Here is a 51,009-nt window from a genome sequence, read left to right on the forward strand (position 1 = left end):
CTTCCCCTGTGTAGTCCTTGTATTTGGTCTGCAAGTATTTGTAGACATCTTCCTTGGTCGCAAACTTGATGGCCTGGTATGGCTCTTCAAAGGTCAGCTTTTCGACAAACAGATAGCCGTCTTTATCTGGAACCAAGACGCCGACATGCCCCACAAAGAGAGAGTCACCGTCAAGATTGTCGTGGACGATGACAGAAAGCATCCGCGCCTTTTCGTTAAACTTGAACTGTTTGAAGTATTCCTCCATCTTCTTAGCATGTACCTTGACATCTTGGGTCGCTTCAGTCTTGACTCTTGAAAACAGGATGTTAAATTCTTCCTTGTCCTTGGCATCAAAGAGCTTGCCCTTGTCAATTGAGTCATTATCGATGAACAAGAGTTCGTCGTCTTTTGCTATTTGAGGAATTTCGATGCTGTTTTTCAACAAAGTGTAAGTATTGATCCGACAATTTGTCCCGATAAAATCACCCTTCTTTGCCTGCCAGAGAGGATTGATTTTTTCTACGTCATATTCGGTTTTGGTAAATTTAGTGAAATCGCCTGTTAAACCAGTCGAGCCAACAAGACCGTTGTAGTCATTGACTAGATTGACAAAGCTATCGACACTGTCTTTATCCAAGTCGGCAGCCAGTAAACTCTTAACTTCTTCGACACTTTTTTGATTATTTAGATTTGAATAAGTCGACTTCCATGGATATTTTTCCGAGCTTGACTGTCTAACTGTTGAATTTTCTTGAGCGCCGTTTGATTGCTTTTGTGCCTTCCCACATGCGGCTAAGCCAAGAATTGCCAAAGTGCAGGCACTCATCAACATAATCTTTTTTACTTTCTTCATTCTTTCGTCCTTTTTACATTTTTCCTATATTCATCTTCAAATAATTCCTCTTGTTATTATATCAAGAAATGCTAAAAAACAGAAAGGAAAAATCTATCTTGGATAGAAACTTCCTTAAGCCATAAAAAATGACTGCACTTTTATCAACTGCAGTCACTTTGATTTATGAATTGACGAGCAAGGTAGAGTAGCTAACTCCAAATGCCAACTTAAAGAAAGGAATCGCTATACACTGGTAAGTCTACTTAATCTTGTGCTTGTCCATCTTTTCTTCAAAGATAGCTGTCATGATAGCGCGCAATTCCTCACGCTCCTTTTCAGGAAGCTCTCCTGCTTGCTTAGCCACAGCGTAAAGTTCTGGATATTGCTTGGCAACTCGCTCAACCGTCTTGGTCGTTGCATGCCCTCTAACAAGGAAGGGAATTCGCTTAAGCCATTCTTGTGGCACCAGAGCCAAAATCTTTTTTGCCGCTTCCTTATCGCTAATGACGGCTGTACTAAGCCCCTCCTTGATTTGCTCCTGCTCTTTTTCAGTAAAATCTTTTAATTCCATTCTGAACTCCTCTTTTCTATTAAGTTACTTGCTCTTCTTAAATAGACTGCTCTTAGATTGGTTTTTTGAAATTTGAGTAACTCTGACAAGTACTTAAGTCGAATTTCAAAAAATTAATTTGCTTCAGTTTGCAAAACTTCCGCAAAGATTACGAAGCCTTTTGGTAAGATATGAAGCTGCCCATCCGAGATTTGGCAATGACTTGCTAGAGTTGCAGAATCACTCCCCACAAGATAATTTTCTGCTGATTGGTTAAAAATTGCTCGGACGTTTTGACCATCATAATTCCATTCCAGAGACAGCACATCCGGCTTGATTTCTTCTAGAATATATTTTCCATGCTGAATAATGTCCGCAACTCCCTTACGAAGATGAATCAACTTCTTCATGAAATCGAGCATCTCATTGCTATCGGAAACACGTTCCCAAGGCATGACACGACGACAATCTGGATCTGGCCCTCCGCCTAATTCTAACTCGGTTCCATAGTAGAAACACGGTGTTCCCCTTTGTAAAAAGAGGCAGGCTAAGGCAGACTTAACAAGCTGTGTATCACCTTTGGCAGTAGCCAAAATGCGCTCCGTATCATGCGAATCCAGAAGATTGAACATCACTTCCGAAATCTGCTGTCTATAATACATAGACTGGCCATTGATTTCATCGATAAATTGACTGGTCTTCTTGACCCCACGCAAGAAATAATCCTTGATACTATCAGAGAGAGGGTAGTTCATGACTGCGTGGAATTCATCGCCATTTAACCAAGGCTGAGAAGTATGCCAGACTTCCCCAAGAATATAAAGATCAGGTTTTTTAGCCAAGACAGCCTTACGGAAATCTCGCCAAAATTGGTGATCGACTTCATTGGCCACATCCAGGCGCCAAGCATCGATATCAAACTCTTCAATCCAGTAGGTCGCAACGCTCAACAAATAGTCCCTCACTTGAGGATTGGCCGTATTTAGCTTTGGCATATAACTCTCAAAGGCAAAGGTATGGTAAGGGAGCATTCTTGGATTTGCAAGCTTATCCTTGGTCACTGGAAACTCTTGAACATGAAACCAGTCTTTATAAGCTGAATTTTCGCCGTATTTAAGGACATCCTGCCACTGTGGAGATTGGTCACCGATATGATTAAAAACAGCGTCCAGCATCACCTTCATGCCACGTTGATGGGCTTGCTCCACCAGTTGACGGAAGGTTTCCTTGTCTCCAAAATGACGGTCAATCGCAAAGTAATCTGTCGTATTATACTTGTGATTGCTCGGAGATTCAAAGATAGGACAGAGATAGAGACCTGTAATGCCCAAGTCTTGCAAGTAATCCAGATGGTCAATAATTCCCTGTAAATCTCCACCAAAGAAATCCTCACTTTTAGGCGTAATCGACGAATCCCACGCTAGCGCACCTTCAGGTGAAATCTCAGGATTGCCATTAGCAAAGCGTTCTGGGAAAATCTGATACCAAACCGTCTCTGCTACCCAGTCAGGAACATGACAAGCATCAATCTCATGAATATAAGGAAGCTTAAAGCCATTCCCCTCGTAATGAAGGTTTTCTAGCGTGTTTTCAACACACCCCTTATCGCCATACAAGATACTCTGGCCTTGATTATCCTTAATCTCAAAGAGATACTGGAGTCGCGCATAACCAACTGAAATCTCCACCTGCCAATAATCAAACAAAGCATCGGAGGTGACATTGAGCATTTCCTTACTCTCTTCATAATGGTCCTCCATAAAAATAAAAGGATCCCCATAATGCAAGGTTATACTTTCAATATCTCCCCTTTTCGTTCGAATGCGAATGTGCATTCTCTTATCTTTATAAAGATAAGCATACTCCGACTCTGGCCTGTGGTAAATAGCTGACAATTCCATATTTTCTCTCCTAGATTTCTCTTTATAAACTCATCGCAACTTTGTGCAAACGATTTCAAAATCTAGTCCTAGTATATCACTTTAAAAAAATGAATGCAAGGTGTTGTTTGGGTACATAGTAAAAGGCCTTGAGAACAAGGCTTTTACTAATTAGATTTTTTAAGAAGCTTACTCTATACTTACATGAACTATATTACGCAAGAAATGTATGCGACGGTTAGCGGCTCTATCCTATATAGTGAAGTCCAAAGTTAAATAGATATTTTACATATGAAACATTAGAAAAACAATACCTATTGTATTGGCCAGAATATGTGACAAGGTTGTAATCAAACAATTTTTAGTCTTTTTATAAATAATGGAATAGATGATACTATCAACAAAAATCATCAAAACATCATAGCTAACAAGTTCAAAACTTCCACTAGCAATATGGGCTACCGCAAACAATAAAGACGACACAATAGCACAAAGCCAAAATGGAAAAATTGTCATTGACTTACCAAGAAAGAAACCTCGCCATGCGATTTCTTCTCCTAAAGCCGCAATTATTACTTGAACCATAAGGAGTGGTATTTTATCGAAAGATAACATAGAATCCGTTCTTCCAACAATATGACTGGTGAATGCACCCTTAAATACCAAATCGCCAATAATCAACGTTGCTACAGCGGTTCCTATCGGGAGTAAAACCAAAAGAATTACTCCTTGTTTTTTCAAATCATTGAAAAATGATTTAAAACGTAATCCCGACTCTATATGTCTTTTTTTCTCCAAAAATTCAAGAACAAAGAAAAAGAGAGTACCAATCAGTACGGTGAGACCTGATACAGAAAGTTCAGGTATTATCTTTGTCAAAGACAACACTGCCATTAGAAACAAACCAATGATTGTAGTATATACAAACTTTTTATCTATTTTAGCAAAATTAGGCATAAATATTTCTCCTTAACGTTAGTAGGGCGACATGGTTATTCTTTTGTCTTGAATTGTCAAATTAAGTGCACAATTCAAGACTTAAAAAACTTTCGCCAAAAGGTCTCCTAGGCTTTCACGAGCAGAGCTACACACTCAGCAGCTTACTGTTACCGTATCGTCTCGTCGTACACTCCTTACTCTACGACCACTATCGCATGGGCGGAGCATCTGCTTCTACTTGGCTGATGAATCAGCTCGTACAAGCAGCGATACTGCCTCGACTTGCTTATCATTGTCCAAACCAGTCTTAATAACATCTCCAACATACATAATGTTTTTTAAACCTTAAATAAGATTTGGATAAATTTGTTTGTATGTTAAACCATCATGAAATGTCAATTCACAGATAGTTTTACTTATATATTTATACGGTCTTTTTGTATTTATAAATCATCCTCTTAGAATTTCGTCTATCTGCTCCGCTTCGATTTGTTTTTGTAAATCATCAATTTTTGTTTCAATATAGTTTTTGTGTTTTATCCACTTTAAACCTATAAAGTTTGGTAACAATGATTCGAGAAATTCAATCCAAGCTGAATACATAGGTACTACACTACCTGAGCAACTCCAAAAAGTAGGTGTTAATGGTATTTTTTCAAAGTCTTCAAACAACGGATTATTCTCAAGAAAGAGCGAGATATACTCTTTTTTTCTTTTGATCTCTAATTTTGACACAACTGAAAATAGGCAATACATTTTTGCTTTATCATTGCAGAATCGTTGAATACATTGTCGAATCCACATATCTTGTCTTTCTAACAGCTTTTTCTCACTTTGCATTGGCAATAATAAAGATTCTAAGAAATACGGTACGGACAATTTAGAATATCGTCGGTTTCTTATCAACTGCTCAAAAATTTTGTTATATATTTCTATAAAATCATCCAAATCAAAAAAGCAACAATGCTTTTCCTTATAGTCGCTAAAAGAGTCACTATTTATTAAATAATCTATATACTTGTCCAGTATAGAAGGTCTAACCGAATATATTTCCTTCAAAAATTGTCCGTCATAATCATGATGTTTATCATATGACAACATAGCATAGTATATTTCTTCAAGCAATTCTAAATTACAATTAAATTTTTGAATAACCTCCTTTGGTGTATTGTGATGATAATTAAATAACAAACCAAAATAAATATCCAAGATAAAGGATGAATACTCTTTTTTATCTAAAATAATTTTGCAACCTTCTATCAATGCCAATTCATCTATTACATTATATTTCTCAAGAAAATCTACATCACGCATTGATGATGAGGTAATATATCTGTCAGAAGTATCTTTTAAAAAATCATAAAGCTTTTGTAAATGCTTTTCTGTAATTAATTCCAGTGGTAATTCATGGTAATATGCATATATCCAAGCGTTTTTTTGACTATATTCTTCATTAATAATAATTTCATACACTTCTGAATCAGATAATAAAGAAAATAGATTGTCTACTAGATGGTATGGCTGTAAATTGTTTGGTGTATCGTTTTTGATATAATATTTAATTGCATCAANATACCAATCTGCTTTATCGGAAATAACATCAAAGGCAATGCCTAATCCTTCACCGACCTTCCAAGATGAATGGTTATCTACCCTAGAAATACTGCTGCAAACATCGATTAACTTCTTAAACATTTGTAAATCACAATTCAAAGTGTAATGATTAATTGATTCTTGCTTTCGTTTTCTATATTCTTCATAACCAATTTCTTTATAATCTGGTCCTTTAAGAAGACAATNTAATTGAAAACTCTCTTCTTCAAAATATTCAGAAAACAGGGATGCACAAGAACAATTCATTCTACTAAAAACTTGCACTATTTTATCTGCTAAAAGGCAATTTGTCAATTTATCTGGCAGAAAATTGGACTTCAAAATCGATTGAATATATTTTAAATCAAATTGTAACACAGGAATGCTTACATCGTCGATAGTGCCACCATAAGAACTGAGGATTTCCTTAACTTTTGCTCTATATTTTTCATTTTTACTTAGATAAGATAAATATTCCCAAATTAACTTTCGATATTTTTCAACACCTTTAGATATAGCTAATGGAATTTGATATATGATTAATTTATTTTTTCGTCCTTCCTCCGCTGGTGAAAAATGCAATTTCAAAAATTCTTCTGCTATTTGTAAAAAGAAACTAACAATAAATTCTTTTTTCCAGTCATCTGAATATTCTTTTATTTTTTCAAAAAATGATATTTGAGTGTAAAAATCATACCGTATGGCATTCCTATGAATCCCAAAATATATATTGACTGCATGATAAAATTCCATAAATAAATCTGGTCGCTTCAGATAATATTGAAAAAACAAATCACAAGCGGTTGGCAAATCAGTCATATCTGCAAATCCACCAAGAATTTTAATGATATCATTTTCTACATGCTGATAGTTTTTTCTTTTTTCNGTATCTATATCGCTCCATTCACAAATCACTCTTTCTTCAGATTCAATTTCATTTTGCAAAAGCAAAAGTGTTGCCGTAGGATTAATACGAAAAAAGACTTTTACAAATTCAAAGAAGATTGGCGATTTTTCTGTTGATAATTCATCCCATAATAACTTTATTTCTTTCTCAACAAAATTTAGAAGCTCTTTATTTCTAAAGATATTAAGTAACGTATTAACAGAAGATACAGTTCTCTCTCTGTAGCTTGAAAAGCAAGCTTTAATCATTTTCGACAAACTAAGTAATTTTTTGTCAAATAAAATATATTTTAACAAGTAATTAGACAAACATTGATCAGAAAAACGAACAGCTTTATCATTACAAATATCGACAATCTCCAGCTCGTGAAGCATACGGATATTTTCAATGAAACTATCTCGATTTAACCCTTTTTCCTGTAAAATTGGTAAAAGTGCATCAATATAATCTAAATGAATTGCTTCAAGAAAAGCAATTATACCAGAAGTTATACACAGATTTTTGTCTGTAAAAAATTGATTATTTTCTAAATTAGAACCATAATAATCTTCATATAATTGTGACACATCATCAATAGACTCCAAACGATTTGAACTGCATGCTACTTTCCCAGCAAGTATAGCAATACGAGCGTTTCCTTCTGAAATTCTTATAATTCGTTCTTGATAGTCTGAATTCAAAATGCCCAATGAAGTTTCAAGTAATTCCTTAATCTCATTTTCTGAAAATACATTTACATTCACAATTTCATAAGAAGTGATTGCTTGAACATTGTTTATCACTTTTTGAAGTGCATAATCCCTTACTGTAATAAGTATTTTTACATTATATCCCTCTTGTTTCATACTAACGTATCGAATAATATGCTGCAATCCTGACAATTGATTGGCATCATCAATAAAAAGAAAATAATCTCCTGGTCTATCTAAAAAAAGTTTTAAATCCTCGTATATTGGTAATGCATTACTATGAATACAGTAAGTCTTTTCATTCTTAGTATCTGCATGATTTTTTACATAATGCAAAGCTAAACGTGTTTTTCCCGTACCTGATGAACCACTAAGTATAACAACATCCACTTTAAGATAAGCATTGATGATATCTTGAAATTCTTTTTCTCTGAATAGAAATTTAGTGTCAATTGGAGCAGCCATTCTATTTGCATTGTAACTATTAATAAATTCATCATATGATTGAATTTGATCTGTACTTATTGATATTCCCAAAAAATCACGTGAAAGATTATGATGGAAAAGATATATATCTTCTGCAAGCTTATCAATTCCAATAATTACAAGCTTAATTCCAACATCTTCACACAGTTTTTTTACTTCACTATCTTGCAAGGGTGTAAAGTTTGATGAAGTATGACAATAAATAATTTCAGAGATTTTGTCATGCGGAATACCTGTCTTTGCTGTATCAAGACATTTTTCAAGATCATCACTAATTTTTGCAAATAAGTTCGTCCTTTGAGTTGTGTATTCAACAAAAACATAATTTCCATTTGATGCAATAAAATAAGTATCAGGTGTACCTGAAGTGGTCTTACGTGTACCTGCCTCTCCACCAAGAGATACTATGCTCGGATAGCCTGTTTTATATAAATAAGAATCACAAAGATTTTGAAATGAACCTGCATCCAGTTGTAGTATTTTTTGTTTAATACTTTCAATATTAGCCACTGTCTATACCCCCTATTGTTTTAATAATACAACATCTTAAAATGCTTCAACGCATCTAAAATAGCTTCTTCCTTTTCAATTGAGCACTGTGGAACTTTCTGGTTCTCGTTCTTTGAAATATTATAGTGTTCCCTAACTTCTAAACCATGCTTTTTCTTAACTTGTGCAATGTACAGAGTAGATACTTTAAACCCAAACTTTTCCAAAACATAGTTTTGAATTTGTTTATATGTTGCCTTACTTTCAGCACTTGTTAAATCCATATCATCCATCGGAAGTTCTACACTAATATATTTCTTAGAATCTAGTTTGGAAAGCAGCGTGATTACTTCAACATGATGCGTCTGCGGAAATAGGTCCACTGGCTGGACTTTCTTCAGCTCATATCCCAGCTCTTGATAGAGTTTGATATCACGCGCCATGGTGGCAGGGTTGCAGGAGATGTAGACAATCCGCTGGGGTTCCATGCTGACACTAGAAGTGATAAAGCTTTCTGTCAGGCCCTTACGCGGCGGATCGACTAGGATGACATCCGCCTTGATTCCCTGATTCAGCCAAGTTTGGATGGCTTGTTCTGCAGGGGCGCAAACATAGCTGGCATTGGTGATGCCGTTGAGTTCTGCGTTTCGCTGACTATTTTCCACGGCCTCAGGAATGACCTCGACTCCATAGACCTGCTGGACTCGTTCAGCCAGCGACAGACCAATGGTGCCAATGCCCGAGTAGGCATCCAGCACAATATCCTCTTTTTTAAAATCAGCAAAGTCAAAGGCCGTCTGATAAAGCTTCTCCGCCATCTCAGTATTGACTTGGTAAAAGGCTGGCGCAGCAATCTGGAACTGCTTGCCCAGCATGCTGTCAGTGATAAAGTCTTGGCCGTAGAGTGTTCGAAATTCCCGACCGAAAATGGCATTTCCCGGCTGGTCGTTGATATTTTGCATGATGGACTTGATAGCTGGGAAAGCTTCTGTCAAACGCTCTATTAACTGCTCCACTCGGAAGATCTTAGGCCGACTGGTCACCAAAATCACCATGATTTCACCCGAATAATGGCCACGGCGAACAACCAGATTACGGATCAAACCAGTGCCCTCCTTCTCATCGTAGGGCTTGAGGTCGAAGCGGCGCAACAAGTCGCGCGCAAAAACGATGACTTGGTCAATAACTGGATCCTGAATATAAAAGTCCTCAATCGGTAGGAGGTCATGAGAATTTTTTCGGAAAAATCCAGTTTCCAGCTGTCCATTGACACGGCGAACTGGCACTTGGGCTTTATTACGGTAGGCCAGTGGCCGATCCATTCCTAGTGTTTCCAGCACTTCTACATCCGAAATGCCAGCTATTTTATAAAGGCAGTCCTGCACTTGCTTGCCTTTAAAAGCTAACTGGGCTGGGTAGGCCAAGTGCCCTAAATCAGCAATCCCAGTCCGCAGATAAGCCAAATCGACATGCTCATTGCGCTGGTCAGACTTCTTCACAAATTCCTCAACACGGCCAAAGCCGATTTTTTTATTGACCTTGAGGACACGCATGCGAATCACTTCACTCGGCAGGGCATTTTCAATGAAAAAGACGCGGCCGTCTACCTTGGCTACACCCGCTCCCTCATGACTGAGATCTACAATTTCTACTTCAATAATATCGTTCTTTTTTAACATTTCTTTACTTTCTAATCAATCTTGCGCTCAACTGCAATGATACTAAAGCAGGGAATCACAGGATTTTCTACTGTTTATTTCTTTCTTCCTATTGGAAAAGATGTTCACATTTCTGCTCTGCTATTTTCCAAAAAGAAAGGGAAGAGACAAAATCTGCCACTTCCCATTATATCATAAGAGCCCTATCTTAAGCCCATTTGTTTCAATCTTTCTTTATAGGCTTCAAAATCAATCAAGAGTCCTTGTCCACCATACATATCATAGGTATCCGTCCAGTCACCTAGTTCTGGTATGGTGAGGCGCTCTATCCCATTGCGTGAATCAAGCACCAAGGATAAGCCTTGTGACCAAATAAAACTCTGAGGTACATTGGTCGAGGTCAAGGCAAAAACTTTTCCTAATGCTTCAGATCCTGTAAAAAGCTTCGTAGGGTCTTTTATCTGCTGCATGATAGCGGTCAAGACTTCTTGCTGGCGGCGTGTCCGTCCAAAGTCACCCTCATCGTCCTTACGGAAACGGGCATAGTTTAAGAGCGTCCGTCCGTCCATGTGCTGGCGGCCAACTTTGATGGTTTGAGTAGGAACCACTCCATCTTTCATGTTCAAATCATCTGGAACTTCCACTTCTGTAACTTTTTCTCCATCAATGGTCGAAAATTTAGCATCCATGAATACACCATTTGGAAAGAGAGTGTCAATTGCAGTCGCAAAGGTGTTAAAGTCCACTAAAGCATAGTATTTAATGTCAATATCGAAGTTGTCCTTCAAGGCTTGGCGTACTGCTTCAGCTCCACGGTGATTGTCTTGTTCACCCAAAGTATAGGCAGCGTTCAACTTTTGATCATAATAATCATCATCAGTTGGCTCCGTGTAGGAATTGCTGACACCGTCAATATGAATCAAGGTATCACGCATAAAGCTGACTAACTTCATCTTATGGTCTTTATTGCCAACGTTCAAGACCATAATTGAATCGGTCCGAGTCTCCGTTGAATTTTCTCCAATTCGGCCATCCGTCCCTAAAACAAGAATATTAATCCCATCTCGAGCATCATGGCCATCAAAGTACTCAACATCAGCCGCTTTGAGATTTCCTGGTCTCGCTGTATTTAAGCCTTTGAAGAACATAAAGAGCATGCCAGAAACAACCAGAAGTACAAAAATCAGGAGCCACATCAGCACGCGCTTCGGACGAATTTTTTTGTAGGTTCTCGGAGTTTTCTGAGTTGATTTTTTCGTTTCTTGCTTTAAAGAATTGCGGGAATTCTTTTGACTTCTGCTAAGAGAACCTTTACCCGGGTATTTGGGTAACAAACCGGATGAGTCCGTCTTCGGGTCTTCTGGCGAAGCCTGCACGGTCTGCTTGGTAGACGTTTTTTGCGCAACATCTGACCGTCCTTTCGACTTTTGGCGGAGGTACTGATACTCCTCTTTTTCATGTTCGTTAAGATAGTAATAGTTTGTATGGAGATAATCCAGCCTTAACTGCTCGTGTCGACTCAGATTTTCTGTTTCTCTCATCTCTGCTCCAATCTATAATCCTGAATTTGAAAAACGGGATAACTGCCTAGAATTTTAAAGGTGATACCAAGTGTAGTAAGCTCTTGGTAAGCGAAATCCACTAATTCTTTCCGTTCATTATCAATATCAATAATAAAGAAATATTCCCCTAGGGCTGTTTTAAGAGGGCGACTTTCAATCTTTGTCAGGTCAATGCCACGCCAAGCAAAGGTTGATAAGGCCTTATACAAGGCACCAGGTAGATTGTCTGGCAAAGTCAAAGCCAAACTCTGTTTTTCCTCTTGCTTTTCAAGCCTAAGAGTAGGAGTGGTCTGTCCTAAAATCCAGAAACGAGTAAAATTTTCCTCCATTTCCTGAATATCTTGGGCCACCACTTGCAGACCATACTCGACTGCTGCAGTCCGCGGCGCAATAGCGGCGAAGGGTTGGTCAGGATGCTCAGCCACAAAACGAGCCGCATAGGCTGTACTAGCTGTAATCTCAATCGCTGCTTCTGGATAATGCTGGCAAATATAGCCCTTCCCTTGAGCAAGCGCCTGAGGATGGGAAAAGACTTTTTCAATTGGCTTATCTAAGCTAGAAGCCAATAACTGCTGCTTAATGGGCTGAACAATCTCTGCCACTGCTTGAATCTCAGCTTGATGAAAAAGGTAATCCAAGGTCTCATGGACGCTTCCTTCAATCGAATTTTCCACGGGAACAACCGAATAATCCACCTCTTTCCCTTCATAGGCCTTCATCACTTCTGTAATATTTTGATAAGGCACCAAGTCTGCTTGGGGAAAGGCTTCTTGGGCAACATGGTGGGAAAAAGATCCCTTGGGTCCTAAAAAAGCTACTTTCATTGAATTTCCTCAATAATTTCTTGTGGCGTTTTTCCTACCACATCAATTGTTTGTGTCGCGACCGCCTCATAGAGAGCCTGACGTTGTTCAAAAATCTCCTGCAAATCTGCCTTGCTCTTGGTCAGATACAAGGGGCGCTGATTTTCCTGATCTTGCTCAATCCGACGAAAGAGGGTCTCAAAGTCAGCTTTCAGATAAATATTTTGGGGATTTTTAGCTAATAAGTCACGGTTTTGGAGACTCAAGACAACACCGCCTCCCGTAGAAAGCACGACATCCTGCTGGATACACTCAGCCAAGACTTCAGCTTCAACTTTCCGAAAGGCTGACTCTCCGTATTGAGCAAAATACTCTTGGATGGACATGCCGATTTTTTGGACAATCAGCTCGTCCATATCCAGAAAATCTGCTGACAAGGCTCTCGCAATCGTTGATTTTCCTGCTCCCATAAAGCCAAGTAAAATCTTAGCCATTCACTAAGTCCTCCAAGTCTGAGAAGAAGCTTGGATAGCTGGTATTGATAGCCTCTGCCCGCTCCAGCTCCACCTGACCATCCGAAACTAATAGAGCCGCAATCGCTGCCATCATTCCAATACGATGGTCACCGAATGTATTGATGGTTGCACCATGAAGAGGCGTTTTCCCATCAATAATCATGCCATCTGCTGTGGGAGTAATGGCTGCTCCCATGCTATTTAAAGCATCTGCGACAACCTGAATCCGATCGGTTTCTTTGACTTTTAACTCCTCGGCATCTCGGATCACCGTTCTGCCCTCAGCTTGGGTGGCTAAAAGGGAAATTATCGGAAGCTCGTCTATCAAGCGCGGGATAATTTCTCCGCCAATCTCCGTTCCTTTCAGCTCAGAAGTCTCAACGATGATCGTAGCGGATTTGGCTACCTCATCTATATTCGAAAGGGTCATCTTACCGCCCATTGCCTTGATAACATCAAGAATCCCCGTCCGAGTTTCATTGATTCCAACATTTTCAAGAACGATTTTGGAATGGGGCAGAATCAAGCCTGCAACTAGCCAGAAGGCTGCACTGGAAATATCACCAGGCACTCTCACTTCTTGCCCTATAAAGGTCTGACCACCCTGTACACGGATTTCCTTGCCCTTGACCTCAATTTGACCACCAAATTGGACAATCATATCCTCTGTATGGTTACGGGTAATTTCCTTTTCAATAATGACTGACTCGCCTTGAGCCTGTAAAGCCGCAAAAATCAAGGCTGATTTGACCTGAGCAGAAGCTACTGGCAGCTTGCAATAAATCGGTTTTAAATCTTTTCTGCCATGAATGTGAAGTGGCGGTAGATCTCGTTCTGTCTGACCCCAAATATCCACACCCATTTGACTAAGAGGCAGGGTTACCCGATCCATCGGACGTTTGGACAAACTATCATCCCCAAACATCTCTGCTGCAAAATCCTGACCTGCCAAGACACCCGAAATCAAGCGGATAGAGGTTCCTGAATTTCCCATGTCTAATTTATTGTGCGGCGCCTTGAGACCATCAAACCCAACACCGTGGATCTTAACAGTCTTTCCATCATCCTCTATCTTGACGCCTAAATCACGAAAGACCTGCATCGTAGAAAGGACATCCTCACCTCTCAAAATATCGTGAACCACTGTAAGGCCCTTGGCCAAGCTACCGAACATAATCGAACGGTGACTGATTGATTTGTCGCCCGGTACACGGATACGACCATTCAAACTTTTTGCCTTTGTTCTTAACTTCATAGATGCCCCTTTCAATTTGCTACTAACTTCTATTTTATCATAAAAATAGCAATTTCTAAAAATTTATTGTATTCATTCCCACTTCTTAGTCTTTTTTGCCTTTCCTACATCATAAAAGAGGCTGCGACAATCGTCTCTCAGCCTCCCTTTATTCCTTATCAAAACCACGAGAGTGCTAGATTCTTGCTCTAGTCATTCTCTGTTTTGACCATTATTTGTGTCCTAAATGCTTATCAATCTCATCCATAATCCGCCCCATCACATAGCTAATCTGCAGATTGCGACCAATCAAGATAGCCCAGAAAATAGCCATCAGATAGTGCTCAGACATGATTGCTTCATTAAAAAAATATGTTTCTAGGGCTGTAAAAGCCGCCATTACTATAAATTGTCGTCTATTCATTCTTCCATTATAGCATGAAAAACCATAAAAATCTAAATTCAATCATCTTGAACAGTGATTTTTTCAGCTAGAAAATCAAAGCCTTCCGGTATCAAACTTTCTTCCTGCTTTTCAGCTACTTCTGCTTTATTGCTACGACTTCTAGCTGAAAATTCTGCTCGAATTTGAGTCCAATCCTCTAGTGAAATAGCCAGAATATCTGGTGAAAAGCCAGCAGCATTGCTGAGCAGATTCCCAAACATGGTATTGAGATTTTCTCTTTTCATGGTCTGCTCAGCGTTGAAATGAGACTCAAAGGCCAAAATAGCATGATTTTCATTGGCCGCGACTGGCTGCGAACCAATGAGCAGAGCCTTGTCCGCTCCTGCCAGACTCTCGATGATTTCACCCCAAGCATTTTGCAGCTTAGTCAAATTGCTGCGAGCCAAGTCAGGATTTTCCATCGCCTCTTCCAAGATGGCATTGACCTTATTGCGGTCTACTCGATAGGTCTTAGCCTTCTGAGGTCGTGCCTCTGATTTCTTAGTTGCTGGCGCTGGCTGACTGCCGACATTGGCTAACTGCTGCTTGAGCTCTTGGATTTCCTGTTTGAGATTAGACAGTTCTTCTGCCAAGTTGTCAGGAATCTGGTCCAAGCCTGCTTTTTCCTCAGCCAGTCGAATGGTCATCATTTCTGTATAAATTTTAGGTTGCAGGCTATTTTTGATGTCTGTTAAACTCTTGGTTGCCATCTCAATCATGGCAAAAAGAGTCTCCTGCGGTGTCTTGAGATTTTCCAGAAAGAGCTCGCTGGCATGATGATTTCCCCCACCAGTTTTGACAATGATTAAGTCACGCAAATATTGTAGGAGGTCCGTCACGAAGCGAGCCATGTTTTTACCGCTATCAAAAATCAGATTGAGATTATCCAAGGCGCTAACTGCATCATGAGCAATCAAAGCTGCTACATAGGCATCCAAAGCTCCTAAGCTGATAGATCCAGTGATTTCTTCAGCTATGTCTGTAGTCAAACGATTTTCCTGAGTTAAGCTAAGAGCCTGGTCAAGTATAGACAGGGCATCCCGCATACCACCTTCCGCTCGACGGGCAATAATCTGCACACCTTCCTGCTCAAAGTCAATGCCTTCCTGCTCCAAAATCCACTCAATATGAGTAATAATGTCCTGCGTCTTGATAGACTTAAACTCAAAACGCTGGACGCGGGAAAGAATGGTCGCCGGAATCTTATGCAGCTCTGTCGTTGCTAGGATAAAAACCACATTTTCTGTCGGTTCTTCCAAGGTCTTGAGCAAGGCGTTAAAAGCTCCAGTCGAGAGCATATGCACCTCGTCGATGATATAGACCTTGTGCCTGGCGAGACTAGGCGCATAGGTAGACTTGTCCCGAATATCACGAATCTCATCGACACCATTATTAGAAGCCGCATCGATTTCGATGACGTCTTCAAGACTTCCCTCAGTGATAGCCTGACAGATATAGCAGTCATTGCAAGGCTCGCCGTCCTTTTGATTCGGACAGTTCATAGCCTTGGCAAAAATCTTAGCAACACTAGTTTTCCCTGTTCCACGTGGTCCAGAAAAGAGATAGGCATGGCTGATTTTGCCTTGCTCAACAGCCTGACGCAGGGTGGTGGCTACTACTTGCTGCCCCACCAGCTGCCCAAAGGTCTGACTGCGGTACTTTCGATACAAAGCTTGATACATTAGGCTTTTTCTCCAAACATTTCAAAAATCCAAGTCGTTTTTTCAAGCAAAATCTGAACAAACTTTTCCAGATATTCCTGATCTACATTATCATAATCATCCGTCAAGGCTGAGTCCAAATCTAACACTCCCAAAAGGTGGCCATCTTTTACCATGGGCACCACAATTTCGCTCTTAGCCCGGCTATCACAAGAGATATAGTTGGCATGCTGGCTCACATCGTCTACGATAATCGTTTGCTTTTTCTCAGCAGATTCCCCACAGACACCCTTACCTAAGGCAATATGGACACAGGAAACACCACCCTGAAAAGGCCCCAGAATCAGCTCACTCCCATCAAAAAGATAGAAACCAGTAAAAACCGAATGAGGCAGGGCTTGATTGAGCAGGGCGCTCGCATTCGACAGATTGGCCAAAGCATTGGTCTCCCCATCCAGCAAGGCTTCTAGCTGAGCCAGTAAAAGTTGATAATTTGAAATTTTTTCTTTTGTGTTCATAGAGTCTATTATATCAAAAAGCCGGTCTTTCAACCAAGCTTTTCTTTAATTTTATTATCCAAAAATTCCTCAATCAGTCTATTTACAATATCGGGTTGGTCGGTATTTGAATTATGTCCCGCCTTATCAATCCATTGAACAGACTTCCCAGTATTTTTTTCATAGGCTTTCAAATATCGTATACAAGACCCTGCACGATCTTCTTTTCCACATATAACCAATTGTGGACATTTTACTTCATAAGAAAGCTTCTTCTCTACTGCTTCTGAAAATATCTTATATCCGTATCCCGCAAGACGAGCATACCTTTTTTGATCGCCATCATAAACCATGATCATATCATACATCAGTTTTCTTCCATAGTCTGTTGTTGATACGCTTTTAGGCCCAGATTTCAAAAGAGATTTCCATGGATAGATTCTATAAATTGCCTCCATATTTTTTAGGAGCCACAACTCCATAGCTGTATAATAGTTCCTTTGCAGAGAAGGTGAATCAATCGTAACAAGGCCTTTTAATTTCTCAGGAAAAAGTTGAGCATAAACCTGTCCTACATATCCTCCCATTGACTGACCAATTATGATTGGCTTTTCAATTCCCTCTTTGACAAATATTCCATCTAACCATTTTGCCATATCAAACAAGCTAAAATCGAGACGAAATGGATAAGATGAAGCGTGTCCAGGTGCGTCCCAAACCAAGACTCTATATGTACTTTTAAAATATTCTATTTGTTTTTCAAATAACCTATGGTCAGCCGTTAGCCCAGGCAAAAAGATAAGAGCACTTTGGGATGATTCAACAGCATCATTTGTCCAGTAATGAATTATTCCACTTGGTGTTTCATAAATTTTTTCAATCAAAGTTCAACACTCACATTCTAATTGGTTTAGTATAGTTTATCTCAATTTATTCCTATAGAAAGGCAAGCTATACTCAACTCATCTTTTTACAGCCACTCCATAAAGCGGATAAGGTACATATTTAGTCGCACCTGCCGTGAATAATAGTAATTTCCACCATTGATATAAAGCTTGGGCCCGTAAAAAATAGAAAGTACATTATAGTATGAATAGGTTTTTCCAGTCACATTGCCAAGACTCGGAGCAACCACTTCTTTTGAGTATTTTTTTGCAAGCTCGAGCGTATTCTCGCCGCCATTTTGCGCAACATAGTCGATATAAGCCTGGCCAAAATTATAGGCCTGAACTGCCGTCCAAACATCTACCTTTTTCTCACTGGCCAACTCTAGATTGTCCGACAAAGTCTGAATACCTTGCCGAACACTTTCTTTATTGTCTGTAATCGAATTGATTTCGCCTGTTGCACTCTCACTAGACTGCATGAGGTCGTTGTTTCTTCCCTTGGTTTCCGTGTAGATCATGGCTAGGACTAGCTCTTCATTAGCCGCTGTGTCCTGCTCGTCCAGCACTTCTCTAACCAAGCTTTGATAGGTCATAACCTGCTTAACATCACGATGGACCTGATAGCCTTTTATCGCGATAGCAGCCAGAATGATGAGCAAAATCAATCTTCTGATAAATTTAAACATTATTTACTTTGTATATCCTCGATATTTTTGATGAGAATAGAGTAGGTCCCGTTGTCGTTCTGGATAAATTCCACAGATTCAGCATCCTGATAGACATTATTGGGAACGATCAGCTCTATTCCATTAGAGAGGGATAATTTTTGATTTTCGAATTTCTTTTTCTGGCGACTGCTGTCAATCTCATCAAACTTAATTGGCTCTGGTATAGTTTCCTTAACTTGGTCAATAAAGGTAAGTCGGGCTGTCAGATTGCTGTCAAACAGCTCGTCTGCCAGCTTTTCAGGAGATAATTCGTCATTTTCTTCCAGATTTTTGAAAATACTGGATTTGACCTTGGACTGGAACTGAAAATCGTCTGTGTTAAAATTCTCAGCAATCTTTTGAGCCGTTTTTTCCAGAGTTTTGATAGATTTTTTTGGTGAAATCTTAGGACTGACCTGCAAGAGATTGTCAGAAAAATAGTTGAGAAAGGCGCCATTGTACTTGATGCGCTTTTCAATCAGATGGTACTTGCGAGACTGGAGATTGATGACCAAAGCCTCGTCCGCACCCGTACCAAAGCCAGGGAGATTGTTCTGCGTCAGCTTGATAGGATTGTCTACCTCACCACCCAAGTGGGTCAGAGTTTCCCGCAGAGCAATCCGCAGAAAAGCAAAGTGCTCCACGCCTTCCTTGTCAAACTGGACGAAAATTAAATCATTGGTTTTCTGGTTCTCACTGACCGAAAACTCTTCCTGCCAAAGCTTGGCCACCGTCACGGATGTTTCCAGTAGATCGTCTGAAAGCTGGGCTAAAAAGACATTATCTGGTTCAAAAATGCCTGTTTTAGCCTCATCAGAATAGACTCGCTCGATTTTCTTACGCAAGTATTCCTCAATCTTGGGAGTAATGTTGAGAAACTTATCCGCCAACAGCAAGTCCGTATCAGCTGGGCTGAATTGATGAATGATGGCCTTCTTTACATAAATGTCCATCTTAGTTCAAACCTTCATAGAGCGGAAAAGCATCCGTCAATTCGCGAACTTCCGCCCGAACTTGATTGAGCACCGCTTCGTTTTCAGCGTTTTCCAGAGCCTTGATAATGAGCTCAGCTACCTTGATACTTTCTGTGACACCAAAGCCTCGAGCTGCAATAGCTGCTGTACCAATACGAATGCCGCTAGTCTTAAATGGTGACAAAGTTTCGTAAGGAATGGAGTTTTTATTAAGCGTGATATTGACCTCATCTAAGAGATTTTGCGCCACTTTCCCATTTTCTACAACCTTAGTGACATCAACCAAGAAAAGATGATTTTCAGTACCGTCAGAAATTACACGGAACTTGTCATGCTGACGGAAGACTTGAGCCATAGCTTGGGCATTGTCCAAAATCTGCTGAGCATAAACCTTGAAAGCTGGATCCAGCACTTCTTTAAAAGCCACAGCTTTGGCTGCAATAACATGCTCCAATGGTCCGCCTTGAATGCCTGGGAAGATAGCTGAGTTGATTTTCTTAGCTAATTCTTCATCATTTGTCAAGATCAAACCACCGCGAGGTCCGCGTAAAGTCTTGTGGGTCGTCGTAGTTGTGATATCCGCATAAGGCACAGGGCTCGGATGGAGACCAGCAGCGACTAATCCAGCAATGTGAGCCATATCGACCATCAGCTTAGCGCCTACTGCATCAGCGATTTCACGGAATTTTGAAAAATCAATGATATGAGAGTAAGCTGAAGCACCTGCCACAATCAACTTAGGCTGTACTTCCTTGGCTTGCTTGAGGATAGCATCAAAGTCCAGTAATTCTGTTTCAGGATCAACGCTATAAGATACAAAATTGTAGGTTTGGCCAGAGAAACTGACTGGAGCACCGTGAGTCAAGTGACCACCAGCAGACAAATCCATCCCCATAACCGTGTCGCCCGGCTCAATCAAAGCCATATAAGCTGCACAATTGGCCTGACTGCCTGAGTGAGGTTGCACATTGGCGAATTTGGCACCAAAAATTTCCTTAGCGCGCTCAATAGCCAAGCTCTCCACAACATCCACTACGTCTGTTCCACCATAGTAGCGGCGACCTGGGTAGCCTTCAGCGTATTTATTGGTCAAAATAGAACCTTGAGCCGCCATAACAGCTTTAGAAACGACATTTTCTGAAGCGATCAGCTCGATATTATGTTGCTGACGCTCTTCCTCATTGGCAATGGCATCCCAGAGTTCTTTGTCAAATGCTTTGTAGTCTTCTTGGTCAAAAATCATAAGGTGTCTCCTTTTTTTGAGAAAATAGGGCGCTAAGCTCCTAATAGTTAAAATGTTATATCACTTACTTGGGCGAGAATGTCCTCGCGGGTAATGGCTCCTTGGCGCAAAATACGTGCTTTTTTTCCAGACAAGTCCAAAATGGTTGAATCCTGACCTGTCAAGGAAGCATCATCTTCTACCCCTGAGACTTGCTCTTGAAAATCCATCATAATCTGCTGGAAATCAGTGCCGCTGGCTTTTCCAGAAAGGTTGGCGGATGGACCAATCAAGGGGCCATACTTGCGAATCAAGTCAAGGGTAACAGGGTGCTTAGGAATCCGAAATCCTACGGTTTCCATACCTGAGTTTATCCAAGCAGGAACTCGGTCATTAGCTTGGAGGATAATAGTCAGTGGTCCAGGTAGAAAGGCTTGATAGAGTTTTTTTAGATAACTGGGCTGGTTCTTAGAAAAGGCATAAATCTCTTCCAAGCTAGCCACATTGAGATTGAGAGCTTTGTCACGAGGTCTTCTTTTTAATTCATAGACTCGCTCAACCGCCTCTTCGTTCAAGGCTTGGGCAAAGAGGCCATACACCGTTTCCGTGGGCAGGACAACCGCTCCGCCTGCTGCCAGAGTCTTTTCTATTTTATCCATTGTCAACCGCCACCATTCTATCTTTGCCAAATTGATCCTTCAGGACTCGGATTCGCTTTTGCGGGAAGGATTTTTTAAATAACTCCCTGATGCCGGCTCCTTGCTTGTAGCCAATTTCCAGATAGATTTTTCCATTTTCTGTGAGATGCTCCCCTGCCTGCTCTGCTATTTTCCGATAGACGGCATAACCATCCTCCTCTGCAAAAAGGGCCATGTGAGGCTCTGAGGCCAGAACGTTGAGGCCGACTTCGTCCTTATCCGCTTCTGAAATATAGGGCGGGTTGGAAACGATAATGTCAAAGCTCCCACTAATCGCTTCCAAGCAATCGGATTGGACAAAAGTAAGATTGAGGCCACAGGACTGAGCGTTTTCTGCTGCCAAGGTAAGAGCATCGTCCGAGAGATCAGAAGCAGTAATCTGCCAGTCTGGACGGCTATTTGCCAGTGCAAGAGCGATGGCTCCGCTACCTGTTCCGATATCCAAGACAGACAGAGAGCTTTCAGGATTTTCTGATAAAATCAGCTCCACCAGCTCCTCCGTCTCAGGCCTTGGAATCAGAACTCGCTCGTCCACTTTGAGAGTCAAGCCGTGAAAGTCACTGCTCCCAATGATATACTGGGCCGGCTTATGAGCAAGCAGTTGCTCTTGAATTGCTTTTAGCTGCTCACGTTCTTCCTGGCTAACTGCTGTCTGAAGCTTGAGAACAAAGTCGGTAAAAGAGAGCTCATTGAGTGCCCGATAAACGAAAGACAGGCTTTCTGCTTCTTCTCCTGCTGCCACTAGCTCCTGCTCTAACTCAGCTAAATATTGAGCTAAGGTCATTATTTATTCAACTCTTCTAGTTTTTGCGTTTGGTCATAGAGCACCAAGGCATCTACAACTTCGTCCAATTTACCAGACAAGATGGTATCTAGCTTTTGCAGGGTCAAGCCGATACGGTGGTCTGTGACACGGTTTTGTGGAAAGTTATAAGTACGAATCCGTTCTGAACGGTCACCTGTACCAATCGTTGACTTACGCTCCGCATCTTGCTCATCTTGAGCAATCTGGGCAAAGTGGTCAGCCACACGCGCACGGATGATCTTCATAGCCTTCTCACGGTTCTTCTGCTGGGTACGTTCTTCCTGCATCTCCACCTTGATATTGGTTGGCAAGTGAACGATACGAACGGCAGTCGCAACCTTATTGACGTTCTGTCCACCAGCACCAGATGCGTGGTAGATGTCGACACGAAGGTCTTTTGGATCAATATCGTATTCTACTTCTTCGATTTCCGGCATGACGAGAACTGTCGCTGTCGAAGTATGAACACGGCCTTGGCTTTCTGTCACAGGAACCCGTTGCACACGGTGGGCACCTGATTCATACTTGAGTTTAGAGTAAACGGATTGCCCTGAAACCATAGCCACTACTTCTTTGAAACCACCGACGCCGTTCATTGAAGCTTCCATCACTTCAAAACGCCAGCCTTGGGCTTCTGCATATTTCTGATACATAGTCAGCAAATCTCCAGCGAAAAGTGCTGCTTCGTCTCCACCAGCTGCTCCACGGATTTCAAGGATGATATTCTTGTCATCATTTGGATCCTTTGGAAGAAGCAAGATTTTCAGCTTTTCTTCGTATGCTTCTTTTTCAGCCTTGGCATCCTTAAGCTCTTGCTTGGCCATTTCTTCCAAGTCTGCATCTCCACCTGATTCCTTAATCATCTCTTCAGCATCGATGATGTTTTGAAGGACTTGCTTGTATTCGCGGTAGGCTGTCACCGTATCACGAGTAGAAGCCTCTTCTTTTGAAAGCTCCATGAAACGCTTGGTATCTGAGACCACATCTGGGTCACTGAGCAATTCTCCGAGCTCTTCATAGCGGTCTTCCACTGCCTGTAACTGGTCATAAATATTCATCTTTGTAATCTATCTCCTTGATTTTCTAATTCATTCTACTTAATGGGCGGATTGAAATAATGCTTGCGGCAAACAGAAATATAGGTCTCATGGCCACCGATTTTGATCTGTTCGCCATCATAGACAGGTTTCCCATTATCCGTCCGCAAAACCATGGTTGCTTTTTTAGAGCAATATTGGCAAATTGTTTTGATTTCGTCAATCTTATCAGCCAAGAGCAAGAGGTGCTTGGAACCTTCAAAGAGTTCATTGCGAAAGTCATTTTTCAAACCAAAAGCCATGACCGGAACATCCAGCTCATCCACCACTCTTGCCAAATCATAGACATGATGGCGTTTCAAAAACTGAGCCTCATCGATCAAAACGCAGTAAGGCTTTTCAGGCAGACTTTGAATATAGCCAAAAATATCTGTCTGGTCCTCGATTGCCATAGCAGACCGCTTCATGCCGATACGACTGGAAACAACACCAAAGCCATCACGTGTATCGACAGCTGAGGTCATGATTACCACGCTTTTCCCCTGCTCTTCGTAGTTGTGGGCCACTTTCAAAATTTCAATGGTCTTGCCCGAATTCATTGTGCCATATTTATAATATAACTGAGCCATTTTATTCTTACATTCTCTCTAAGTATTGTCTTTCTAGGACTTTCAGCACTGTCCATAAACTCCGCTGGAAAGACCGACCGTACTTCCTATTATTTTACCACAATTCACTATTCTTTAAAACCTAATTTGTGATAAAATAAGATTAGCAAAAGAAAAGGAGAAATCATATGCCATTTGTCAGAATTGATTTATTTGAAGGCCGCAGCTTGGAACAAAAGAAAGCTTTAGCTAAGGAAGTCACCGAAGCCGTTGTCAGAAATACTGGCGCGCCTCAATCTGCTGTCCATGTCATCATCAACGACATGCCAGAAGGCACTTACTTCCCTCAAGGTGAAATGCGAACAAAATAAAACCAAAAGGAGAGTGGGACAGAAATCGGTAATTCGTTAGAATTCGATTTCGTCGTCCCACCTCCGCACAGTTGAGTAGGGCTGTAAAAGCGGATGAAATCGGCGTAGTAGAGCCCACTCAACCACTACGTCTTGCTCGACAATCCAAAGACAATTGAGAGGCTAGGATTTTTGTCCCAGCCTCTTTTGATTTTATGTGAAAACACTCAGCGTCGCTTCTTTTGAATATAATTCAATCGCAGTTGGTAAAGGATGGCGCTCACGACCAAACTTGCAATCAGTCCAATCCAATAACCATAAGGTCCCAAGTCCGTAGCATAATCTAAAAACAAGCCCAGAGGCAAGGAAACGCCCCAGTAAGCTAGTAAGCCCAAGTAAAATGGAGCTTGAGTATCCTTGTAGCCTCGTAAAATTCCCTGTAAAGGAGCGGCAATCGTATCAGCCAATTGGAAAAAGAGGCTAAAAGTCAGAAAGATTGAGGTCAGACGAATAAACTCTGGATCAGAGCCATAGAGACTGGCAACCTTATCTCGAAAAATGTAGAGAAAAATCAAGGTAAAGACCGCAAAAATGGATGCCACAATTCTACCCAAAGTGCAGTATTTCTTCACATCGTCAAGTCTCTCAGCCCCCAGCTCATAAGAGATAATAATGGCCATGGCTGTAGAGATACTCATAGGGAAAGCATACATAAGAGTAGAAAAGTTCATGGCAGCCTGATGGCTAGCAATAATCAAAGAAGAAAATTTTGACATCACTAGTCCGACGATTGAAAAGATGACAACTTCCGCAAAAACTGTGCCTCCTATTGGCAAACCTAAGCGAAAACCTTCAGCCAAACCAGCTTTGTTCAAAGGACGAATTTTCCAGAGTTGGTATTGGCGGACTTTAGGATGTTTGATGGCCAGTAATAGTGATATGACTAATAAAACCCAATAAGCCAAAGAAGTGCCTAGTCCCGCACCAGCTCCACCCATTTCTGGAAAGCCAAAAGCTCCATAAATCAAAACATAATTAAAGCTGGCATTCAAAGGTAAGAGCAAGAGCATCAAATACATAGAAAGCCGAGTCAACCCCAAAGCATCCAAGAGAGAGCGAATAACGCTAAAAAGCAAGAAGGGAATGATACCGATGGACAAGTAGCGAAGATATTGCTGGGCCACATCTTTTACCAGAGGATCTAATCCCAAACGCTGCAAAACCAAAGGGGCACCCAAAAATACCAGCGCAAATAACATCAGCGATAATGCCAAAGAAAGATAGATGAACTGATAAAAATCTGAGGCAATTTTTTCATCTTTCCCCTGTCCCAAATGATGACCAATGATCGGAACCAAGGCAGACACAATCCCCGTCAGAAAGGAAAAAAATGAGCCCCACAGACTGGTCGCCATAGAGACGCCTGCCAGATGCAAGGTATCGTATTGGCCTGTCATGGTCGTGTCAACAAAGGAAGCTGAGAAATTTGCCAGCTGGTAAATCAAGATGGGAAGAAAAATTGAGACAAACAATCTTAGGCGTTGCTTCAAATGATAAGTCTGATACATGATAAGGTCCTTTTTTTAATTTTCTTTAACTATACTACAAGCTAGCTGAATAGTCAAAAGAGGCTGGGACAAAAGTCCTAGCCTCTCAATTGTCTTTGGATTGTCGAGCAAGACGCAGTGGTTGAGTGGGCTCTACTACGCTGATTTCATCAGCTTTTACAGCCCTACTCAACTGTGAGGAGGTGGGATAGAAATCGAATTCTAACGAATGACCGATTTCTATCCCACTCTCTTTCTTATTTATTTTTGCGATTTAAGATAGCGTTTAGTACAATGGCAATCAGACTGGCCATGACAATTCCGTTTGAGAAGAACATCTGAAGGCTGGTCGGTAGGCTGTTGAAAAGACTGCTACCATTGAGTCCGACACCTGCTGAGATAGAAATCGCTGCAATGAGGAAATTATGCTCACTGTGCTCAAAGTCAACACGCGCTAAGATTTGCATCCCCTGAACGGACACAAAACCAAACATGACCAGCATGGCACCACCAAGGACTGGACTTGGAATAATCTGAGCCAAGGCTCCGAATTTTGGCAAAAGGCCGAGGAGAATCAAGAAACCAGCCGCATAGTAAATCGGCAACCGCGTCTTGATACCAGATAATTTGACCAAGCCCACATTTTGAGAAAACCCTGTGTAAGGGAAGGTATTGAAGACACCACCCAGCAGCACAGCAAGTCCTTCTGCTCGATAGCCATTTCGCAGACGGGTGCTGTCAATTTTATCTTTGGTAATGTCAGAAAGAGCTAAGTATACACCCGTTGACTCCACTAGAGAGACCGTTGCGATGATACACATCATTACGATAGAAGAAAATTCAAACTTCGGTGCTCCGAAATAGAAAGGTGTTGGCACATGGACCAGCGGAGCCTGTGCGACGGGCGTCAGATCCACCAAGCCCATGGCTCCGGCAATGCCCGTACCGACAATCAAACCAATCAAAATAGAGATGGATTTGATAAAACCTTTGGTAAAAATGTTAATCAAAAGAATAATCAGAACCGTCACAGCTGCTAGAATCAGACTTTGGGCGGTCGGCTTATCTACATTATTTCCCATATTGCCAATGGCAACTGGAATCAAGGTCAACCCAATGGTCGTAATGACCGAACCAGTCACAACTGATGGAAACAGATTAGCGATTTTTGAGAAAATCCCAGCGATCAGAACAACATAAATCCCTGATGCAATCAAGGCACCAAACATAGCGCCACTACCATGGCTCTGCCCAATGATAATCAGAGGAGCAACGGATTGAAAGGCCACGCCCAGCACGACTGGCAGACCGATACCAAAATATTTATTTAATTGAAGCTGCAAGAGAGTGGCAACACCACACATAAAAATATCAGTAGAAATCAGATAAGTCAACTGCTCAGCCGAATATCCCAAAGCCCCAGCAATCATAATTGGAACCAGAATGGATCCAGAATACATAGCCAACAAATGCTGCAAACCTAAAACGGCTGCCTGTGAATGTTTTTCTTCATTATAGTTCATCTTATAGATCTGCCTCTCTAAATACAACTTTTCCATTTTCAAATCGGTCAATTCGAGCCAGAGAAAGAACTGTTTGTCCTTGCGCTTCTAGCAAGCTGCGACCATCTTGGAAAGATTTCTCAATCACGATTCCAACAGCTGCCACCTCAGCGCCTGCTTCTTCAATGATTTTAATCAAGCCCTTGGCTGCTTGACCATTTGCCAAGAAATCATCGATAACCAAAACCTTGTCACTTGACTCCAAAAATTTGCCAGCGATGGAGACGGTTGAAGTGACCTGCTTGGTAAAGGAATATACTTCTGCCGTTAAAATCCCTTCAGTCATCGTGATATTCTTAGACTTTTTAGCAAAAATCATTGGAACACCCAAAGCTTCTGCCGTGTAGACAGCCGGTACAATACCTGAAGCCTCAATCGTCACAACTTTTGTAATGCCTGCATTCCTGAAATGCTCAGCAAATACTTGCCCGATTTCTTTCATAAGCGAAAAATCGACCTGATGAGTCAGGAAAGAGTCAACTTTGAGAATATTTTCTCCTAAAACGTTGCCATTCCTCAAAATTCTTTCTTCTAATGTTTTCATGTATCTCCTCTTAACATATCTTTCTTCAACGATGAAAGGACCTGCCACGATAAGCAAGTCCTTTCTTTTAATGACAAATAGGCTGATACTAAAAGTACCAGAAAGTCATTAGGCTCACTTATTGTTAGATGTTTGGCATCTTGTAGAGACCTTGCCCCAATCATTAGCAAGATAAATAAGTTATTCTATTTCATTAATGAGCATCGCCATTCCAGATGGAGTTTTTGACGATGACATAGTCCACGCGAGTTAGGCTATGCAAATCACGCCCCCCCGCATAGGAAATCGAGCTCTGCAAATCCTGCTCCATTTCAGTTAATGTATCTTGCAAGTGGCCCTTAGCCGGCAGCAAAATCTTCTTACCTTCGACATTTTTATAAGCACCTTTTTGATACTCGGATGCAGAACCATAGTATTCTTTAAACTTATCGCCGTCTACCTCGATGGTTTCACCTGGGCTTTCAATGTGGCCTGCAAAGAGCGAACCAATCATGACCATGCTGGCTCCGAAGCGGATCGATTTGGCAATATCACCATGCGTCCGAATTCCTCCGTCCGCAATAATAGGCTTGCGGGCAACCTTTGAACACCAACGAAGCGCAGACAACTGCCAGCCGCCCGTACCAAATCCAGTCTTGACTTTGGTTATGCAAACTTTTCCTGGTCCAATGCCAACTTTGGTTGCATCTGCGCCAGCATTTTCCAGCTCCCGTACGGCTTCTGGAGTTCCAACATTGCCCGCAATGACAAATGTCTCGGGCAATTCTTTCTTGATGTGCTGGATCATTTGAATTACACTGTCTGAGTGCCCGTGTGCAATATCAATGGTAATGTATTCAGGTGCATCATCTTTAAGGCTACTAACGAAGTCATACTCATAGTCTTTCACACCGACAGAGATCGATGCAATCAGTCCTTGCTCATGCATTCGTTTAACGAATGGTTTGCGCCCTTCCTCATCGAAACGGTGCATAATGTAGAAATAGCCTCCTCGAGCAAGCTCTTCAGCGACAGATTCGTCAATGATCGTCTGCATATTGGACGGAACGACTGGCATCCGAAACCTATGTTTACCGAATTTCACACTGGTATCAGCCTCTGAACGACTTTTCACAATACATTTCGCTGGAATTAGTTGAATATCTTCATAGTCAAAAACCTGAAAATCATTGAGCATAGAAAACTCCTTATCAATACTAAAAAATGACCTACCTATGCTCTTCAGCATCGCTACATCTATCCAGACGTTTCCAGAAAAAGTATATCACAAGGTACAGATTTTGTAAAATATTTCAAGTATATTATTCATAACGTTCGGAAATTAAGAAAAACACGGTCACCCGTGTTTTATTCTTTCTTATCTTTTTCTGAGTTGGAGTCTTCTGCTCCTCCATCAACTGCCTTTTTAAACTCTGAAAACATTTTTCCAATAGACTGCCCTAGCTCTGGCAGACGTTTTGGTCCAAAAATCAGCAAAGCTCCTAGAACGATAACGATAAGCCCTGGTAGCCCGATGTCTTTTAAAATTCCCATTACGTTGTTCTCCTTTTCTCAATCATTTTACTCAGTAGGATACTGACTTCATACAGCAAAATCAGTGGCACTGTCATTGACAAATCACTGATTAAATCAGCCGGCGTCAAGATTACTGCTAATACTAATAAAACGAAATAGGCATAGCGTCTATATTTTATCAAAAATTGCGGTTTGAGCAAACCGATTGATGTCAGAAAGGCCACAATGACAGGCAATTCAAACAAGCAAGCAATCGGAATGGTCGTGTGAAATAGAAAGGCCAGATAGTTCTGCGCTGTCATCTGGACGGCAAATAAACCATCTCCTAAAGAGAGCAAAACTTGCAAAATAGCAGGGCTAACGAAGTAAAAACCAAAGTCCAAGCCCAAGACAAAGCTGAAAAATGTAGCTGGTATGTAAGCAAAAATCGCCTTTGCTTCACTATTTCTAAGAGCAGGTCGGATAAATTCCCAAATCTGATAGACCATAAAAGGGAGCGTCAGTGAGAAAGCCACAAGACTAGCCAGGCTAATATAAATCCAAAGTATGTCGTCTGGTCCCAATACAATCAACTTCTGCTCAAAGGAAACGGTCAGACATTTGTAAATATCCGCTGCAAAAAGCAGACTGGCCAGAAAAATCAAACCGAACCAGATTAAGACAGCTATAAAACGCCATCTAAATTCCGTCAAATGCTCAACAATGGTCTGTTCCTTATTAGACATCTGCTCGCTCCTTTTGCCGATTTCTAAAGGTCACATAAAGGACAACGACAAGAAAGATGGCTTGACTTAGAACTACTTCAAGGCTCGGATAAATTCCCAGCCAATCAATGGTTGGAAGATGAGACAGCAAGTGACTAGGAAAAATGGCTGTTAACTGCAGGGCATGAATGCTGACACCTAACATCTTAAAGGCCAAGGCATAGATCAGCCAGGTCAGACCAAAGAAAATCCGATGAGGCCGAATCAAACTGCTGGCCTTAGTCATTAAAATTGCGAGCAAGACTAAAACCAAAATAGCAAGTCCCAGTCCTAAAAAGAAATCTAGAGCAGTAATGCGCGGTAAAATTCCTGCGTAGAACAAGATGGTCTCCGCCCCCTCACGGAAAACAGCGAGAAAGCTCAGGGCAAACATGGAAATAAAACTACCACTAGCTGTCACTGCCTGCATTTGACTTTCCATGAAGTCATTCCATTTCTTGACAGAGGACTTACTGTGGAGCCAAATGCCGACCAAAATCAGCATGACAACCGCAAAAATCCCCACTGCCCCCTCAATGATTTCACGATTAGAGCCAGAGGCAACGGCTGGAAAAAGAGTTTGCAGCAAAATAGCAATGACCGCACTGGCTAGTACACCCAAGCCAGCACCAGTATAGACCCATTTGAGGCCTTTTTTCATCTTGGAGGTCTTAAGCGTCGTGACAAGTGCCATCACAATCAAGAGAGCCTCAACGCCCTCACGCAACAAAATCAGCATGGCATCAAAGAAAGTATAAGATCCGCTGGTGTCAATCTGTTCTAGCTCACTGATTAAGGACGCGAGCTGGTCTTGATACTCTTTATCCTTACCCTTCACCATGATGACAGGCGACTGGCTCTCTACTTTGGTATAGAGGGAAGGATTTTTAGTGCTGACATCTCCTTCAACACTTGGCCAAATCGTGATAAATTTCTTCATCGCAGCCTTGCCCTGCTTTTCGTCCCCTTTTTGGAAAGCAAGCAGAGCCTTTTTCAGCAGACCAATACCATCTGCCAGCGTAAGATTTTCACTGCTAGCTGTCGCTTCTTCTCCCTTGACAAAGCTATCAATCGCTGCTCTAAGGTCATCATAGGAAGTTTGAATGGCTTCAAAATCCGTTGGCTCTGTCTCGATGGCACTCCGTAAAAGGGAAATGGCCGTCTCCACCTTACCATAATGAGCTGTGCTATGATCCCGCACCACTCCTTCATTGGCAGTCCAAGTCGAATTCATTTTTTTATAGGCTTCACGAATCTTTTCAAGATCCTTGCTATCAATCGCTGCCTGAAGAGCTTGAAACTTTGATTCTAGTTTATTGACTAGCTTGGTTTTTTCCGCCTCAAGATCAACTGGATTCTGCTCCTTTTCAAAAGCTAAAAGAGCAGCTGAAACCTTAGTCAGCTTGTCCTCTGTTACATCGCCCGAGATAGTCAATGCCTTGCTGACTTCTTTCCCTGCAGCTGACTCATGGTTGCTTAAAGCTGCAAATTCAGTCTGGATTTCCTCCAGCAATTGTTTGGCACTGGCTTGGTCTCCCTTTTGAGCAGCGGTGCTAGCATCCGTAATCTTGATAAAGAGACTGCTATAGGAATCCTCAGCTGATACAGGCTGAGCTAGGAGCAAGAGAGTCAGGAGCAAAAACAGCACTTTATTCAAATAATTTCTGACCAAGATATTCTCCTTTTTTGACACCGCAGAAGCAAGCAAACAAGCCACTGCCCACATGGGTGACATATTCATTCATCTTATCCTGTGCCCCAAGATTGGTCTGCACCTTGATAAAACTGTCGGGATCCTTTTGGAAAGAGATAAAAAGGAGACCTGTATCAAATTGACCCGTTGTTTCGTCAATCCCATCTGAATAAGAATAGGAACGGCGATAGAGGGGCTTGTCGACTTCTTTAGCTAGCCGCACATGTGCATCAACTGGAAGCAGGTCCAAGTCTACCTCATCAAATTCATTCTTCTTGCCAAAGGGCGCTCCACTCTCCTTATAACGACCAAAGGTGTTTTCCTGCTCTTGCAAATTGGTCCGATCCCAAGTCTCAAGAAACATCTGGATTCGGCGGACAGCCATATAAGAGCCACCCTTCATCCAGTCCTTGCTGTCGCACCAAACCACCTTGTCAAAATCTTTCTCCTTGGTGACATTGGCCGTGCCGTCTTTAAAACCAAATAGATTGCGGGGAGTAGACAAACGATCGCCTATAGCAGCAAAACCAGCCTGACTCCATTTCATGGTAACAGCATTTCGCGCTTTACGAACCAGATTGCGAACAGCATGAAAAGCCACCTGCTCATCATCCGCGCAAGCTTGAATGACAATATCACCGCCAGTATATTTCTCTTTTAGTTGTTCCTTGGGGAAAGGAGGCAAGTCGCGGAATTCCTTGGGCTTTTTATTCTCCAAGCCCATTTTTTTCAGGAAAGAGGCGGAAACGCCAAAAGTCAAGGTCAGTCGATAAGGGTTGAGGCCGACCGTTTCTCCAGTATCCGTAGGTGGCAAGAGGGCATTAGAGGCATCTTTTTTGACTAGCTCTCCATTGACCAACTTTTCACTGTAAACTGTCCAGTCCTTGAACATCTGGATAATGGTCTCTTTATCCGTCGTATGCAAGTCCAGAATGACAAAATAGATATTCTTTTGCATGGCTGTTATGATGCCAGCTTGATGCTCACCGTAAAAACTGATTTCTTCCTCACCGTCAGCAAATTTTTTGTCTTCTTTCACTTGATTAGCGAAAAAAGCAGATGCACTGGAGACACCAAGTGCTAAGCCTGCGCCTCCAATCCCTGCTTTTTTAAGAAATTCCCGACGATCCATTTTTTTATTAAACCATTTTTCGTCCTTGGTCATGTTCTTACTTCCCATCTAGGATGATACCCATTTGCGAGAGAGGCTCGCCTAGTTTTGTGACAGCTTCTCCTAACTCTTTAGTATCTTCCTTGCTCAATTCGGTATAAAGTTTATAATTCTTAGAATCCGTCATGTGCTTGTCTAGCAAACTATTAACATTCTTGAACTCAGTTTCTATACTTTTTACCAGTTTTTCATCTTTCTTCTCAATCAAAGGTTTAAAGAGTTCGAAAATCTTTTCTGCCCCTTGAATATTGGCACGGAAATCATACAAATCCGTATGTGAAAAGATTTCTTCCTCACCAGTAATCTTGCTGGTCGCCACTTCGTTAAGGAGGTCAACTGCACCAGTTAGCATGATGTCTGGTGTGACCTCAACAGTCGCGATTTTAGCCTTTAATTCTTTGATGTCATTGACCAACTGGTCTGCATATTTCTCCGTACCAGTCGTTGTATTACTTTCCCACAGAATTTTTTCAATCCGGTGGAAGCCTGACCAGCCTTCTTCGGTCTTGTTTTCATCCACATAGTCAGCTAAGCGGAAGTCAATTTTCACATCGGACTCTCCGAAGCTCTCGGCAATCGGCTCTGAACGCTCGTAGCTCATGCGAATTAGCGGATACATTTTCTTGGCTTCATCAAGCTTGCCTTCTTTGAGCGTATCTCTGAATTTCTCCGTATCCGTCAATAATTGATCGATTTCTTTCTGTACAAAGGCTTTATACTCTGTTGTTGCCTTATCCAAAGCTTTCTGGTCAGAGTCCGATAGACTCGTTTTCGCTTCCGAACTGCTGGCACTTGTATTCGATTTTTGATTAGCAGCACAGCCAGACAGTAAAATAGCTGTTGACAATAAGACAATTCCAAGTTTTTTCATCTTGACTCCTTTATTTTCCCTAAAAGGGGCGAATTCATATAAATTATAACAATTTATTTCTCATATTTCAATAAATTGTCAGATAATTATAATGAAACTTTCCTTTCTGAATAAAAAATGAGCATTTCAAAGCAAGATATCCTTAATTTTGCCAATTTCTGACTTCTTAACGACTACATAAATCGTATCTCCTAGGTAGAGACGACTGGCTCCATTGACCGTCTGAGTCTTACCCTTATGGATATTCATCGTGATTAAAACTCCATGCGGTAGCTCCAATTCATGCACCTGCCGACCCGCGACCTTTTCTGAAACAGGAATTTCAATCAAGGTTGTCTCTCCGTCATCTTCAATCCGATCTGGCAGCATTTTTTCAAGCATGGCTTCATAGACAGGCGCTCCCTTTAGCAGATCCATGGCAATATAGGCCATCAGAGTGACCAAGCCCAGTGGCATAAGGTTACGGATATCTCCCACCATCTCCGTCACGAGAATCATAGCTGTTAGTGGAGCCTTAGAAATAGCGCCAAAATACCCGCTCATTCCCAAAATGATAAAGATTGGAAATTGTTCCTGCGTGATGAACCCAGCTTCTACACAAAGGGCTCCAATTGCTGCGCCTAGTAAAGAACCCAAAGCCAGAATGGGCAGAAAAATACCACCAGGAAGTCCGCTGCCATAACTAATCATACTCCATGCAAAACGGAGTAAAAAAAAGAGAATCAAGGTTCCAACTGTGTAATGAGCACTCGTCAGAGACAAAATCAGCTGGTTCCCACCGCCCAGTAAATGAGGCAAAAAATAGCCAATCGGAATGATTAAAACAAAGGCAAAAATCGGATAGTAAGCTTTTGGTAATCTAAAAAATTTGCCTAGGGCTTCATAAACTAGATGAATATTAAGGACTGCTTTTTCATAGAGAAAACCTGCCAATCCTAAAAACAGGCCCATCAAGATATAGATCCAGTACTGATTCAGCCCCATGAAAGGAATATTATCCGGCATATCCAAAACAGGAGTCAGGCCAAATATAGACAGCGAAATAAAATTTGCCACCAAACTTGCAGCCAAGGTTGAAACCCAAAAGAATCGGGAAAAATGATGGTACACTTCCTCAACAACAAATAGCAAACCTGCAATTGGCGCATTAAAAGCCGCAGCCAAGCCCGCAGCTGCACCACTGGCAATCAAGGTTCGCTCCTCTACCGGACTCAAATTTAGCCATTTAGATATGCCTTTTCCACTCATCGCTCCTAGCTGAATACTCGGTCCCTCACGTCCCAGCATCAAGCCACTGGAAATTGCTAAAATACCAACTAAGAATTTTTTCCAGAGAATGCTCCACCAAGAAAGTGACATCAAGCCTTTCAACTCAGCCTCAACCTGTGGAATCCCTGAACCCTTTATATCCTTTTCTGTAGCTACCAATCTAGCATTGATAAAGACAATGAAAGCATAGAAGAAAAGCAAGGCTACTAGCCAAAACCACTCACTCCTGCCCCTCACATAAGCCGCCTGAATCAAGTGAAAACTTTTCTCAATCAAAAAACGAAATGCTCCCACTACTAGTCCAGCAAAAATGCCTACCAGAATCCCCCTGAACACTTGGGAAATAATAGAGCTGGATATAAAATTAAATTCTTTTTTCGTATCAGAAATTTGTTCTTTTTGTTTAATCATCATTTCTCTCCCAAAGTCCTTATAGCAACATTTTAGCACAAAATATAGGCCAGAAACAAGGCGATAGCCATGAACATTTTGCTTTTGGATATAAATTTTTTAACATCAACTTTATTAGATTTAAAAGAATGCCAAAAATGTTGTTTGAGCATAAAAGAGGCTGGGACAAAAGTCCTAGCCTCTCAATTGTCTTTGGATTGTCGAGCAAGACGCAGTGGTTGAGTGGGCTCTACTACGCTGATTTCATCAGCTTTTACAGCCCTACTCAACTGTGCGGAGGTGGGACGACGAAATCGAATTCTAACGAATTACCGATTTCTGTCCCACTCTCCGTCTTTAGATTGACAAGTTTTCCTGATCAATCTTGTGTGCTGTTCGATAAGCTTGGTAGAAAATGAAGACAGCCACAGCAGTCATGATGGGAACGATAACTGGGATATCCGTTTCAATAGAAGTCAATGGAGAGTTCCAGAAGAAGTGGAGAACAAAAGCTGATAAGAAGTAAAATAGACCAGCCTTAAAATAGTTTTTTTGAATCTTAACAAATCGGAACATCAGAGCTAATCCGATAGTGGTCAAAGCAGTGTAGAGCCAGTGAGAAGCTACCCCACCAGTGATACGGCCTAAAATACCAGAGATAGTGAAGGAAAATCCTTCAGGTAGGTCGGAAAGGATATAAGAAAAGTCCTCACTAATCTGAAAACCTATGCCAGCTGTAATTCCCAACAGTAAAAAGCCTTTAAGTTTTTTGACTGGCACTAGATAGACAGCGAAAGCAACCGCAAAAAGCTTAAGCGGCTCTTCAACCAGCGGAGCTGCGAGAGCATTCTCCAGATAACTAATCACTGTATTTGGAAAACTCGTGCTGACCCACTCGTGGATATAAGTGTTGGCCAAGCCAGAAGTCCAGCCAGAAATGAATAGCCCACCTAGCAGAGCTATACCTATGCTAAATGCAGGCGTTTGCCATTTTTTACCCAAGCCGTGAATCAAAAGTAGAGCTGGGATGATATAGAGCAGGGCCAAAAGGGCTGAAAGTCCAACAATTCCATAACCAGTACCTGACATACTACCAGTAGTATAAGCTTGCGTCTCGTATTCCAAGCCAATCGCGCTCAGAAGGAGAAAAATGAAAAGAACAATATTTTTCTTCATATAACAACTTTCTAAAATTTTATTTTCATCTTAGTATAACAAAAAAATCTAAAATAGAACTAATTTTAAAACTCATTAGAATGATTATTAATTATTGTACTAGTTGATAAACACATAATATATATGCATCATTCTGTATCGTATTGACAATTCAACTTGATAAAACAAGCGACAAAAAAAGTCCCTTATCGGGACTTTTGATAGATTATTTTTCAGCTGTAAGTGCAGCCATTGTGATGTAGTTGTATGGTTTGTTGAAGTGTGGCAAGAAGAAGAGGTCTGTCAAAGCCAACTTGTCAATTGTCACATGCTCTTGGATAGCAAGTGAGAACATGTGGATTCCCATGCTGATTGCAGAATCACGAGACACCATTTGTGCACCAAGGATTTCGCGGCTGTCTTTATCAAAGACAATCTTGATGGCAACTTCGTGGTTGTCGTGTTTGATAAATTCTGGTTTTTGAAGATCGTTAAAGCCAGTTTCAGTTGCGTTATAGCCAGCAGCTTTGGCTTTTTCAAGAGTCAAACCAGTTGAAACCATGTGAAGACCGTAGATAGAGATACCATTTGATCCTTGAACTCCGATTCCTTCCAATTCATGTCCACAAGCGTTGTAAGCACCCACGATACCCGTACGTACAGCGTTAGATGCAAGGGCGATATAGCTAGTATCTTTACGAGCATTGTCATAAACGGTCGCACAGTCACCTACTGCATAAACACCTGGGATTGATGTTTCTTGTTTCTTGTCTACAAGGAAGGCACCGTTGCGGAAGAGCTCAATCTTACCATCAGCAAGAGCTGTGTTAGGGCGGAAACCAACTGCAAGAACAACCATGTCCACATCAAATGTTTCTTTGTCTGTTACCAAGCGCTCAACTTTTCCATCACCTTGGATTGCTTTAACTGTTTGTCCAAGAGCCAAGCGGATATTGTGGTCTTCCAAGTTCTTCGCCATCATTTGAGTGAAGTCTTTGTCGTAGTAGCCGTTCAAGACAGTATCTACGATGTCAACAAGAACTACTTCTTTTCCAAGACGCTCGAAGGCTTCAGCAAGTTCTACACCAATGTAACCACCACCGACAACAGCGATACGTTCAAGGTGTTTGCTCTTATCCTCAAGTTTTTCAATAACTTCTTCAGCATTTTGGTACAATTTAACGAATTGGACATTTTCAAGAGTCGCTTTAAATTCGCGGTTCCCCTTAACAATTTCAACACCTTCGATTGGAGGCAAGATTGGAGTTGAACCAGTTGCAAAGATCAATTTATCGTAAGATTCTTTGTGTTCTTTTCCTTCCACTTCTGCGGTCACAACTTTATTATCGTAATCAATTGAAAGTACTGGTGAGTTCATGTAAACTTTAGCGCCTTTAGCTTCCAATTTTTCTTTATCAGAGTAGAAGAGACCTTCTGGACCATCGATTTGCTCACCGATCCAAAGCGCCATTCCACAACCAAGGAATGAAATATTTGAGTTTTGGTCAAATACCACAATTTCATTTTCATGACCAAAGTTGTCCAACATCGTATTAATACAAGCTGTACCAGCGTGGTTAGCACCAACTACAACGATTTTACTCATAGAATAATCCACCTTTAAATTTAATTTACCCAACTAGTATACCATGTATCTGTTAGCGTTTACAAGATATATGCTCAGAATTATTTTAAAATTTGGCAAATAACTTTGATTTTGGACAAAAAATTTCAATTTTTCTGAAAATATTATATATTTACAATTGTGAAAACGGTATCTTTCTGCTATACTAATAGAGAAGATTAAGAAATTTAATAGGGAAGGTTGTGATAAAAGTGGATCTTATTTCTAGATCCATCCATTTAATGGGATCGACTATCACTATTTCGATTCTCCATGAAAATGCCGACAGTCTTTTAGACCAGGTATTTTCTCTCCTAAGATTGTATGAAAAGCGCTTTAGTGCAAATGATGACAGCTCTGAGCTCATGCAAATCAATCACGCTGCCGGTAAACATCCCGTTTGTGTCCATCCTGATTTGTTTGAGTTGATTGAGTTAGGAAAAAAACATAGTCTCGCTCCAGACAGTCATCTCAATATTACCTTGGGTCCCTTGGTCCAAACTTGGCGGATAGGCTTTGCGGATGCGAAAGTTCCCAGTCCCAAGGAAATCAAGCAAGCGCTGTCACTCACTGACCCTGAGTGTATCGAGTTAGATGCAATTGCCTCCAGTGTTTTTCTGACAATGGAAGGCATGAAAATTGACTTAGGCGCCCTTGCCAAAGGTTATATTGCGGATAAAATCGCTGCTTTTTTAAGAGGACAAGATGTCACCTCCGCCCTCATCAATCTTGGTGGAAATATCTTAACCATCGGTCTAAATGAAAAGAATAATCGTTGCTGGCGGATTGGCATTCAAAATCCAATCTTGCCACGTGGAAACAACCTAGCTCTTCTGTCCGTTCAGAATCAGTCTGTTGTAACTTCAGGAATATATGAAAGAAAACTGCAGGTAGATGGCAGGGTTTATCATCATATTTTTGACCGCACCACAGGCTACCCAATCGACAATCAACTAGCTAGTCTCACGATTGTTTCATCAAAATCAGTCGATGGTGAAATATGGACAACCCGTTTATTTGGGGAAACTCCTACTTCCATCTTAGAGAAAGTCGAGCAAGAAAATGGAATCGAAGCCTTCGTTATTACAGAAAATCATCAAATTTTTTATTCATCTGGTCTCAGCCCAGAAATCTTATCCTAAATCCAGAAAGGAACCTACTATGTTAAAATTTATCGGTCTAGTTGGTACAAACTCAAAAAAATCAACCAACCGCCAACTCCTTCAGTACATGCAAAAGCATTTCGCTGATAAAGCAGAAATCGAGTTGATTGAAATCAAAGAAATTCCTATTTTCAACAAACCATCTGATATGCAAGTTCCAGAGATCGTTAAAGAAATCGCTGCGAAAATCGAAGCTGCTGATGGTGTTATCATCGGAACGCCTGAATATGACCACTCTATTCCCGCTGTTCTTATGAGTGCCTTGGCTTGGTTGTCTTACGGTATCTATCCATTACTTGGTAAACCAGTGATGATTACAGGAGCCTCTTATGGAACTCTAGGGTCATCTCGTGCCCAACTACAACTCCGTCAAATTCTGGATTCACCAGAACTCAAGGCTTCTGTTATGCCAGGTTCTGAATTCCTACTTTCTCACTCACTTCAAGCCTTTGATAAAAATGGTGACTTGATTGACCTCGAAACCATTCAAAAATTAGACGCTCTTTTTGATGACTTCCGTTTGTTTGTTAAAATTACAGAAAAGTTATCAAGTGCCCAAGCACTTCTTCATCAAGAAGCTGAAAACTTTGACTGGGAAAAATTGTAAGAACTAGAAGGGAAAGAATCACATGAAATTTGTTGGACTTGTCGGCTCAAATGCAGACCAATCATACAACCGTAAATTACTAGAATTTATCAGAAAACAATTTAAACTGAAATTTGAATTAGAAGTCTTGGAAATTGATGAAGTTCCACTCTTTAATCAAGATGAAAAATGGGACGAATCCTTCCAACTGCGCCTTTTGTACAACCGCATCACGCGCGCTGACGGTGTTATCATTGCCACTCCTGAGCACAACCACACCATTACAGCAGCTCTCAAAAGTGTCCTTGAATGGCTCTCTTATGAGGTTCACCCATTTGAAAGCAAGCCTGTCATGATTGTGGGAGCTTCCTACTACGACCAAGGAACGTCTCGTGCCCAAGTACATTTGCGTAAGATCTTAGATGCTCCAGGTGTCAATGCTTATACTTTACCAGGAAATGAATTCCTTCTTGGTAAAGCGAAAGAAGCTTTTGATAATGAAGGCAATATCACAAACGAAGGCACTGTTAAATTCCTTGAATCTTGCTTAGATAACTTTGTTAAATATGTTGAGGTAGTCTCAAAATTGAAAAAACCTAAACCAATTGCTCCTGAAGACTTAGATGTCACGAACCCAATCGCAACAACCATCACAGAAGTTGACCCTGACGATCCAGAATGGGTAGAAAAAGCTGCAAAAGCTGTTGGTGCTGTTTCTGGCGATACCTATGTCAAGCTTGACCATGGTATCCTGACTGTTAACCAAATCGACATGTTCTTAAAGGCTATGCCGTTTGAGTTGACTTATGCTGATGATAACAACCAGTTCCTTTACTATAACAACGCTCATCAAGATCCAGACACTATGTTTGCCAAACGTGTACCATCCCAATCAGGTGGCCGTCTCTCAACTCTACACAACTCTCTTCCTGCTGCCCGCATGAAGAACGTAGAATGGGTAGTTGGTGTTCTCCGTAACGGTGATCAAGAGTATGTTCGTACAATCGTACCTGGTTCACCAGCAGGTGTTATCAATACCCACAACTACCAAGCAATGTACTATCCTGACGGTTCTTACGCTGGTATCAACGAAATCGTCTTCAACTTCCAGCCTTGGCTAGATTGGTATCTAAAAACAACTGGTCAACGCTTGGTTGGAGGAAGCGGCCCATTTGCTCCCGCAGCTGCAACAGCCGATGCTACTTCTGGTGCTTCAGATACTGGCGGTGGTCACGGTGGTGGAGATGCCGATGCCACTTCTGGCGCTAGTGCCTAATCGAAACAAAATGAAAAGAATGGATTTTCATATCCATTCTTTTTTATTTTATTTCATCTCTTTGAAGGCCTTTTCGGCTTCTTCGTTGCTGATTGCTCCAAATTGAATCTTCCCAATTTTTCCTTGGCTATCAATGAGGATTTCGGTTGGAATACTGCGAACCTGATAGGCTTGGAAGATTGCACCAGACGTGTCAAATAGAACGGGCACATCCTTATATCCTTGTTCTTGATACCATTTTGGGAAGTCTTCAACAGACTTCTCTCCTTGGAGACCCGGTGCTACAATAGACAATATTTCAAAATCACGATCTTTTTTACCAGCTAATTCGACCAATTCTGGCATGCTTCGCTTACAAGGTCCGCACCAAGAAGCCCAGAACTTCAGATAGACTTTTTTTCCACGATAATCCGAAAGCTTGACAGTTTTTCCATCCATCGACTGAAGAGTAAAGTCCGGTGCCTCCTGGCCAACTGCAACCTGCGATTGGACACTTGTACTGGACTGGCTTTGACTATCCATCCCCTTTTCATCAGATGAACAAGCTGATAGTGTCAGAAAAGCTATCGAAGCAACAACTAACGAAAGAATTTTTTTCATCTTTTTCTCCTTTTATCCAAAAATTCCTGATAAAGCATTTAACTGCCCGAGCATGAGAAGGATTCCCATAAAAATGATCAAGGCTCCTCCGATTTTTTTCATCAGTCCCATATAGGGTTTGATTTTCGCAAAATAGCGCATAACGAAGCTAGAAGCTAGTGCTAAGATGAGAAATGGCAAGGCCATTCCCAACGTATATACCAATGTTAGAAGCGCTCCTTGAACAGCTCCATTTCCTCCAGAGGCAGCTAGAGCCAGAACCGAACTAAGGACAGGTCCAATGCAAGGTGTCCAACCAAAACTGAAACTAATACCAAGCAAAAAGGCTGACAGAAAATCATTCCGACGACTGTTTTTCTTAAATTCCACACTTTTCTGGAATTGTAACTGCCTGATATTAATCAGCTCCATCTGGTGAATTCCTAGCAAAATGATGATGATCCCCATCAGATAACGGAATTTCTCATCGTAAATCACTCTGCCTAGGAATCCTGCACCGAAGCCTAGTAGAAAGAAAACTAAAGAAATTCCAACAATGAAGCAAAGGGTCTTGATCAGACCAGTCCAAGCAATCTTTTTGCCCAGAAGCTTGACTTCTCTAGGCTCTTCTTCATCCAGCAATATCCCTATGTAGACTGGTAACAAGGGAAAGATGCAAGGCGAGAAAAACGAGAGAATTCCAGCCAAAAAGACCGAAACAAAAAATAAACTAGACTCCATCCCAACCTCCTTTAAGATGTGTTTTCAATATTATTATAACAAACGATTTAAAATTTTCCACATTTTGCTACACTATCCTCATCTTTGTATCATTTATCGGAGAAGCCGTCTGTAAAAGCCCTATTTCGTTCCTAAACAGCAAAAAAGCCGGAAATTTTCCGGCTTGAGTACTGAAGGATAGCGAACTTAATCATCTGTTACTAGCGGCAAATAAAGGCTAATCTGGGTAAATTTATCTGGTTCGGATTGGATTTTCATATGGTAGTCTTCTCCGAACTGCAATCTCAAGCGTTGATCAACATTCTTCAGACCAACCCCACCTAAGCGAGGGAGAGTCGCATCCATAGAGGCGTTGACATCAAAGCCGCGGCCGTTATCATAGATAGACAATATCAGATACCCCTCTTCCGCTACCGCAGTAATGCGAATCATGCCCTGTCGGTCAATTTCCTTGATGCCATGGTAGATGGCATTTTCAACCAAAGGCTGAAGCACCAGCTTGGGCAGTTTATAATCAGCTAGAGATTCATCCTCTTCAATCTCATATTGGAGCTTGTCACCATAGCGCTGCTTCTGGATAAAGAGATATTGACGAACGTGATCAATCTCATCTCTAAGAGAAATCTGTTCGTGTCCTTGATTGAGCGCCAAGCGGAAATACTGAGCGAGTGATTTTGTTACCTCAACAACACGCTTGCTGTCATTAAACTCAGCCATCCAGACAATCGTATCCAAGGTATTATAAAGGAAATGGGGGTTGATTTGAGCTGAGAGAGCTCGGAGCTCATAGCGTCGGACATTTTGTTCTTCAGTCTTGACAGCTTCCATCAGCTGTTCAATTTGGTCCAGCATTTTATTGAACTGCTGAGCCAAGTCAACCAACTCTGGAGAACCCTTTGCTTCTGCCCGAAGGTTTGAGTCACCTGCTCCAATCTTCAGAATGACAGCCTGCAGATTCTGCAGAGGCTTAATCCACAAACGCAGGACAAACCAAATACCAGTCAAGCACATCAGGAGTGCTAAAATGCCCATTCCTATAAAAGAATAAAGCATCTGTGACTGAAGCATCTCTAATTGCTCTAATGAGGCAACTCCAATTAAAGTCCAGTCGCTGTCCGCAATATCAATCTGGTAGACAAAAGCCTGCTTCTGGTCTGCATAACCATCCTTGACGGAGATATAGGGCTGCATAGCTTTCATTTCCTGACTGGATGAATAAACACTCTTCTTGGGATGATAGACAAATTCATGCTGGCTATTGACAATAAAGCTAAAGCCTTTCTTCCCCAGCTGAAGCCGATCCAAATAGGCTTTGAGACTCTTATAGCCGATATCCAGACGCAAAACCCCGAGATTCTGTCCTGCTTCATCCACTACTTCCTGAGTGACGGAAACAACCCACTTCTCCTTCTCAGATGATAGAGACTCTTTGCGAGCAGGAGTCAAGACAGGCATGGCTTTGGTATGAACAGCTTCCTGATACCATTTTTCATTCATCATATCAGAGGAAGTCTGCATACTGATTTGAGAATCTGTCGAGACCACGCGCCCGTCCTTGGTAACCAATACTGCCGACACCAAATCTGGATCTGTCTCAATGATGGTTTTCATCAAAACCTGTACTGAGGTTTCGCTGCTTTCTTGATTCTGAGCAAACTTACGAATCGTTTCTTCCTTGCTCAGTGTGGAGGTGGTCTGTTTTAATTTTTGCAAATAGGAAGTAATGAACTGCCCGCTTTGCTCCATGCTATTGCGCGTCGTTCGCTCTGTCAGCTGCCGAATAGTCTGCGAGCTAGTTTGATAGTAAAGACTCCCAACAAACCCCAAGAGTAAAAGGACCAGCAGAAAAATATAGACAATCAACTGGATAAGAAGCGGATAGCGTTTCATTTCTCCTCTCCTTTTTTAAACTGCCGAGGTGTCAGCCCGACCACCTGCTTGAAGCGCTGAGAAAAATAGTTCATATCTTCAAAACCTACCTGCTCTGCTATTTCATAAATCTTCAAATCTGTGGTCAAGAGTAAGAGTTTAGCTTTTTTCATCCGCTCTTGGATCAGATAATCTTGAAAGGCCAGGCCTAGTTCTTTTTTGATAAGAACGCTAAGATAGGATGGACTAAAACCCAATTGGAAAGCCAAACTTTTTAGGCTTAATTCTGGATCAGCCAGTTGTGCATGAATAGCCTCTTCCATCTCAGAGCGCTGTCCCTGATCGACCAAGTTTTGAATCTGAGCTTTTTTACGTTCCTTATCAAGTTTAGTCTTCACCTTGGCCAACATTTCCTCAACATCATCCTTGGAAAATGGCTTGAGAAGATAGTCATCTGCACCTAGCTTAATGGCCGTCCGAGCATAGTCAAAATCATCATAGCCCGTCAGAAAAACGATATGGCACTTAGGAGCCTGCTCTCTAACTAGCTTGGCCAGTTCGAGACCGTTCATCTGTGGCATATTGATATCGGTCAGCAGGATATCAGCAGGATTTTCCTGAAATTTCTGCCAAGCTTCTATTCCATTTTCAGCCTGGGCAATAACTTGCATGCCAAACTGTTCATAGTCTACCAAGGACGCAATTCCCTGTCTTACCAGATACTCATCCTCTACAATCATAATTGAATACACAAGATTCAACTCCTTATTTTTACTGGATTTATTATAGCAAATTTTCAATCAAAATGCTCTTAAACATAATCCAACAGATAGCCGTAGCCCTTCTCCTCCATCTCAGCTTTGGGAATGAACTTGATTGACAGACTATTGATACAATAGCGCAAGCCTCCCTTATCCTTAGGACCGTCTGTGAAAACATGGCCCAGATGGGAATTCCCAACCCGACTGCGAACTTCCGTTCGAGTCATGTTGAAACTCTTGTCTTCTTTGTAAGTCGCAACATCAGGACTGATAGGGCGTGTGAAACTCGGCCAACCGCAGCCTGAATCAAATTTATCCTTTGATGAAAAGAGAGGCTCGCCTGTCACCACATCCACGTAGATACCAGCATCGAACTTATCCCAATAGCGATTAGAAAAGGCCCGCTCAGTGTCATTCTTTTGTGTGACTGCATATTCTTCTGGCGAGATCTTAGCCTTAATATCTTCATCGCTAGGCTTAGGATAGCGACTAGCTTCGATAACAGGATAAGCAGCTTGATTGACATCGATATGGCAATATCCATTAGGATTCTTTTTTAGGTAATCCTGATGGTAATCTTCTGCTTTGATAAAGTTTTTTAGAGGTTCTTTTTCAACAGCCAAAGGCTTATCATATTTCTTAGCAACTTCATCAAAAACTTGATTGATGGTATTCAAATCTGCTTCGTCCTTATAATAAACACCTGTCCGGTACTGGGTACCCTGATCATTTCCCTGCTTGTTTTTAGAAGTTGGATCAATAATGCGGAAATAATGCAGCAGGATTTCTTTTAGAGATATTTTTTTTACGTTATAAGTAATTTTTACCGTTTCAGCGTGACCAGTTTGAGAGACCAATTCATACTTGGTCGTGTCGCCCTTACCATTTGCATAGCCTGATACTGCATCTATTACACCTGGCACGCGAGAAAAGTACTCTTCTACTCCCCAAAAACAGCCGCCAGCCAGATAAATCTCCCGCTTGTCCTCTTCCTTGACATCTTCTTTCTTCTGTTTAGTCACTTCTGTCTTGCTCATAGAGGCTTTCTTGATTTGCTCAATATTGGCCTGAGATGGGTTAATAGACATGGAGCCCTTGATTAAGAAAAATAGACCAAAACAGGCAAGCAAGCCAAACAAAACCAGAAGAATCTTCCATTTGCCTTCCATGTTCATTGCTCCTTTCTACTTGATTTCCTTTAGTGTTTTCTCAATATCTTCCTTACTCATGTAGCCCACATGAGTTTTAGCAAGTGAGCCATCACTATTGATAAAGAGAGCAGATGGATACGAGCGAATACCGTATTCTTTCAGTAATTCTCCCTTGATATCCATGAGAACTGGCATGTTCTTGTAATCCAAAGACTTGTACCATTCCTTGAAATCATCAGCAGACTTTTCTCCATTAAAAGTCGGAGACACTACTGACAGGACAACATAATCTTTTCCAGACTGCTCCTTAGCCAAATCATTGGTATCTCCAAGAGTGGATAGACAGATAGAGCACCAAGAAGCCCAAAATTTTAGATAGACTTTCTTGCCTTTGAAATCAGACAGCTTGTAGGTCTTGCCGTCCACTCCTTGCAGACTAAAGTTCTTAGCCATTTTTGTAGCTTGATTAGAATTTGCCTTACTAGTCATGGAACTTTTATCATTTTTAGAAGCTTCCGAATTCATTTGCTGATTTGAGCAAGCTCCCAATAAGCCGACACAAAGCAGACTGGCAGTCAAAATCGATAGTTTCTTCATCGTTTTCTTTCCTTTCAAAATGAGGAGAAAGCCGACAAAACTGACGACTTCCACCCTTATTGATAACTTTATTTTTCAGATGACATTTCAGATGAATCTTTCATCTCATCCTTCATACTTGAATCACTGGATTTCATGTCATCTTTTTTCATCTTATCATCAGACATGCTAGAGTCTTTCATATCCTCCTTCTTCATGTCGTCTTTTTTCATATCCTCTTTCTTCATCATACTGCTGTCATCCATCTTTTTCATGTCTGAATTTGACTTTTGACTGGAGCAAGCAGCCAAGGCAAAAATACTAAGAGTAGTGATTGTAAGGGTAGCGATTTTTTTCATGATATTTCTCCTTTAATTATATAATATTTATCCAAATAGCGACGCTAAAGCGTTTAGATTTCCGAGCATAAGCAAGATTCCCATGAGGATGATGAGTGCACCGCCGATTTTCTTAAGCGTTCCCATATAAGGTTTGAGTTCCGCAAAGCGCTGTACTACCCAGCCGGAAGCCAAAGCCATGGCTAGAAAAGGAAGTGCTAAGCCAAGTGTATAAACCAACATAAGCAAGCCTCCCTGAAGAGCGCCGTTACCGCCAGAAGCAGCAATTGCTAAAACAGAGCTCAGAACAGGTCCCACACAGGGAGTCCAACCAAAGCTAAAGGTGATACCCAAGAGAAATGCGTTAAGAAAATCACTTCTTTTACTATTCTTTTTAAGTTGGATGCTCTTTTGCTTTTGCAGTTGCTGGATATTAATGATTCCCATCTGGTGGATTCCCAGTAGAATGACAATGCCACCCAAAAGATAGCGAAACCAAGGGGCATAGAGGACTTGCCCCAAAGCACCAGCTCCATAGCCCAAAACCAAAAATACAGTAGATAGACCTGCTATAAAGCAGAGCGTCTTAGCCAATCCATACCAGGAAATCTCTTTTCCCATAAACCGAACCGTTTTCGGCTGATCCGAATCCAGCAAAATCCCCACATAGACTGGCATCAGCGGTAAGATACAAGGGGAGAAAAAGGAAAGAATCCCCGCCAGAAAAACAGAAATAAAGAACAAAAAACTTGTTGCCATTTCAAAAACCTCTCGATCAATTTTCTGACTCTAGTATAAAATAAAAATCCCCCTAAAAATAGGGAGATCGATTTGAAAAAACTTGAATTTGATTTTATCTTTGCTAAATCAAGAATTGAAAACGTTTACTAATTTCTGTAGATTTATGTTAAGTTGAGAGTAAATGTAAAAGTGCTTCCTAGGCCACACTGGCTTTCAACCATTATTTCTCCACCCAGCTGATGAGCCAATTCACGCGCAATAGCAAGACCCAGACCATGCCCGCCTGTCTTCATATTACGAGATGTTTCTACACGATAAAGGCGTTTGAAAATCTTATCCAAATCCTCAGGAGCAATACCCTGTCCTTCATCTTTCACACTTATTGTCAAGATTTGCTCAGTTAATTGTGCCACGACCTCAATTTTAGTTCCAGGGTCTGAGTACTTAAAGGCATTATTTAGCAAGTTGACCAAGATACGGGAAAGTTTATCATAATGGCTCTTAATTTTCGCTGACTCAGGAGACACTTGAATGTAGATGTCTCGCTCCTCCTGCTCAATCAATAGTTGAAATTCACTCATAGCCTCAATCAATAGCTGATCTATAAAGACTATTTCGGATTCTCCATCTGATTCTATTCGAGGCTGGGCATTAAGAGTCAAAACATCCAATTCTTCCACCAGTTTATTCAAACGCTCTGTCTGACGGCTAATCGTGGTCAAGTAATGAATCTGCTCGTCTTCCTTGATCACTCCATCTAAGATCCCCTCCACAGTCGCCTGAATAGAGGTAATGGGAGTTTTAATATCGTGAGAAAGCTGGGCAATCATCATTCCTTTTTCTCGTTCACTTTCATCAAGCGATTCAAACGTTTCTTGCAAATTATGCGACATATCGTTAAAAGCCTGACCCAACTCTTGAAATTCAATAGGGCCCTTGGCGTCAATCTCTGCACTAAAATCCTTGTCAGCTATATTCTGAGCCTGTTTTTTCAGATGCCGAAGGGAAGAAAATACTGGCGATAAAAGAAAGAGACTGACTGCCGCCCCTATAAAACTAGCAATCAAGGTCATTCCAACTAGGAAATAAATCTCACTTTTTACAATCAACATTCGCTGGACTGCCCAGAAAACAAGCAAAATCGTTAATAGGCTAGAAATCAGATACCCCACCAGAATGTAACTTTTTAATTTCATTTTATACCTCGTGCTCCTTCCATTTTATACCCCAGACCCCAGACAGTTTTGACGGCAGGAGTGTCTGAACTGGCATACTTGGTCAATTCCTGTCTCAGAGCATGTATATGAACATTAAGGGTATTGGTATCATCTACGAAGTCTTCCTGCCACACCTTTTCGTAAAGCTCCGTCTTTGAAAAAACTCTCTCAGGATTACTAGCTAAAATCCAGAGCAGTTCAAAGGATTTCACTGTTAATTCCAAAAAATGCTCTCCGATGCGAGCCTCATGAACCGCATGATTCATCACCAAATCACCGAGCTCAATTTGTTCGATCTCGCCTCCACGATGCAGTCGGCGCAAGATATTATTGACCCTTAGCACCAGCTCACGCGGACTAAAAGGTTTGGCTATAAAATCATCTGCTCCTAAGCTCAAACCGTAAATTTTGTCTTGATCGCTAGTCTTAGCCGTTGTAAAAAGAAAAGGCTGATCAGGTGCTATATACTGAACCTCACTGATAAAGTCATAACCGTCCATATTCGGCATCATGATGTCCGTGATGATCAGGTCAACAGATTTCTTTCTGAAAAGATCCAACCCCTCCACGCCATCTCGAGCCACTAAAACATGGTAGCCTTCCTGCATAAGATAGCGCTTTTGAATATCTAGAATATCCATCTCATCATCAACGAGTAAAATTGTCTTTCCCATTTGCCAATCTCCTGATAAAAACAGTGTTATACTGGCTTTAGTATAACACTATTTTTAGTAATTTTTAAATGATTTGAACCTTAATCTTTTTGTTTTTCTTTCAAACCTAGAAGGCTAAGAATTCCTGCCAAGACTAGTCCAAAGAAACCAATGGTAGCTGTAGCTGTTTGAGCTTCACCAGTTTTTGGTAACGTAGGCTTATCATTTTTTTTCATCGTATCTGTCATCGGCTTAGAAGTTGGGTGTTCCCCCTTCACATCAGTCATGCGATGATCTACTTCCTTCGTACCCTCAGCTGTACTCATAGAATCTGTTGCAGAAGGCTTCTTATTCATCTGCTCTTCTTGAGATGGTGTTGTAGAAGGTTTCATATTCATTTGACCTTCTTGAGATGGTGTTGTAGGCATTTCTTTTCCACGAAGCTGAATCGTTACTTGACGAGTCGCGATAAGATTTGTCAAATCTGGCTTGCCGTCTTTGGCACCATAGACTTTGACAGTCGCTTGGTAAGCATATGTTCCATTAGCGCGAAGTTGGTCGAGAAGGGCTTGCCCATCTTTACCCGTAGTGTTGCCGTTCAAGTCTACTTCATAGAAGTATTGACCTTTGGCTAAGCCTTCAAGTGGCAAGAGGGCTGGATTGTTAGCTGTTCCATTATCTGACCAAGGAGCCTTGTCAGAAGATTTGAGCAAGAGGCGCGTCAACATGCCGTCTCCACCGAAAGCTTCATACGGAATAACTTGATTAACACCAGCTAAGAATGGACCGGGAACGTTCGCTTTTTCTAAATAGCTGGCTGGAACGTCGATATGGTCTTTAATATTTTTAGTGACTGAATCTTTGACTGCTTCTTTTGAAATAAGGCCATTCATGTCAACCGTCACATTTTTTGTCGCAACAAGATTGCTTAAATCTGCTTTTCCATCTTTGGCACCATAGACCTTGACAGTCGCTTGGTAAGTGCGAGTTCCGTTAGCACGAAGTTGGTCGAGAAGGGCTTGCCCGTCTTTACCTGTAGTATTGCCGTTCAAATCCACTTCGTAGAAGTATTGACCTTTGGCCAAGCCTTCAAGTGGCAAGAGCGCTGGGTTTTTAGCTGTACCATTGTCGGACCAAGGAGCCTTGTCAGAAGATTTGAGCAAGAGACGCGTCAACATACCATCTCCACCGAAAGCTTCATAAGGGATGACTTGGTTAACACCCGCCAAGAATGGACCAGGAACATTTGCTTTTTCTAAGT

47 protein-coding genes, 1 pseudogene and 1 riboswitch (1 of these 49 cut by a window edge) are annotated in these 51,009 nt (G+C 41.4%); of the genes and pseudogenes, 4 read left to right on the top strand and 44 right to left on the bottom strand.

Features of this window, described 5'->3' with window-relative positions; all coding sequences use genetic code 11:
• The 21 genes from D8791_RS06730 to D8791_RS06830 form a co-directional block, all read right to left on the bottom strand.
• Positions 1-835, bottom strand: the 5' portion of a protein-coding gene (locus D8791_RS06730) for a DUF4300 family protein (protein WP_125446864.1). The gene continues 53 nt to the left of window position 1, outside the view; 835 of the gene's 888 nt are visible here — the first part of the coding sequence; the start codon lies at positions 833-835; the stop codon falls past the left edge of the window.
• Between the two features lie 241 nt (positions 836-1,076).
• Positions 1,077-1,388, bottom strand: a complete 312-nt coding sequence (locus D8791_RS06735) for a hypothetical protein (RefSeq protein WP_125446866.1) — start codon at positions 1,386-1,388, stop codon at positions 1,077-1,079.
• 113 nt (positions 1,389-1,501) lie between these two features.
• Positions 1,502-3,268: a glycoside hydrolase family 13 protein gene (locus tag D8791_RS06740; RefSeq protein ID WP_125446868.1), complete on the bottom strand. Its 1,767-nt coding sequence runs from the start codon at positions 3,266-3,268 to the stop codon at positions 1,502-1,504.
• Positions 3,269-3,532: 264 nt separating this feature from the next.
• Complete coding sequence (locus D8791_RS06745) at positions 3,533-4,204, bottom strand: CPBP family intramembrane glutamic endopeptidase (protein WP_125446870.1); 672 nt, start codon at positions 4,202-4,204, stop codon at positions 3,533-3,535.
• Between the two features lie 432 nt (positions 4,205-4,636).
• A complete protein-coding gene (locus tag D8791_RS06750) occupies positions 4,637-7,840 on the bottom strand; it encodes an nSTAND3 domain-containing NTPase (RefSeq protein ID WP_446677527.1) in 3,204 nt (1,067 codons plus the stop codon).
• 551 nt (positions 7,841-8,391) lie between these two features.
• On the bottom strand, positions 8,392-10,029 hold the full coding sequence (gene rlmD, locus D8791_RS06755) for a 23S rRNA (uracil(1939)-C(5))-methyltransferase RlmD (RefSeq protein ID WP_125446874.1): 1,638 nt from the start codon (positions 10,027-10,029) through the stop codon (positions 8,392-8,394).
• A 182-nt stretch (positions 10,030-10,211) separates the two neighbouring features.
• Entirely contained in the window at positions 10,212-11,549 is a 1,338-nt protein-coding gene (locus D8791_RS06760; protein WP_125446876.1) for an LCP family protein, read from the bottom strand.
• A complete protein-coding gene (gene pheA / locus D8791_RS06765) occupies positions 11,546-12,394 on the bottom strand; it encodes a prephenate dehydratase (RefSeq protein ID WP_125446878.1) in 849 nt (282 codons plus the stop codon). The genes D8791_RS06760 and pheA overlap by 4 nt, the downstream gene beginning before the upstream one ends.
• Complete coding sequence (locus D8791_RS06770) at positions 12,391-12,867, bottom strand: shikimate kinase (protein WP_125446880.1); 477 nt, start codon at positions 12,865-12,867, stop codon at positions 12,391-12,393. Before D8791_RS06770 ends, pheA begins: the two co-directional genes overlap by 4 nt.
• Positions 12,860-14,143 (bottom strand): 3-phosphoshikimate 1-carboxyvinyltransferase, encoded by a 1,284-nt coding sequence (aroA, locus tag D8791_RS06775; RefSeq protein WP_125446882.1) that lies wholly within the window; start codon positions 14,141-14,143, stop codon positions 12,860-12,862. Before aroA ends, D8791_RS06770 begins: the two co-directional genes overlap by 8 nt.
• A gap of 211 nt (positions 14,144-14,354) precedes the next feature.
• Positions 14,355-14,546 carry a DUF3272 family protein gene (locus D8791_RS06780; protein WP_015604746.1) on the bottom strand — a complete coding sequence of 64 codons (192 nt, stop codon included), beginning with the start codon at positions 14,544-14,546 and terminating at the stop codon, positions 14,355-14,357.
• Positions 14,547-14,584: 38 nt separating this feature from the next.
• Positions 14,585-16,249, bottom strand: a complete 1,665-nt coding sequence (gene dnaX, locus D8791_RS06785) for a DNA polymerase III subunit gamma/tau (protein WP_125446884.1) — start codon at positions 16,247-16,249, stop codon at positions 14,585-14,587.
• Positions 16,249-16,746 carry a free L-methionine (R)-S-oxide reductase MsrC gene (gene msrC, locus D8791_RS06790; RefSeq protein WP_125446886.1) on the bottom strand — a complete coding sequence of 166 codons (498 nt, stop codon included), beginning with the start codon at positions 16,744-16,746 and terminating at the stop codon, positions 16,249-16,251. The genes dnaX and msrC overlap by 1 nt, the downstream gene beginning before the upstream one ends.
• 29 nt (positions 16,747-16,775) lie before the next feature.
• Positions 16,776-17,609 carry an alpha/beta fold hydrolase gene (locus D8791_RS06795; RefSeq protein WP_125446888.1) on the bottom strand — a complete coding sequence of 278 codons (834 nt, stop codon included), beginning with the start codon at positions 17,607-17,609 and terminating at the stop codon, positions 16,776-16,778.
• An 86-nt stretch (positions 17,610-17,695) separates the two neighbouring features.
• Complete coding sequence (locus D8791_RS06800) at positions 17,696-18,298, bottom strand: lysozyme family protein (RefSeq protein WP_125446890.1); 603 nt, start codon at positions 18,296-18,298, stop codon at positions 17,696-17,698.
• A complete protein-coding gene (locus tag D8791_RS06805) occupies positions 18,298-19,272 on the bottom strand; it encodes a nucleoid-associated protein (protein ID WP_125446892.1) in 975 nt (324 codons plus the stop codon). The genes D8791_RS06800 and D8791_RS06805 overlap by 1 nt, the downstream gene beginning before the upstream one ends.
• 1 nt (position 19,273) lies before the next feature.
• Complete coding sequence (gene glyA / locus D8791_RS06810; protein ID WP_125446894.1) at positions 19,274-20,536, bottom strand: serine hydroxymethyltransferase; 1,263 nt, start codon at positions 20,534-20,536, stop codon at positions 19,274-19,276.
• A 47-nt stretch (positions 20,537-20,583) separates the two neighbouring features.
• Positions 20,584-21,174: an L-threonylcarbamoyladenylate synthase gene (locus tag D8791_RS06815; RefSeq protein WP_125446896.1), complete on the bottom strand. Its 591-nt coding sequence runs from the start codon at positions 21,172-21,174 to the stop codon at positions 20,584-20,586.
• Positions 21,167-21,997: a peptide chain release factor N(5)-glutamine methyltransferase gene (gene prmC, locus D8791_RS06820; protein WP_125446898.1), complete on the bottom strand. Its 831-nt coding sequence runs from the start codon at positions 21,995-21,997 to the stop codon at positions 21,167-21,169. The genes D8791_RS06815 and prmC overlap by 8 nt, the downstream gene beginning before the upstream one ends.
• Positions 21,997-23,076 carry a peptide chain release factor 1 gene (gene prfA, locus D8791_RS06825; protein ID WP_125446900.1) on the bottom strand — a complete coding sequence of 360 codons (1,080 nt, stop codon included), beginning with the start codon at positions 23,074-23,076 and terminating at the stop codon, positions 21,997-21,999. Before prfA ends, prmC begins: the two co-directional genes overlap by 1 nt.
• A gap of 35 nt (positions 23,077-23,111) precedes the next feature.
• Positions 23,112-23,684 carry a thymidine kinase gene (locus tag D8791_RS06830; protein ID WP_062123192.1) on the bottom strand — a complete coding sequence of 191 codons (573 nt, stop codon included), beginning with the start codon at positions 23,682-23,684 and terminating at the stop codon, positions 23,112-23,114.
• 161 nt (positions 23,685-23,845) lie between these two features.
• Between D8791_RS06830 and D8791_RS06835 the strand changes: the two are divergent.
• Positions 23,846-24,034: pseudogene (locus D8791_RS06835) on the top strand (4-oxalocrotonate tautomerase); the annotation flags it as partial.
• A 206-nt stretch (positions 24,035-24,240) separates the two neighbouring features.
• Here the strand turns inward: D8791_RS06835 and D8791_RS06845 are convergent.
• The 12 genes from D8791_RS06845 to nox all read right to left on the bottom strand — a co-directional run bounded on the left by D8791_RS06845 (position 24,241) and on the right by nox (position 38,079).
• Positions 24,241-25,581 (bottom strand): MATE family efflux transporter, encoded by a 1,341-nt coding sequence (locus D8791_RS06845; RefSeq protein ID WP_125446902.1) that lies wholly within the window; start codon positions 25,579-25,581, stop codon positions 24,241-24,243.
• A 236-nt stretch (positions 25,582-25,817) separates the two neighbouring features.
• On the bottom strand, positions 25,818-27,083 hold the full coding sequence (locus D8791_RS06850) for a nucleobase:cation symporter-2 family protein (RefSeq protein WP_125446904.1): 1,266 nt from the start codon (positions 27,081-27,083) through the stop codon (positions 25,818-25,820).
• A 1-nt stretch (position 27,084) separates the two neighbouring features.
• Entirely contained in the window at positions 27,085-27,666 is a 582-nt protein-coding gene (locus D8791_RS06855) for a xanthine phosphoribosyltransferase (protein WP_125446906.1), read from the bottom strand.
• A 101-nt stretch (positions 27,667-27,767) separates the two neighbouring features.
• Positions 27,768-27,865: riboswitch (purine riboswitch) on the bottom strand.
• Positions 27,860-28,843: a GMP reductase gene (gene guaC, locus D8791_RS06860; RefSeq protein WP_061423003.1), complete on the bottom strand. Its 984-nt coding sequence runs from the start codon at positions 28,841-28,843 to the stop codon at positions 27,860-27,862. Its footprint overlaps the riboswitch before it by 6 nt.
• A gap of 170 nt (positions 28,844-29,013) precedes the next feature.
• The gene (locus D8791_RS06865; RefSeq protein ID WP_061423004.1) at positions 29,014-29,199 is read right to left on the bottom strand and encodes a twin-arginine translocase TatA/TatE family subunit; all 186 of its coding nucleotides are present in this window, start codon (positions 29,197-29,199) and stop codon (positions 29,014-29,016) included.
• The gene (tatC, locus tag D8791_RS06870; RefSeq protein WP_125446908.1) at positions 29,199-29,906 is read right to left on the bottom strand and encodes a twin-arginine translocase subunit TatC; all 708 of its coding nucleotides are present in this window, start codon (positions 29,904-29,906) and stop codon (positions 29,199-29,201) included. The genes D8791_RS06865 and tatC overlap by 1 nt, the downstream gene beginning before the upstream one ends.
• Positions 29,899-31,596: an FTR1 family iron permease gene (locus D8791_RS06875; RefSeq protein WP_125446910.1), complete on the bottom strand. Its 1,698-nt coding sequence runs from the start codon at positions 31,594-31,596 to the stop codon at positions 29,899-29,901. Before D8791_RS06875 ends, tatC begins: the two co-directional genes overlap by 8 nt.
• Positions 31,574-32,782: an iron uptake transporter deferrochelatase/peroxidase subunit gene (gene efeB / locus D8791_RS06880; RefSeq protein ID WP_125446912.1), complete on the bottom strand. Its 1,209-nt coding sequence runs from the start codon at positions 32,780-32,782 to the stop codon at positions 31,574-31,576. The genes D8791_RS06875 and efeB overlap by 23 nt, the downstream gene beginning before the upstream one ends.
• 4 nt (positions 32,783-32,786) lie before the next feature.
• Positions 32,787-33,659 (bottom strand): iron uptake system protein EfeO, encoded by an 873-nt coding sequence (gene efeO / locus D8791_RS06885; protein ID WP_125446914.1) that lies wholly within the window; start codon positions 33,657-33,659, stop codon positions 32,787-32,789.
• Positions 33,660-33,785: 126 nt separating this feature from the next.
• Positions 33,786-35,339, bottom strand: a complete 1,554-nt coding sequence (locus D8791_RS06890; protein WP_125446916.1) for a H(+)/Cl(-) exchange transporter ClcA — start codon at positions 35,337-35,339, stop codon at positions 33,786-33,788.
• Positions 35,340-35,675: 336 nt separating this feature from the next.
• A complete protein-coding gene (locus D8791_RS06900) occupies positions 35,676-36,494 on the bottom strand; it encodes a PrsW family glutamic-type intramembrane protease (protein ID WP_125446918.1) in 819 nt (272 codons plus the stop codon).
• A 205-nt stretch (positions 36,495-36,699) separates the two neighbouring features.
• A complete protein-coding gene (gene nox / locus D8791_RS06905) occupies positions 36,700-38,079 on the bottom strand; it encodes a H2O-forming NADH oxidase (protein WP_000036764.1) in 1,380 nt (459 codons plus the stop codon).
• 230 nt (positions 38,080-38,309) lie between these two features.
• Here nox and D8791_RS06910 point away from each other — a divergent pair, with 230 nt between their 5' ends.
• Genes D8791_RS06910 through D8791_RS06920 form a run of 3 tightly spaced genes read left to right on the top strand, consistent with a single transcriptional unit; the run spans position 38,310 to position 41,122 of the window.
• On the top strand, positions 38,310-39,239 hold the full coding sequence (locus tag D8791_RS06910) for an FAD:protein FMN transferase (protein WP_185760572.1): 930 nt from the start codon (positions 38,310-38,312) through the stop codon (positions 39,237-39,239).
• 19 nt (positions 39,240-39,258) lie between these two features.
• Positions 39,259-39,867 carry an NADPH-dependent FMN reductase gene (locus D8791_RS06915; RefSeq protein ID WP_125372965.1) on the top strand — a complete coding sequence of 203 codons (609 nt, stop codon included), beginning with the start codon at positions 39,259-39,261 and terminating at the stop codon, positions 39,865-39,867.
• Between the two features lie 22 nt (positions 39,868-39,889).
• Entirely contained in the window at positions 39,890-41,122 is a 1,233-nt protein-coding gene (locus tag D8791_RS06920) for an NAD(P)H-dependent oxidoreductase (RefSeq protein ID WP_125446922.1), read from the top strand.
• A 48-nt stretch (positions 41,123-41,170) separates the two neighbouring features.
• Here D8791_RS06920 and sdbB read toward each other — a convergent pair whose 3' ends face one another.
• The 11 genes from sdbB to D8791_RS06975 form a co-directional block, all read right to left on the bottom strand.
• Positions 41,171-41,722, bottom strand: a complete 552-nt coding sequence (gene sdbB, locus D8791_RS06925; RefSeq protein ID WP_125381703.1) for a thiol-disulfide oxidoreductase-associated lipoprotein SdbB — start codon at positions 41,720-41,722, stop codon at positions 41,171-41,173.
• A 12-nt stretch (positions 41,723-41,734) separates the two neighbouring features.
• Complete coding sequence (ccdA2, locus tag D8791_RS06930; protein ID WP_125446924.1) at positions 41,735-42,442, bottom strand: thiol-disulfide oxidoreductase-associated membrane protein CcdA2; 708 nt, start codon at positions 42,440-42,442, stop codon at positions 41,735-41,737.
• A 186-nt stretch (positions 42,443-42,628) separates the two neighbouring features.
• Positions 42,629-44,332 (bottom strand): cache domain-containing sensor histidine kinase, encoded by a 1,704-nt coding sequence (locus D8791_RS06935; RefSeq protein WP_125446926.1) that lies wholly within the window; start codon positions 44,330-44,332, stop codon positions 42,629-42,631.
• Positions 44,329-45,063: a response regulator transcription factor gene (locus D8791_RS06940; protein ID WP_125446928.1), complete on the bottom strand. Its 735-nt coding sequence runs from the start codon at positions 45,061-45,063 to the stop codon at positions 44,329-44,331. Before D8791_RS06940 ends, D8791_RS06935 begins: the two co-directional genes overlap by 4 nt.
• Before the next feature lie 59 nt (positions 45,064-45,122).
• Positions 45,123-46,241, bottom strand: coding sequence for a peptide-methionine (R)-S-oxide reductase MsrB (gene msrB / locus D8791_RS06945; RefSeq protein WP_125446930.1), 1,119 nt, complete (start codon positions 46,239-46,241; stop codon positions 45,123-45,125).
• A 15-nt stretch (positions 46,242-46,256) separates the two neighbouring features.
• The gene (locus tag D8791_RS06950; protein WP_125446932.1) at positions 46,257-46,820 is read right to left on the bottom strand and encodes a redoxin family protein; all 564 of its coding nucleotides are present in this window, start codon (positions 46,818-46,820) and stop codon (positions 46,257-46,259) included.
• Positions 46,821-46,888: 68 nt separating this feature from the next.
• The gene (locus D8791_RS06955) at positions 46,889-47,158 is read right to left on the bottom strand and encodes a hypothetical protein (protein WP_125446934.1); all 270 of its coding nucleotides are present in this window, start codon (positions 47,156-47,158) and stop codon (positions 46,889-46,891) included.
• A gap of 27 nt (positions 47,159-47,185) precedes the next feature.
• Entirely contained in the window at positions 47,186-47,896 is a 711-nt protein-coding gene (ccdA2, locus tag D8791_RS06960; protein ID WP_125446936.1) for a thiol-disulfide oxidoreductase-associated membrane protein CcdA2, read from the bottom strand.
• A 143-nt stretch (positions 47,897-48,039) separates the two neighbouring features.
• Positions 48,040-49,074, bottom strand: a complete 1,035-nt coding sequence (locus tag D8791_RS06965; RefSeq protein ID WP_125446938.1) for a HAMP domain-containing sensor histidine kinase — start codon at positions 49,072-49,074, stop codon at positions 48,040-48,042.
• Positions 49,071-49,769, bottom strand: coding sequence for a response regulator transcription factor (locus tag D8791_RS06970; RefSeq protein WP_125371751.1), 699 nt, complete (start codon positions 49,767-49,769; stop codon positions 49,071-49,073). Before D8791_RS06970 ends, D8791_RS06965 begins: the two co-directional genes overlap by 4 nt.
• An 80-nt stretch (positions 49,770-49,849) precedes the next feature.
• Positions 49,850-51,009, bottom strand: a 1,160-nt coding sequence (locus tag D8791_RS06975) for an SSURE domain-containing protein (protein WP_125446940.1), incomplete at its 5' end; no start/stop codon positions are given.

Origin of the sequence: Streptococcus cristatus (genome assembly GCF_003943515.1) — a bacterium.
Lineage (GTDB): Bacteria > Bacillota > Bacilli > Lactobacillales > Streptococcaceae > Streptococcus > Streptococcus cristatus_D.

Bases quoted from the DNA above. Each gene is read 5' to 3' on its own strand.
- dnaX (WP_125446884.1), bottom strand. From the start codon at position 16,249: ATGTATCAAGCTTTGTATCGAAAGTACCGCAGTCAGACCTTTGGGCAG.
- D8791_RS06805 (WP_125446892.1), bottom strand. From the start codon at position 19,272: ATGGACATTTATGTAAAGAAGGCCATCATTCATCAATTCAGCCCAGCT.
- efeB (WP_125446912.1), bottom strand. From the start codon at position 32,782: ATGACCAAGGACGAAAAATGGTTTAATAAAAAAATGGATCGTCGGGAA.
- D8791_RS06855 (WP_125446906.1), bottom strand. From the start codon at position 27,666: ATGAAAACATTAGAAGAAAGAATTTTGAGGAATGGCAACGTTTTAGGA.
- prmC (WP_125446898.1), bottom strand. From the start codon at position 21,997: ATGACCTTAGCTCAATATTTAGCTGAGTTAGAGCAGGAGCTAGTGGCA.
- D8791_RS06760 (WP_125446876.1), bottom strand. From the start codon at position 11,549: ATGAGAGAAACAGAAAATCTGAGTCGACACGAGCAGTTAAGGCTGGAT.
- pheA (WP_125446878.1), bottom strand. From the start codon at position 12,394: ATGAAAGTAGCTTTTTTAGGACCCAAGGGATCTTTTTCCCACCATGTT.
- ccdA2 (WP_125446936.1), bottom strand. From the start codon at position 47,896: ATGGCAACAAGTTTTTTGTTCTTTATTTCTGTTTTTCTGGCGGGGATT.
- D8791_RS06740 (WP_125446868.1), bottom strand. From the start codon at position 3,268: ATGGAATTGTCAGCTATTTACCACAGGCCAGAGTCGGAGTATGCTTAT.
- D8791_RS06950 (WP_125446932.1), bottom strand. From the start codon at position 46,820: ATGAAGAAACTATCGATTTTGACTGCCAGTCTGCTTTGTGTCGGCTTA.
- D8791_RS06830 (WP_062123192.1), bottom strand. From the start codon at position 23,684: ATGGCTCAGTTATATTATAAATATGGCACAATGAATTCGGGCAAGACC.
- D8791_RS06890 (WP_125446916.1), bottom strand. From the start codon at position 35,339: ATGATTAAACAAAAAGAACAAATTTCTGATACGAAAAAAGAATTTAAT.
- D8791_RS06920 (WP_125446922.1), top strand. From the start codon at position 39,890: ATGAAATTTGTTGGACTTGTCGGCTCAAATGCAGACCAATCATACAAC.
- D8791_RS06800 (WP_125446890.1), bottom strand. From the start codon at position 18,298: ATGTTTAAATTTATCAGAAGATTGATTTTGCTCATCATTCTGGCTGCT.
- tatC (WP_125446908.1), bottom strand. From the start codon at position 29,906: ATGTCTAATAAGGAACAGACCATTGTTGAGCATTTGACGGAATTTAGA.
- D8791_RS06955 (WP_125446934.1), bottom strand. From the start codon at position 47,158: ATGAAAAAAATCGCTACCCTTACAATCACTACTCTTAGTATTTTTGCC.
- D8791_RS06745 (WP_125446870.1), bottom strand. From the start codon at position 4,204: ATGCCTAATTTTGCTAAAATAGATAAAAAGTTTGTATATACTACAATC.
- aroA (WP_125446882.1), bottom strand. From the start codon at position 14,143: ATGAAGTTAAGAACAAAGGCAAAAAGTTTGAATGGTCGTATCCGTGTA.
- ccdA2 (WP_125446924.1), bottom strand. From the start codon at position 42,442: ATGGAGTCTAGTTTATTTTTTGTTTCGGTCTTTTTGGCTGGAATTCTC.
- glyA (WP_125446894.1), bottom strand. From the start codon at position 20,536: ATGATTTTTGACCAAGAAGACTACAAAGCATTTGACAAAGAACTCTGG.
- D8791_RS06845 (WP_125446902.1), bottom strand. From the start codon at position 25,581: ATGTATCAGACTTATCATTTGAAGCAACGCCTAAGATTGTTTGTCTCA.
- prfA (WP_125446900.1), bottom strand. From the start codon at position 23,076: ATGAATATTTATGACCAGTTACAGGCAGTGGAAGACCGCTATGAAGAG.
- D8791_RS06770 (WP_125446880.1), bottom strand. From the start codon at position 12,867: ATGGCTAAGATTTTACTTGGCTTTATGGGAGCAGGAAAATCAACGATT.
- D8791_RS06935 (WP_125446926.1), bottom strand. From the start codon at position 44,332: ATGAAACGCTATCCGCTTCTTATCCAGTTGATTGTCTATATTTTTCTG.
- D8791_RS06965 (WP_125446938.1), bottom strand. From the start codon at position 49,074: ATGAAATTAAAAAGTTACATTCTGGTGGGGTATCTGATTTCTAGCCTA.
- D8791_RS06865 (WP_061423004.1), bottom strand. From the start codon at position 29,199: ATGGGAATTTTAAAAGACATCGGGCTACCAGGGCTTATCGTTATCGTT.
- D8791_RS06900 (WP_125446918.1), bottom strand. From the start codon at position 36,494: ATGAAGAAAAATATTGTTCTTTTCATTTTTCTCCTTCTGAGCGCGATT.
- efeO (WP_125446914.1), bottom strand. From the start codon at position 33,659: ATGAAAAAACTTGGAATTGTCTTATTGTCAACAGCTATTTTACTGTCT.
- guaC (WP_061423003.1), bottom strand. From the start codon at position 28,843: ATGCTCAATGATTTTCAGGTTTTTGACTATGAAGATATTCAACTAATT.
- D8791_RS06815 (WP_125446896.1), bottom strand. From the start codon at position 21,174: ATGGATAAAATAGAAAAGACTCTGGCAGCAGGCGGAGCGGTTGTCCTG.
- D8791_RS06735 (WP_125446866.1), bottom strand. From the start codon at position 1,388: ATGGAATTAAAAGATTTTACTGAAAAAGAGCAGGAGCAAATCAAGGAG.
- msrB (WP_125446930.1), bottom strand. From the start codon at position 46,241: ATGGAAGGCAAATGGAAGATTCTTCTGGTTTTGTTTGGCTTGCTTGCC.
- msrC (WP_125446886.1), bottom strand. From the start codon at position 16,746: ATGAACACAAAAGAAAAAATTTCAAATTATCAACTTTTACTGGCTCAG.
- rlmD (WP_125446874.1), bottom strand. From the start codon at position 10,029: ATGTTAAAAAAGAACGATATTATTGAAGTAGAAATTGTAGATCTCAGT.
- D8791_RS06970 (WP_125371751.1), bottom strand. From the start codon at position 49,769: ATGGGAAAGACAATTTTACTCGTTGATGATGAGATGGATATTCTAGAT.
- sdbB (WP_125381703.1), bottom strand. From the start codon at position 41,722: ATGAAAAAAATTCTTTCGTTAGTTGTTGCTTCGATAGCTTTTCTGACA.
- D8791_RS06850 (WP_125446904.1), bottom strand. From the start codon at position 27,083: ATGAACTATAATGAAGAAAAACATTCACAGGCAGCCGTTTTAGGTTTG.
- D8791_RS06780 (WP_015604746.1), bottom strand. From the start codon at position 14,546: ATGAATAGACGACAATTTATAGTAATGGCGGCTTTTACAGCCCTAGAA.
- nox (WP_000036764.1), bottom strand. From the start codon at position 38,079: ATGAGTAAAATCGTTGTAGTTGGTGCTAACCACGCTGGTACAGCTTGT.
- D8791_RS06915 (WP_125372965.1), top strand. From the start codon at position 39,259: ATGTTAAAATTTATCGGTCTAGTTGGTACAAACTCAAAAAAATCAACC.